General features: G+C 65.4%; 54 protein-coding genes and 2 pseudogenes (1 of these 56 running past the window's edge). 16 read left to right on the forward strand and 40 right to left on the reverse strand.

The window, feature by feature from the left end:
- The 16 genes and pseudogenes from G3N98_RS09540 to G3N98_RS09615 form a co-directional block, all read right to left on the reverse strand.
- Window positions 1–358 (reverse strand): annotated as a pseudogene (locus tag G3N98_RS09540) (cysteine desulfurase); the annotation flags it as partial.
- A complete protein-coding gene (locus G3N98_RS09545; protein ID WP_006479760.1) occupies window positions 333–1265 on the reverse strand; it encodes a family 2A encapsulin nanocompartment shell protein in 933 nt (310 codons plus the stop codon). The gene G3N98_RS09545 and the pseudogene G3N98_RS09540, both read right to left, overlap by 26 nt.
- A 138-nt stretch (window positions 1266–1403) precedes the next feature.
- Entirely contained in the window at window positions 1404–1625 is a 222-nt protein-coding gene (locus G3N98_RS09550; RefSeq protein ID WP_206148015.1) for a helix-turn-helix transcriptional regulator, read from the reverse strand.
- A gap of 8 nt (window positions 1626–1633) precedes the next feature.
- Entirely contained in the window at window positions 1634–2572 is a 939-nt protein-coding gene (gene epsC, locus G3N98_RS09555; RefSeq protein WP_206148016.1) for a serine O-acetyltransferase EpsC, read from the reverse strand.
- 28 nt (window positions 2573–2600) lie between these two features.
- Window positions 2601–3071, reverse strand: a complete 471-nt coding sequence (locus G3N98_RS09560) for a rhodanese-like domain-containing protein (protein WP_089474159.1) — start codon at window positions 3069–3071, stop codon at window positions 2601–2603.
- A gap of 423 nt (window positions 3072–3494) precedes the next feature.
- Complete coding sequence (locus G3N98_RS09565; RefSeq protein ID WP_206148017.1) at window positions 3495–4895, reverse strand: amidase family protein; 1401 nt, start codon at window positions 4893–4895, stop codon at window positions 3495–3497.
- A 76-nt stretch (window positions 4896–4971) separates the two neighbouring features.
- Window positions 4972–5763, reverse strand: a complete 792-nt coding sequence (locus tag G3N98_RS09570; protein WP_206148018.1) for an alpha/beta hydrolase — start codon at window positions 5761–5763, stop codon at window positions 4972–4974.
- 84 nt (window positions 5764–5847) lie between these two features.
- Complete coding sequence (locus G3N98_RS09575; protein ID WP_089474155.1) at window positions 5848–6192, reverse strand: DUF4148 domain-containing protein; 345 nt, start codon at window positions 6190–6192, stop codon at window positions 5848–5850.
- Between the two features lie 302 nt (window positions 6193–6494).
- On the reverse strand, window positions 6495–7037 hold the full coding sequence (locus G3N98_RS09580; RefSeq protein WP_206148019.1) for a cytochrome P460 family protein: 543 nt from the start codon (window positions 7035–7037) through the stop codon (window positions 6495–6497).
- Window positions 7037–8080: an alpha/beta hydrolase gene (locus G3N98_RS09585; RefSeq protein WP_206148020.1), complete on the reverse strand. Its 1044-nt coding sequence runs from the start codon at window positions 8078–8080 to the stop codon at window positions 7037–7039. The genes G3N98_RS09580 and G3N98_RS09585 overlap by 1 nt, the downstream gene beginning before the upstream one ends.
- 269 nt (window positions 8081–8349) lie before the next feature.
- Entirely contained in the window at window positions 8350–8604 is a 255-nt protein-coding gene (locus tag G3N98_RS09590; RefSeq protein WP_089443285.1) for a hypothetical protein, read from the reverse strand.
- Window positions 8605–8632: 28 nt separating this feature from the next.
- Window positions 8633–9811 carry an acetate/propionate family kinase gene (locus tag G3N98_RS09595; protein ID WP_206148021.1) on the reverse strand — a complete coding sequence of 393 codons (1179 nt, stop codon included), beginning with the start codon at window positions 9809–9811 and terminating at the stop codon, window positions 8633–8635.
- Window positions 9812–9815: 4 nt separating this feature from the next.
- The gene (locus G3N98_RS09600) at window positions 9816–10754 is read right to left on the reverse strand and encodes a phosphate acetyltransferase (RefSeq protein WP_206148022.1); all 939 of its coding nucleotides are present in this window, start codon (window positions 10752–10754) and stop codon (window positions 9816–9818) included.
- A gap of 19 nt (window positions 10755–10773) precedes the next feature.
- Entirely contained in the window at window positions 10774–13122 is a 2349-nt protein-coding gene (locus G3N98_RS09605) for a DUF3141 domain-containing protein (protein WP_206148023.1), read from the reverse strand.
- 61 nt (window positions 13123–13183) lie between these two features.
- Window positions 13184–13993 (reverse strand): enoyl-ACP reductase FabI, encoded by an 810-nt coding sequence (fabI, locus tag G3N98_RS09610; RefSeq protein ID WP_206148024.1) that lies wholly within the window; start codon window positions 13991–13993, stop codon window positions 13184–13186.
- 241 nt (window positions 13994–14234) lie between these two features.
- Window positions 14235–14472 (reverse strand): annotated as a pseudogene (locus G3N98_RS09615) (hypothetical protein); the annotation flags it as partial.
- Window positions 14473–14588: 116 nt separating this feature from the next.
- On the opposite strand from G3N98_RS09615, the gene G3N98_RS09620 reads away from it, so the two are divergent.
- Window positions 14589–15095, forward strand: a complete 507-nt coding sequence (locus G3N98_RS09620; RefSeq protein WP_144030288.1) for a hypothetical protein — start codon at window positions 14589–14591, stop codon at window positions 15093–15095.
- 185 nt (window positions 15096–15280) lie between these two features.
- On the opposite strand, the gene G3N98_RS09625 is transcribed toward G3N98_RS09620, so the two are convergent.
- The 3 genes from G3N98_RS09625 to G3N98_RS09635 all read right to left on the reverse strand — a co-directional run bounded on the left by G3N98_RS09625 (window position 15281) and on the right by G3N98_RS09635 (window position 18046).
- Window positions 15281–16558 carry an epoxide hydrolase family protein gene (locus tag G3N98_RS09625; protein ID WP_206148025.1) on the reverse strand — a complete coding sequence of 426 codons (1278 nt, stop codon included), beginning with the start codon at window positions 16556–16558 and terminating at the stop codon, window positions 15281–15283.
- A 222-nt stretch (window positions 16559–16780) separates the two neighbouring features.
- Window positions 16781–16957, reverse strand: coding sequence for a hypothetical protein (locus G3N98_RS09630; RefSeq protein ID WP_206148026.1), 177 nt, complete (start codon window positions 16955–16957; stop codon window positions 16781–16783).
- Between the two features lie 384 nt (window positions 16958–17341).
- Window positions 17342–18046, reverse strand: coding sequence for an SDR family oxidoreductase (locus tag G3N98_RS09635; protein WP_206148027.1), 705 nt, complete (start codon window positions 18044–18046; stop codon window positions 17342–17344).
- 134 nt (window positions 18047–18180) lie between these two features.
- Between G3N98_RS09635 and gcvA (G3N98_RS09640) the strand changes: the two genes are divergently transcribed.
- Complete coding sequence (gcvA, locus tag G3N98_RS09640; RefSeq protein WP_089428324.1) at window positions 18181–19074, forward strand: transcriptional regulator GcvA; 894 nt, start codon at window positions 18181–18183, stop codon at window positions 19072–19074.
- A 16-nt stretch (window positions 19075–19090) separates the two neighbouring features.
- Here gcvA (G3N98_RS09640) and G3N98_RS09645 read toward each other — a convergent pair whose 3' ends face one another.
- From G3N98_RS09645 to G3N98_RS09670, 6 genes are all read right to left on the reverse strand, one after another.
- A complete protein-coding gene (locus G3N98_RS09645; RefSeq protein WP_206148028.1) occupies window positions 19091–19687 on the reverse strand; it encodes a pyridoxamine 5'-phosphate oxidase family protein in 597 nt (198 codons plus the stop codon).
- 95 nt (window positions 19688–19782) lie between these two features.
- The gene (locus G3N98_RS09650; protein ID WP_089474147.1) at window positions 19783–19974 is read right to left on the reverse strand and encodes a hypothetical protein; all 192 of its coding nucleotides are present in this window, start codon (window positions 19972–19974) and stop codon (window positions 19783–19785) included.
- A gap of 9 nt (window positions 19975–19983) precedes the next feature.
- Complete coding sequence (locus G3N98_RS09655; RefSeq protein ID WP_124581663.1) at window positions 19984–21183, reverse strand: PLP-dependent aminotransferase family protein; 1200 nt, start codon at window positions 21181–21183, stop codon at window positions 19984–19986.
- Window positions 21184–21503: 320 nt separating this feature from the next.
- Entirely contained in the window at window positions 21504–22472 is a 969-nt protein-coding gene (locus G3N98_RS09660) for a hypothetical protein (RefSeq protein ID WP_206148053.1), read from the reverse strand.
- A 106-nt stretch (window positions 22473–22578) separates the two neighbouring features.
- Entirely contained in the window at window positions 22579–24222 is a 1644-nt protein-coding gene (locus G3N98_RS09665) for a DUF2334 domain-containing protein (RefSeq protein WP_206148029.1), read from the reverse strand.
- 12 nt (window positions 24223–24234) lie between these two features.
- Window positions 24235–24540: a hypothetical protein gene (locus G3N98_RS09670; protein ID WP_089428330.1), complete on the reverse strand. Its 306-nt coding sequence runs from the start codon at window positions 24538–24540 to the stop codon at window positions 24235–24237.
- 966 nt (window positions 24541–25506) lie between these two features.
- Here G3N98_RS09670 and G3N98_RS09675 point away from each other — a divergent pair.
- Together G3N98_RS09675 and G3N98_RS09680 are read left to right on the forward strand one after the other, a co-directional pair.
- Window positions 25507–27465, forward strand: a complete 1959-nt coding sequence (locus tag G3N98_RS09675) for a glycosyl transferase family protein (protein WP_241025830.1) — start codon at window positions 25507–25509, stop codon at window positions 27463–27465.
- On the forward strand, window positions 27462–29156 hold the full coding sequence (locus G3N98_RS09680) for a bacteriophage N4 adsorption protein A (protein WP_206148031.1): 1695 nt from the start codon (window positions 27462–27464) through the stop codon (window positions 29154–29156). The genes G3N98_RS09675 and G3N98_RS09680 overlap by 4 nt, the downstream gene beginning before the upstream one ends.
- Window positions 29157–29195: 39 nt before the next feature.
- Here the strand turns inward: G3N98_RS09680 and G3N98_RS09685 are convergent, their stop codons facing one another.
- Complete coding sequence (locus G3N98_RS09685; RefSeq protein ID WP_241025835.1) at window positions 29196–30098, reverse strand: hypothetical protein; 903 nt, start codon at window positions 30096–30098, stop codon at window positions 29196–29198.
- 482 nt (window positions 30099–30580) lie between these two features.
- Window positions 30581–32881 carry an NADP-dependent malic enzyme gene (locus tag G3N98_RS09690; protein ID WP_089474140.1) on the reverse strand — a complete coding sequence of 767 codons (2301 nt, stop codon included), beginning with the start codon at window positions 32879–32881 and terminating at the stop codon, window positions 30581–30583.
- Between the two features lie 136 nt (window positions 32882–33017).
- Between G3N98_RS09690 and G3N98_RS09695 the strand changes: the two genes are divergently transcribed.
- Complete coding sequence (locus G3N98_RS09695) at window positions 33018–33989, forward strand: LysR substrate-binding domain-containing protein (protein ID WP_206148032.1); 972 nt, start codon at window positions 33018–33020, stop codon at window positions 33987–33989.
- Between the two features lie 95 nt (window positions 33990–34084).
- Here the strand turns inward: G3N98_RS09695 and G3N98_RS09700 are convergent, their stop codons facing one another.
- Together G3N98_RS09700 and G3N98_RS09705 are read right to left on the reverse strand one after the other, a co-directional pair.
- A complete protein-coding gene (locus tag G3N98_RS09700) occupies window positions 34085–34762 on the reverse strand; it encodes a hypothetical protein (protein WP_206148054.1) in 678 nt (225 codons plus the stop codon).
- 193 nt (window positions 34763–34955) lie between these two features.
- Window positions 34956–35330: a VOC family protein gene (locus tag G3N98_RS09705; protein ID WP_089428338.1), complete on the reverse strand. Its 375-nt coding sequence runs from the start codon at window positions 35328–35330 to the stop codon at window positions 34956–34958.
- Between the two features lie 514 nt (window positions 35331–35844).
- Between G3N98_RS09705 and G3N98_RS09710 the strand changes: the two genes are divergently transcribed.
- A complete protein-coding gene (locus G3N98_RS09710; RefSeq protein WP_206148033.1) occupies window positions 35845–36303 on the forward strand; it encodes a GNAT family N-acetyltransferase in 459 nt (152 codons plus the stop codon).
- 66 nt (window positions 36304–36369) lie between these two features.
- On the opposite strand, the gene G3N98_RS09715 is transcribed toward G3N98_RS09710, so the two are convergent.
- Complete coding sequence (locus G3N98_RS09715) at window positions 36370–37266, reverse strand: oxidoreductase (RefSeq protein ID WP_206148034.1); 897 nt, start codon at window positions 37264–37266, stop codon at window positions 36370–36372.
- A gap of 5 nt (window positions 37267–37271) precedes the next feature.
- Complete coding sequence (locus tag G3N98_RS09720; RefSeq protein WP_206148055.1) at window positions 37272–38483, reverse strand: MFS transporter; 1212 nt, start codon at window positions 38481–38483, stop codon at window positions 37272–37274.
- A 138-nt stretch (window positions 38484–38621) separates the two neighbouring features.
- Between G3N98_RS09720 and gcvA (G3N98_RS09725) the strand changes: the two genes are divergently transcribed.
- Window positions 38622–39554: a transcriptional regulator GcvA gene (gene gcvA / locus G3N98_RS09725; RefSeq protein ID WP_206148035.1), complete on the forward strand. Its 933-nt coding sequence runs from the start codon at window positions 38622–38624 to the stop codon at window positions 39552–39554.
- 9 nt (window positions 39555–39563) lie between these two features.
- Here the strand turns inward: gcvA (G3N98_RS09725) and G3N98_RS09730 are convergent, their stop codons facing one another.
- Both G3N98_RS09730 and G3N98_RS09735 read right to left on the reverse strand, forming a co-directional pair.
- Complete coding sequence (locus G3N98_RS09730; protein WP_241025831.1) at window positions 39564–41339, reverse strand: molybdenum cofactor biosynthesis protein MoaA; 1776 nt, start codon at window positions 41337–41339, stop codon at window positions 39564–39566.
- 60 nt (window positions 41340–41399) lie between these two features.
- On the reverse strand, window positions 41400–41693 hold the full coding sequence (locus G3N98_RS09735; protein WP_241025832.1) for a NucA/NucB deoxyribonuclease domain-containing protein: 294 nt from the start codon (window positions 41691–41693) through the stop codon (window positions 41400–41402).
- Window positions 41694–42114: 421 nt separating this feature from the next.
- On the opposite strand from G3N98_RS09735, the gene G3N98_RS09740 reads away from it, so the two are divergent.
- Window positions 42115–43344: a peptidoglycan DD-metalloendopeptidase family protein gene (locus G3N98_RS09740; protein WP_206148056.1), complete on the forward strand. Its 1230-nt coding sequence runs from the start codon at window positions 42115–42117 to the stop codon at window positions 43342–43344.
- A gap of 245 nt (window positions 43345–43589) precedes the next feature.
- Here G3N98_RS09740 and G3N98_RS09745 read toward each other — a convergent pair whose 3' ends face one another.
- Window positions 43590–44717, reverse strand: a complete 1128-nt coding sequence (locus G3N98_RS09745; RefSeq protein ID WP_206148036.1) for an aminotransferase class V-fold PLP-dependent enzyme — start codon at window positions 44715–44717, stop codon at window positions 43590–43592.
- Between the two features lie 365 nt (window positions 44718–45082).
- Between G3N98_RS09745 and G3N98_RS09750 the strand changes: the two genes are divergently transcribed.
- Window positions 45083–46264, forward strand: coding sequence for a serine hydrolase domain-containing protein (locus G3N98_RS09750; protein WP_206148037.1), 1182 nt, complete (start codon window positions 45083–45085; stop codon window positions 46262–46264).
- 118 nt (window positions 46265–46382) lie between these two features.
- Here G3N98_RS09750 and G3N98_RS09755 read toward each other — a convergent pair whose 3' ends face one another.
- The 5 genes from G3N98_RS09755 to G3N98_RS09775 all read right to left on the reverse strand — a co-directional run bounded on the left by G3N98_RS09755 (window position 46383) and on the right by G3N98_RS09775 (window position 51185).
- Complete coding sequence (locus tag G3N98_RS09755; protein ID WP_206148038.1) at window positions 46383–47555, reverse strand: FAD-binding oxidoreductase; 1173 nt, start codon at window positions 47553–47555, stop codon at window positions 46383–46385.
- Window positions 47552–47752 carry a hypothetical protein gene (locus tag G3N98_RS09760; RefSeq protein WP_089474130.1) on the reverse strand — a complete coding sequence of 67 codons (201 nt, stop codon included), beginning with the start codon at window positions 47750–47752 and terminating at the stop codon, window positions 47552–47554. Before G3N98_RS09760 ends, G3N98_RS09755 begins: the two co-directional genes overlap by 4 nt.
- Window positions 47749–48900, reverse strand: coding sequence for a branched-chain amino acid ABC transporter substrate-binding protein (locus G3N98_RS09765; RefSeq protein ID WP_089474129.1), 1152 nt, complete (start codon window positions 48898–48900; stop codon window positions 47749–47751). The genes G3N98_RS09760 and G3N98_RS09765 overlap by 4 nt, the downstream gene beginning before the upstream one ends.
- 419 nt (window positions 48901–49319) lie before the next feature.
- Window positions 49320–49511, reverse strand: a complete 192-nt coding sequence (locus tag G3N98_RS09770; protein ID WP_089428345.1) for a CsbD family protein — start codon at window positions 49509–49511, stop codon at window positions 49320–49322.
- 141 nt (window positions 49512–49652) lie between these two features.
- Window positions 49653–51185, reverse strand: coding sequence for a helix-turn-helix transcriptional regulator (locus G3N98_RS09775; RefSeq protein ID WP_206148040.1), 1533 nt, complete (start codon window positions 51183–51185; stop codon window positions 49653–49655).
- Between the two features lie 370 nt (window positions 51186–51555).
- Between G3N98_RS09775 and G3N98_RS09780 the strand changes: the two genes are divergently transcribed.
- The 7 genes from G3N98_RS09780 to G3N98_RS09805 all read left to right on the forward strand — a co-directional run bounded on the left by G3N98_RS09780 (window position 51556) and on the right by G3N98_RS09805 (window position 55058).
- Window positions 51556–51720 carry a hypothetical protein gene (locus tag G3N98_RS09780; RefSeq protein WP_174975033.1) on the forward strand — a complete coding sequence of 55 codons (165 nt, stop codon included), beginning with the start codon at window positions 51556–51558 and terminating at the stop codon, window positions 51718–51720.
- A gap of 62 nt (window positions 51721–51782) precedes the next feature.
- Window positions 51783–52133 carry a BON domain-containing protein gene (locus G3N98_RS09785; RefSeq protein ID WP_206148041.1) on the forward strand — a complete coding sequence of 117 codons (351 nt, stop codon included), beginning with the start codon at window positions 51783–51785 and terminating at the stop codon, window positions 52131–52133.
- Between the two features lie 56 nt (window positions 52134–52189).
- Entirely contained in the window at window positions 52190–52387 is a 198-nt protein-coding gene (locus G3N98_RS09790; protein ID WP_009694074.1) for a CsbD family protein, read from the forward strand.
- 26 nt (window positions 52388–52413) lie between these two features.
- Complete coding sequence (locus G3N98_RS40165; RefSeq protein WP_256941090.1) at window positions 52414–52545, forward strand: hypothetical protein; 132 nt, start codon at window positions 52414–52416, stop codon at window positions 52543–52545.
- A 56-nt stretch (window positions 52546–52601) separates the two neighbouring features.
- A complete protein-coding gene (locus G3N98_RS09795) occupies window positions 52602–52823 on the forward strand; it encodes a hypothetical protein (RefSeq protein ID WP_089428348.1) in 222 nt (73 codons plus the stop codon).
- A gap of 128 nt (window positions 52824–52951) precedes the next feature.
- The gene (locus G3N98_RS09800) at window positions 52952–53206 is read left to right on the forward strand and encodes a GlsB/YeaQ/YmgE family stress response membrane protein (RefSeq protein WP_089428349.1); all 255 of its coding nucleotides are present in this window, start codon (window positions 52952–52954) and stop codon (window positions 53204–53206) included.
- A 343-nt stretch (window positions 53207–53549) separates the two neighbouring features.
- Complete coding sequence (locus tag G3N98_RS09805; RefSeq protein ID WP_206148042.1) at window positions 53550–55058, forward strand: DKNYY domain-containing protein; 1509 nt, start codon at window positions 53550–53552, stop codon at window positions 55056–55058.
- Between the two features lie 138 nt (window positions 55059–55196).
- Here G3N98_RS09805 and G3N98_RS09810 read toward each other — a convergent pair whose 3' ends face one another.
- A protein-coding gene (locus G3N98_RS09810; protein ID WP_089463203.1) for a DUF1338 domain-containing protein crosses the window boundary here: on the reverse strand, window positions 55197–56120 show its 3' portion. It continues 105 nt past the right edge of the window; only the last 924 of its 1029 coding nucleotides appear in the window; the start codon falls outside the window, past its right edge; it ends in the stop codon at window positions 55197–55199.

The raw sequence follows: 56120 nt of genomic DNA on the forward strand, positions 1-56120 counted from the left end.
TCGGCGCGGACGGCGCGAGGTTCGCACCGGGCACTTTCCCTTGCGGGAGCGCGAGACCGGGCACGCCGGTGCCCGCACCGCCCGGGCCCGCGAGCGGCGAACCGCCGGGTACCGGGTTGCTCACCGACGCAAGGATCGGCGCGGCGGCCGGCAACGCGGACGGCACGCCGCCCACCGCACCGCTGCCCGCCGACAGCCCGGGCGCGGTGGCCTGCCCGGGCGGCGTCGCGAAGAACTCGGACGCGAGCCGCGCAAGCGTCGCCGGGTCGGGCAAGCCGGCCGGCAGCGGCGCGTGCGGCAGCGCGGGCGCGTCGCCGCCGGCCAGGCCGGGATTAACGGTAGGTGTCGGGATAGTCATGGAACTTGGCGATTTCGACGTCATCGAGGACAGCCAGCGCATCCGGCGAATGGACCGCGAGCGAGCAATACAGCGAGATCAGGTACGACGCGATCGCCTGGTTGTTGATCCCCATGAAGCGCACCGACAGGCCCGGGCCCTGCTCGCCCGCGACGCCCGGCTGATAGAGGCCGACCACCCCCTGGCGCTTGTCGCCGACGCGCAGCAGCAGGATCTTGGTCTTGCCGTCCGCGACCGGCACCTTGTCCGACGGGATCAGCGGGATGCCGCGCCACGTGAGGAACTGCGAACCGAACAGGCTGACCGTCGGCGGCGGCACACCGCGCCGCGTGCATTCGCGGCCGAACGCGGCGATCGCGAGCGGGTGCGTGAGGAAGAACGCGGGCTCCTTCCACACCTTGGTCAGCAGCTCGTCGAGATCGTCCGGCGTCGGCGCGCCCGTCAGCGGGAAGATCCGCTGCTCGTCGGTCACGTTGGCCAGCAGCCCGTAGTCGGGGTTGTTGATCAGCTGGCTTTCCTGCAGCTCCTTGATCGTCTCGATCGTCAGGCGCAGCTGTTCCTTGATCTGGTCGTGAGGACTGCTGTAAAGATCGGAGATCCGCGTATGCACGTCGAGCACCGTGCTCACCGCGTTCAGGAAATACTCGCGCGGCTGTTCCTCGTACGGCACGAAGGTCTGCGGCAGCACGCTTTCGTCCTCGAGCTGCGTGCACGCGGCGCGCACGGCTTCCGGGTTCTTCACCTGGTTCAGCCGATAGATGCCGGCCTCGACCGGCACCCATTGCAGCAGGTGGGTCAGCCAGCGCGGCGTGATCGTGGAAAGCTGGGGGACGGTCTTGGTAGCGTTCGCTAGTTGGCGGGCGGCGTGATCGCTCAGCGCAGCCGTGCCGCTTGCAACGGTCGACATGTGTGGCTCCGGGTTCTTTAGATGAAAAACGGGATTGCTTATGACGCTCGGTGATTATCGGAAGCACGCACCTGCCGGCTCAACATGCTATAGCCGTCAGGTCGCGTGCAACCGAAAGGGAAATGAAACGAGGCAGCCTCAGGCGACGTACGCACCCGGCAGCAGTGTCGAGATCGACACGTCGAACGCGCGCGCGATCTTGTCGGCCGTGACGATCGACGCGATCGCCTCGCCGCGCTCGATCTCGCCGACATACGAGCGGTTCAGCCCCGCATGCTCGGCCAGCTGCTCCTGCGACCACGTGCGCGCTTCGCGCAGCTTGCGCACGTTGGCGCCGAAGTGATGGATGAGGTCACTCATCGCGCCTCCTAGGCGACGCGCGCCGCCGCGCGCGGCGCGGTGTTCGCTTCGCTGCGCAGCACGGCCTGCGTGATGTTCGCGCCGGCCGGCACATCCTGCGTGAGCCATACGTTGCCGCCGATCACCGCACCGCGTCCGATCGTCACGCGGCCGAGGATCGTTGCGCCCGCATAGATCACCACGTCGTCCTCGACGATCGGATGGCGGGCGTGCCCCTTCTCCAGATGGCCGTCCGCATCGCGCGGAAAGCGCTTCGCGCCGAGCGTGACGGCCTGGTACACGCGCACGCGCTCGCCGATGATCGCCGTCTCGCCGATCACGACACCCGTGCCGTGGTCGATGAAGAAGCCCGCGCCGATGCGCGCGCCCGGATGAATGTCGATACCCGTTTCCGCATGCGCCTGCTCGGCGATGATCCGCGCGAGCAGCGGCAGGCCGAGCCCGTACAGCTCATGCGCGAGCCGGTGATGGATCATCGCGAGGATGCCCGGGTAGCACAGCAGCACCTCGTCGACGCTGCCGGCCGCCGGATCGCCATGGAACGCGGCCAGCACGTCGCTGTCGAGCAGCCGGCGAATCTCGGGCAAGCGCGCGGCGAATGCCTGCACGGCGCTCGACGCCACGTCATCCACGTTATCGACCGGTTCGTCGGCATTGCGCTGCCGTGCCGCGTAGCGCAATTCCAGCTTCACCTGCGCGAGCAGCGCATTCAGCGACGCGTCGAGCGCATGGGCCACGTGGAAGTTCTCGCTCTCCTGCCGCAGGTCGGGCGGCCCGAGCCGCATCGGAAACAGCACGCCTTTCAGCGCGCCGATGATCTGCGCGAGCGCCTCGCGCGCCGGCAGGTCGCGCCCGCCCGGTTCCAGCGAGCGCCGCTGCTTCTCGCGCCACGCACGGCGCACGGTCTGCAGCGATTGAACGATGTCGTCGATGTCGAATGCGGCCATGCTGCTTTCTCCCCGTAACGGCCGTGAATCAGTCCTGCGCCCACGGCAGGCCGCGAAAACGCCAGCCATTGCTGCCGCCGCGATGCTGCCGTTCGTCGAGGTCGCCCTCGAACCCTTCGAGCACGTTGAATACCTGCGTAAAGCCCCCCTTCGTCGCGGCCTCGGCCGCCTGCGCCGAGCGGTTGCCGCTGCGGCACAACAGCAACACGACGGCCGTCTTGCCGGTCTTCGCTTCCAGTTCGCGCACGAAGCGCGGGTTGCGCGTCAGGCTCGTGCCCGTTGCCCACGGCACATGCAGCGATTCCGGCACGTGGCCGACGAATTTCCGTTCCTCGGCGGTGCGTACGTCCACCAGCAATGCGTCGCCGGCGGTGAACAGCGCCCACGCCACTTCCGGCGCGACGCCGCCCGCATAGGGCGTGCCGGCCGCCGTAGCCGCCGCGCGCGCGTCTTCGAGCGCCTGTTGCGCAGCGGTTCGTTCTTCCAATGCAACCGTCATGACACTTCCTTGTTTTCGTTGATTCGTATGATCAAAGACACCGGGAATGCGGCCGTTGCAGCTTGCGTGCTGTCTATAGCCGTCAGCGCCACTATGCGAGCGAGGAAGAGCAAGCAGAACCAATAAAAATTCATTTCCTAATCAGCGCCGCGAGGAATGCAATAGCAGACGCGCGCTATCAGGGCGGGTTCATCGGCGAGCAGGACGGGAAGCATGGTGACCGTTCGATGTCACGCATCGAAGGATTTTGAAAGGGTTCGCGGCAGACGATCAACGCGGCGTGCGGCGCGTTGCAATGGAATCCGAAATGGCATGCATGCACGGGCGCGCATGCAGGGACAACGGGTGACATCCTGTTGGCTGGCGGAATGCATCGGTGCGACGCCGGACGCGGCATCGCCGATGCACTCGCGCTTCAACGCGTCACACCACCGGGTCAACCGGCGCGACCGGCACGCCGCGCGCTTCGATATCGCGCCCCGCGAGCAGGCACAGATCCTCGCGATGATGCGCGGCAACCACCTGCACGCCGACCGGCACGCCATTCACGAGCGCCGTGGTCACGGCCAACCCCGGCAGCCCCATCGCCGGCAACGCGCGCAACGTGAGCTGCGCCTCCCACACGCGATCGAACCCGTCCTGCCCCTGGCGGTCGAGATCGTCCGGGAACGGCAGTTCCGACGACACCGGCAGCAGCAGCACCGCATACTCGTCGAGAAACAGCCGCCACTGCCGCGTCAACGTCGTGCGCCGGACGAGCGCGCGGCTGATCACGTCGGCCGGCAGGTCACGCACCTTGCCGCGCACGGCCTCGACCACGGCAGCCGCCCCCGGATCGCCGTCTTTCACGACCGCGTTCGTCAAAGCGTCGAATCCATCGCCGAGCCAGAGCTGCTCCTGCAACAGTGCCGCCTCGCGCATCGGCGGTGTGTCGTCGATCTCGTCGACGGCCCAGCCGGCATCGATCAACCGCCGTGCGGCATCGCGCAATGCGGCCTCGACCTCGGGCACGACCTGCAAGCCACCCGGCCGCACGCACAGTGCCGCGCGCTTCGGCACCTCGCGCCCGTCGAACGGCACCGCCACGTGCCACGGATCGCGCGGGTCCGGTGCGGCGAACGCACGCAACGCGAGCGAGAGATCGCCGATCGTGCGTGCAATCGGCCCCGCCGTCGACATCAGCTGCGCGCCGATCGCCCGCTCGGGCGACGACGCGTTGAACGCCGGCACGCGACCGAGCGACGGACGAATGCCATGCACGCCACAGGCGTAGGCCGGGTAACGCACCGAGCCGCCGATGTCGGTACCGACGGCAAGCGGGCCGATCCCGGCGGCCACGGCTGCCGCCGCACCGCCGCTCGATCCGCCCGGCGTCAGCGACGGGTTGCGCGGATTGCGCGTGTGGCCGTGCACGAGATTCGACGTGAACCAGCGCAACGCGAACGTCGGCGAATTGGTGCGGCCGAGCAGGATCCCGCCGGCCTTTCGGATGTTGCCGACCACCGGGCTGTCGGCGTGCGCGATCAGGTTCTCCTGCAGGCGCGTGCCGTTGGTCGTCGCGAATTCCGCCTGGTCGACGTTGATCTTCACGGTGACGGGCACGCCCGCGAGCGGCCCCGGATCGTCGCCGCGCGCGATCGCGCGATCGACTTCGTCGGCTTGCCGCCGGACATCGTCGGGCCGGTGCTCGATCACCGCGTTGATCGCCGGATTCACCGCCTCGAGACGGTCGAGCACCGCATCCGCCACTTCTCGCGCGGACACGTCACGATGCCGCACGCGCTTCGCGAGTTCGGTTGCGGGCAGTTGCCAGAGTTCCGTCATGACTTCTCCTTGTGGAAGGACATCACACTCACTCATGGCGCCGCACTTTCCTGCGAAAGCGCGGCGCCGCGTTCACTCACTGCGCATCCTGCTTCGCGCGCTCGGCCGCCGCGATGATCGCGTCGGCCACGGCCTTCGGCTGGCTCAGCATCGCCACATGGCTGCCGTTCACGCGCGTGACCGTCGCGCCGATCCGCTTCGCCATCGCTTCCTGCAGCGTCGGGTCGATCATCTTGTCCTGCGTCGCGACGACGAACGTCGACGGCTTCGCATGCCACGCGGCCTGCGTGACCTTCTCCGAGATGCAACCGCCATACCACGGCCCCTGGGTCGCCGCAACGATGCGCTGCTGCGCGGGCGGCAGGTCGGGGGCGAAATCCTGCGCGATCGCCTTGTCCGACAGCGTCGCGAAACCGCCCGCGTCCTTGCGCAGCTCACCGGCCCACGCGGGCGCCGGCAGCCCCTGCGTGACGTCGGCGATCGACTGGCCGTTGTCGGGCGCGAACGCGGCGACGTACACGAGCGACTTCACCTTGTCGTCGTTGCCCGCCTCGCTGATCACGACGCCGGCCCACGAATGGCCGACCAGCACGACCGGCCCCTTCTGCGCGTCGACCGTGCGCTTCGTCGCGGCCGCATCGTCGGCGAGCGAGCTCAGCGGATTCTGCACCGACACCACGTGCAGCCCGCGCGCCTCGAGCAGCGGAATCACGCGGTTCCAGCTCGACCCGTCGGCAAACGCGCCGTGCACGAGCACGACGTTCGTCCCCTTCAGATCTTCTTTCGGCGCGGCCTGTGCCGCCACCGCACCGAACAGTCCGCCGATCACCGCGGCGGATACCAGAACGCGTTTCATCGAACCGGCCATCGTCATGCTCCTTGCTCTGTTGTGTTTTTCACATGTAGTGCTGCAGTGGTGGCCGCGCCCGCCTGAGGCAAGCGCGGCAGCCAATCACGAATGCGCGTACAGGTCGTCGGCGGCATTCCGTGCGGAGCGCGACTGCGACGCGTCGTGATGGCCGGCCGGCGTCGACGCATCGGCCACATTGTCGCCTTGCGACTTCGACGGGCCGTTCTGGTCGGAACGCGCGACCTGCTGCGCGGCGACGGCGTTCTCCGCGGCCGCGATATCGTTCGGGTAGTTCGCTTCGCTGCTGGCCGGGCTGTAGCCGGCCTTCTCCAGGCGGACGAGATCGGCGCGCACGTCGGCGCGCGTGAGGCCGTGGCCGGTATCGGCGAACGACAAGGCGGGGATGGCGGCGAGGACGGCAACGGCGAGGATTCGAGCGGCTTTCATGAGGGTTCTCCTTGAGAGAGGTAGGTCAATCGATCATTCGGCATCCGATCCAGATCGTCTGGCATCGAACGTTTCCTGCATGTCGACAGTAGAACCCGCGCACGTATCTGCGATGTTTCCAAAACCGGGGCTTTCTGCATGCCAGTTTTTCAGGAACGGCCGCAGATACAGTGCGATACAAACCGGGCTGCCGCATCGTTCACTGGCCCGTCTGCTGACGCGATCCCCTCAAGCCCATTCACCATGAAAAAAGGCGTGCCATACACGGCACGCCTTCGGTCGAATCCATCAAACCACGCACGTCACGGCGCAAGCCGCGTGAACACGTAGTCGTGGTTCTTCACACGCGCCTGGTGGCACGCAAAGCACGTCTGATGCTGGCCGATATCGGCCGGCACGCCGTTGATGAAGCGCCCGAAACCCCAGCCGCCCGTCGATGCATAGCGGCGCGAGTCCTTCACCATCACCTGCACGGTCGTCGCCTGGCCCGGCACCGTGGCACTCGGGAACTCGTCGGACTGCTTGCGCTTGTACGCGAGCTTCACGACGATCGTGCCGTCCGGGAACGGCAGCGTCGCCTGTTCGAGCGCACGGATCGCGACGGGGTTGCCGAGCACCACACGGAGTTCATCGAGTGGCGCGGCTTCCTCGGCCGGCGCGACCATTTCCCACTTCCGGTAGCCGGGCGGGATCGTCACGCCATAGATCGGTGAAGCGGCGGCAGCCGGCTTCGGCTGCTCCGCGAATGCGGCCGGACCGCTGGCCGACCACGCGCCGGCCAGCAGCACGCCCGCGACGACCGTGCGTCGCATGATGCGGCGCATCGCACCCACGCGCGCCCGCATCACAGATGCTCCACTTGCAGGATCGCATCGGCGAACGCCTGCGGCGCTTCCTGCGGCAGGTTGTGGCCGATGCCGCCGGTGATCGTGCGGTGCTGGTACTTGCCGGTGAACTTCTTCGCGTAGGCGGCCGGCGCGGGATGCGGCGCGCCGTTCGCGTCGCCTTCCATCGTGATCGTCGGCACGGTGATCGCCGGCCCGGCCGCGAGGCGGCGCTCGATGTCGTCGTACTGCGCTTCGCCCTTCGCGAGCCCGAGGCGCCAGCGATAGTTGTGAATCACGACGGCGACGTGATCGGGGTTCTGGAACGACGCGGCCGTGCGCGCAAAGGTTTCGTCGGAGAACTGCCATTTCGGCGACGCGAGCTGCCAGATCAGCTTGTTGAACGCATCGCGGTTCTGCGTGTAGCCGAGTTCGCCGCGCTCGGTCGTGAAATAGAACTGATACCACCACTGGAGCTCGGCCTGCGGCGGCAGCGGCGCGGCGTTCGCCGCCTGGCTGCCGATCAGGTAGCCGCTCACCGACACCAGCGCCTTCACGCGCTGCGGCCACAGCGCCGCGATCACGTCGGCCGTGCGTGCGCCCCAGTCGTAGCCGCCGAACACCGCGCGGTCGATCTTCAGCGCATCCATCAGCGCGACGATGTCGACGGCCGTCACGGCCTGCTGGCCGTTGCGCACCGTGTCGGCCGAACGGAACGTCGTCGACCCGTAGCCGCGCAGGTACGGCACGATCACGCGATAGCCGGCCGCGACGAGCAGCGGCGCGACTTCCGCGTAGCTGTAGATGTCGTACGGCCAGCCGTGCAGCAGGAACACGGCCGGGCCGTTCTTCGGCCCGAGGTCCGCATACCCGACGTTGAGCACGCCCGCGTCGATCTGGTGAATCGTGCCCAGCGACGCGACGCCGGCCGCGCGCTTGGCGGGCGCGGCATCGGGCGCCGACTGCGCATGCGCGAGGGCGCTGAAGCCGAGGTCGGCGAGGCTCAGGCTTGCCAGCGTCGTACCGAGGATCAGGCGGCGGCGGGTGTTCACGGTTTCAGGCATGACTCGTTCTCCAGTGTCGATCGCTAAGGAAGGGGCCCGCGGCGCGCAGGGGCACTCGGGAATCCGCGTTCGCGGCGGCGGCGCTGGCGCTGCGCTGCCGTGTGAATCGCTTCACCGGATTTATATCCGATCCATCCAGAGGCTTTGTATCCCAACGTATCTGTGCGTGAACACGACACACGGCGATTCAAAAATCGTGCTGGAGAGGCTTATTTGCAGGGGAATCGGCCCGCATTCCCCCCTTCAACCATGTTGATGTACGAAGCCGCTCACACCTTCCGATCCGGCAGGATATGCGCACGGATCGACCGTCCCCGCCACGACAGGTGATCGATCCGGGCGCGCAGCGTGTAGAGCGCCACCGACGACAGCGTACTGAACCTGAGCAGCGCGATCGGGTCGCCGATCCCGGCCGGCACGCGCTCGATCGAATCGAACAGCGGGAATCCATACCGGGTCAGGAACGCGCCGACCTCGTCGTCGCGTGCGTGTTCTTCGACATTGATCAGCAGCAGTTCGGCCATGACGGCTCCTTTTTTGATTCGACCGCCGTCACCGGATCTGCCGGCGCGTATGGTGCGCGATCATCAGTTCTTCGTTGGTCGGGATCACCCACGCCGACACGCGGCTCGACGCCGTCGTGAGCAGCGGCCCGCCGGCATGGTTCGCATCGACGTCGATCTCGACGCCGAGCCAGGCCGCACGGCGCATCACGCCTTCGCGAATCGCCGCCGCGTGCTCGCCGATCCCCGCCGTGAAGACGATCGCGTCGATGCCTTCCATGGCGGCGGCGAGCGACCCGAGTTCGCGCGCGATGCGGGTGATGTAAAGCTCGATCGCGAAGCGCGCATGCGGATCGTCGCTCGCGAGCAGCGTGCGCATGTCGCTCGAGATGCCGGACACCCCGAGCAACCCGGAGCGCCGATAGATCAGATCCTCGACGGCGCGCACGTCCATCCCGAGTTCGTCCATCAGGAAGAGCACGACGCCCGGGTCGAGGTTGCCGCAGCGCGTGCCCATCGGCAGCCCGTCGACGGCGGTGAACCCCATCGTGCTCGCGACGCTCTTGCCCGCCACGAGCGCGCACATGCTCGCGCCGTTGCCGAGGTGGGCGACGACCGTGCGCCCGCGCGCCGCCTGTGGCGCGACGTCGGGCAGCACGCTCGCGATGTACTCGTACGAGAGCCCGTGGAACCCATAGCGGCGCACGCCCCGGCTGGTGATCGACTCGGGCAGCGCGAACGCCTGGGTCACCGCGGGCTGCGTGCGGTGGAACGCCGTGTCGAAGCAGGCCACCTGCTCGATGCCGGGCTGCACCGTTTCGAGGATGCGAATCGGCGTCAGGTTGTGCGGTTGATGCAACGGCGCGAGCGGCGTGAGCTTGTCCAGCTCGGCCACGATCTCGGGCGTGACGCGCACCGGGCCGCTGAAGCGTTGGCCGCCATGCACGACGCGATGGCCCACCGCCGCGAGACGGTGCCCTTCCTGGTGAGCCTCCAGGAACGCGGCGATCTGCTCGAGCCCTTCGTGATGGCCGAACGTCTCGCCGCCGGCCCATTGCTGCTCGAGATGTTCCCCGTGATGGTCGACGGCGCTGAAGTGCGCGGTGGCCGTGTAAAGCCCATCGACCTGACCGTGCACGATCAGCCCGAGCGTGTCGCCCTGCACGTCGAATGCGGAAAACTTGATGCTCGACGAGCCGGCATTCAACACCAGAATCACGTCTGCCATGGCGTCACCCCGCGTGCGTGGCCGCTTCACGCTGCCCATTCGCGACGAGCATCGCGACCGCGCATGAAGCCAGCCGGGTGATCAACGAATCGGCGCGACTCGTCAGGATGATCGGCACGCGCGCGCCGAGCACGATCCCTGCGGCGTCCGCGCCGGCCAGGAACGACAGGCTCTTGGCGAGCATGTTGCCTGCTTCGAGGTCGGGCACCATCAGCACGTTCGCGTGCCCGGCCACCGGCGAATCGATCTGCTTGATGCGCGCGGCCTCGGGATCGATCGCGTTGTCGAGCGCGAGCGGGCCGTCGACGAGCGCGCCGGTAATCTGCCGCCGGTCCACCATCTTGCACAGCGCGGCGGCTTCGAGCGTCGACGGCACTTTCGGGTTGACCGTCTCCATCGCCGACAGGATCGCCACGCGCACCTGCGGAAAGGCCAGCGCATGCGCAAGATCGATCGCGTTCTGCAGGATGTCGACCTTGTCTTCGAGCGTCGGCGCGATATTGATCGCCGCGTCGGTCACGATCAGCGGATCGGCATGCGCGGGCACGTCCATGACGAAGCAATGGCTGATGCGCCGGCCGGTGCGCAATCCGGCATCGTGACGCACCACTTCGGCCATGAGCTCGTCGGTGTGCAGGCTGCCCTTCATCAGCGCGGCCGCCCGCCCGTCGCGGATGAGCCGCACCGCCGCCGCTGCCGACGCCTCGCTGTACGGCGCATCGACGATCTCGTGATCGATGATCGACAGCCCGCACGTCGCGGCGGTCGCTTCGATCCGGGCCCGCGGGCCGACCAGGATCGGCTCGATCAGCCCCTTGCGCGCCGCCTCCAGCGCCCCTTCGAGCGAGCTTCGATCGCAAGGGTGCGCGACGGCCGTCGGCATCGGCGCCAGCGTCCGGCAGTGTTCGATGAGGCGGAGATATTTCTCGTGTCTGTTTTCCATCGTGGTTCCTGGCTGTCCGTCACTGCACACGCTCGAGGGCCGCTACCGGCTCCTTGGCCGGCCGCTTCGCGGGCGGCGCGCCCAGCACCGCGCGGATGCGTTGCAGGGCCGCCCACTGTTGCTCGCTCACCGACGCGCTCTGCACGCGCGGATCGCCCAGCAGCTTGTCCAGCAACGTCAGCAGCCGCTCGCGATCCTCCGGCCGGACCAGCAGCGCCGGCAGCGTCGCGACGGCCTGCTGCGGCGCGTAGGTCGCGATGATTTCCTGCTCGCCGTAGATGCGCCGCCACTGGTCGGGCGGCAGGTCCGGCAGATACTCGGCGTAGGTTTCGGCGAGTTCGCGCTCGGTCGCCAGTTGCGCCAGCGGAAACGGCTCGCCGCTGCGTTCGAGCAGAAAGGCTGCGCGCGCAACCGCCTCGGTGTAGCCGCCCCGACCGATCGACGCGAGCGCGTCCTTCACGAACGGCAGGTCGCGAGGGTCCGTCGCCACCGGCGACGCGGCATGGCGATCGCGATACTGCTCCGCGAAATGAAGCATGAACGGCTGCGTGTACAGCGTGAAAAACAGCGACTCGGTGCCGGCATCGCGCATCGCGCGGAAAAAATCGAGCGATGCGCTGACGACGTCCGAGCCACGGCGTTCGAGCTTGCGCCACGGTTCGATATCGTCGGCCGGCTGGCGATGCGCGTTGACCGTGTCGGCAGCCGGCTTCAGCCAGCCAAGCCACGGGTTCAGATCGGAAAACGCCCAGCGCTGAAAGCGCAGCGGATGAAATTCCCGCAACACGTGCGCCGTGGTTTCGTTCGAGGCCTGCTGCACGAACGGCTGCATGAACAGTTCATAGGCGCGCTGCGTGAATTCGGACAACTCGGCGACCGCCTCGAACGCCTGTTCGTCCTTGCGCCCGAAGCGGTTGAAGTGTTGCGCGATCTCTTCGAGACGGTGCTCGGCAAACGTGACCTCGTAAGCGACCTTCCCGTCGGCGCCTTTCACTTCCTCGATCGACATCGCATAGAGGCCGGGCGGCAGCGTTTCGACGGCATCCAGCACGCTGACGATCTGGGCGTGCTCCTTCTTCGCGACCTTGCCCGACACGAAGATGCCCAGATGCCCGACATCCTCCTCCATCAACCCGATGATCACCTGCCCGCGCGACTTGATCTCCTCCGTGCTGCCGTAGATGTCCGCGACCCAGTTGAACGCCTGCTGCGGCGGCGTGATGTTGTCGCCCATCGACGCGAACAGGATGATCGGCGAGCGGATCTCGCGCAGGTCGAACGCCTTGCCCGTCCCGTCGCGCACCTCGCCGGACCAGAGCTTGTTGCCGATGAACAGGTTGCGCGTGATCCATTCGATCTCCTCGCGGTTCATCAGGTAGTAGCCGCCCCACCAGCGCTCGAACTCGAGGAAGCGCGGCGGCTCGGTGTCGATGTGGTCGTACACGTGGTAATACTTGTCCCACAACGTGTTCGCCGGGTTCAGGTTCTCGAAGTTCTGCACGAGATACGCGCCGTCGAACTTGCCGTTGCCGAGGTCCGACGAGAACGACGCGAGCCACGTGCCGCCGAGCAGCCCGCCGGCATAGCGCATCGGATTGTCGCCGGGCCCGTCGCTCCACGCGCCGCTCCAGTACGACATCGGCGCGCCGTTGATGACGATCGGGCCCGTATCGTCCGCCGACGAGCTCGCGAGCATCATCGCGGCCCAGCCGCCCTGGCAGTTGCCGACGATGGCCGGCTTGAGGCTGTCCGGATGCAGCGCCCGCACTTTGCGGACGAACGCCTGTTCCGCCGCACACACGTCGAGCAGCGTCTGGCCGGGCTCGGGTTCCTGGAAGAACACGACGAAGTACACCGGATGCCCGGCGCGCAACGCTACGCCGACCTGGGAATCATCCTTGAAGCCGCCGATACCGGGGCCGTGCCCCGCGCGCGGATCGATGATCAGGTAGGGCCGCTTGGCGGCGTCGACGATCACGCCGTCCGGCGGCTGGATGTGAACGAGCGCGTAATTGACGGGCCGCTCGAACTGCCGGCCGTCGAGCACCACGTCGTAGTCGAAATGCAGCACCGGCTTGAGTCCCTGGGCCGCGCGCTCGACGTATTGCGTGCCGCGCTCGCGCAACGTGTCCCAGAACAGCAGCGAGCGCTGGACGGCGTCGACCGCGTAATGCCATGCGCTCAACGGCGAGAGCGGTGCGGCGAAGGGGGCGGCGCCCGGGTCGTGGCCGGAGCTGTCGCTCCCGTCGAGTGCTTCGCTCAACCGCTTCCCGTACTGTTCCAGCGCGTGCTGCGTGCGCTTTTGCAGGACGTGGACAATCTCCGCGGCGATCTCATGACTGCGCGCCAGTTGCGTGGCAGCATCCATAACACTGTTCTCCAGAGGGGCAAGGTGAATCCCGACGCATTCCGGGAGCGGCCGTCTCGCGTCAGCCGAGCACGTGCATTCCCGCGTCGACGTAGTGAATGCCGCCGGTCATCGCGCGTGCGGCATCGCTGGCAAGAAAGGTGCATAGCGCGCCGACGTCGTCGATGTCGAACGGCCGGCGCAATGGCGCACGCCGTGCGGTGTCGTCGAGCAGGTGATCGAAGTTCGGCAGCCCGGAAGCCGCGCGCGTGGGCAATGCGCCGGGCGACACCGCATGCACGCGGATGCCTGCAGGCCCCAGCTCGACGGCCAGATAGCGAACGGCAGCCTCCAGCGCCGCCTTGACCGGCCCCATCACGCCGTACTCGGCGATGACCTGGTCGGCGCCGATATAGGTCATTGCCATCAGGCTGCCACCGGAATCCATCAACGGCTCGGCAAGCTTCGCCATCCTGATGAACGAGTGGCAGGAGGTATCCATCGCGAGCGCGAACCCTTCCGGCGAACTGTCGACGACCCGCCCGTGCAGGTCGGCCCTCGGTGCATAGGCGACGGCATGCAGCAGAAAATCGAGGCGGCCCCACTGCTCGCCGATCGTGTCGAACACGTCGCGCATCTGATCGGTCCGGCTGACATCGAGCGGCATCGCGATCGCCGGCTTCAGTTGCTCCAGCAGCGGCTCGACGTACGGCAACGCGCGGTCGGATTGCCAGGTCACGGCCAGTTCGGCCCCCGCTGCGTGAAAGGCACGCGCACATCCCCAGGCGATGCTCTGCTCGTTCGCCAGGCCGACGACGATGCCTCTTTTACCTTCAAGCGGCCGCACGCCATTGCCAGGCGCGCGCGACTCGCGCACGTCGTTATTCGTCATCGCGAAACCTCGGAACGTATTTTTTCATCGGGCGAAACTGCGAAAAGGCCGAATTGCCTTTGTGCCGCGAATCATTGTATTGAGGGTTTCAAACTACCAGATCATTCACGCGATATATTTTTGATTTTTATCAAAATCGATTTCAAATCAGATAATTACGATGGAATGTTTCGATCCGGATGGGTGAATTTCATCGATCTGTCATTCAAGCGTGTGCGAAGACGCGATCGGCAGTTGAACCCAGACTTTGCACGAAGCCTCGCAGCGCGCGCAGCGGCCGGCGCGACACGGTCTTGATGCCCAGCGGCGCCTGGATGGGCGCGGCGCCGGACAGGCTCGGCCTCCGGTATGCCCGCCAGAGCGGCTTCATCGATCCACTTCGTGACGTTACCTCGGTTCATCAGGCCAGCGTTGCAGGTCGACCCGTTCCCGACGCGGTAGCGCCCCTTCGTGTAATCGCATGTAATTGATCCAGCGATGTGGCGGGCCTAATGTTTGTCCCAGGCAGACGCCCATCATTAAACCTTGCCAATCAAGCGCCGACGATTTTTCGTCGAATATACGCAGATACATCAAGGGCAAGAATGATTTACACGTGAGGCTGCTGTCGGGAAAGAAGCGTTCATTTATCGACTCATCCAATTACCGCTCAGAGGAAAAAATGGCAAAAATTTATTACTCGGCCGACAACAGCTGGCTCATCGGCGTCACCGATCGCGTCCAAGGCAACAGGTTGGTGCTCCTTCCCACCAGTACGGACAACTTGTATACCGAGTGGGACTTCCAACCGGATGGCGGAATCACGCTGCACAGCGACCCCACGCTCGCCATCGACTGCGGAACGGTATCCGCCGAGCAATACCTTTACCTGAACACCTACAAGAAAAACAACGCGTCGGCCTCTCAGCAATGGCAATTCGACCCGCAATCGGACGACGCGCAATCGGGCTACATCGAAAACGTGGGCAATTCGCAACTTGTCTTCGATCTCCAATGGAGAAACGTCGCGAAGGGCACGTACATCTGGACGTTCACGGCCAACGCATCGGATGCGGAGATCTGGAGCCCGGTTCCCGTCCCGCAGGATTCGTTCAAGAAGTGACCTGACCCGCGCTTCGATGGTGCGCCGATCGACTTGTTCGGCGCACCATCGTCACTGCCGGTGGGCACGACACACCGAACCGCAGGCAGCCGAGGTTGCCATCCGCGGGGGCGGGCTGAACCGCAAACAGAAAGGAACGCAGGCCGCATGACCGCGCCGGCCCGCGTTCGCCATTCCTTCCCCGCTTACACGCGCCGCAGCGGCCGGAATCCGGCACGCACTTCACGCGCAAACAGCTCCGGCTCCTCCCATGCCGCGAAATGCCCGCCCCTGTCGACTTCGTTGAAGTAGATCAGGTTGTGATAACTGCGCTCGGCCCAGCTGCGCGGCGCCTGGTAGATTTCGCCCGGAAACACCGTGATCGCGGCCGGCAGCGAGATGTCCACCGCGTTGAAGTTGTTCGAGTGATCCTCCCAGTAGATCTGCGCGGCGGACGTCGCGGTGTTCGTCAGCCAGTACAACGAAATGTCGTCGAGAATCTCGTCGCGCGGAATCGAGCGTTCGGGCACGCCGCCGCTGTACGTCCATTGCGAAATCTTGTCGTACATCCATGCCGCCTGCCCCGACGGCGAATCGGCGAGCGCATAGCCGACCGTCTGCGGGCGCGTGACCATCATCGCCGAGTAGCCGCAGTTGTCACGATAGAACGTCGCGAGCTTCTCGTACGCGGCCTTTTCCTTCTGCGACAGCGAAGCCGGCGCGGGCGCATCGGTCGCGAGCAGCGTCGCGATATCCGGCGGCACCGTCGCCGGCATGTTCACGTGGATCCCGGCGAGGCCCTGCACGCGCTGCATCGCCATCCGGTGCGAGATCACCGAGCCGCAATCGCCGCCCTGCGACACGAAGCGCGTATAGCCGAGCCGCGCCATCAGCTCGCCCCATGCGCGCGCGATGTGATCGGAACCCCAGCCGGTTCGTGTCGGACGGCCCGAGAAGCCGAAGCCCGGCAACGACGGCACGACGACGTGAAACGCATCGTCCGCGCTCGCGCCGTGCGCGGTCGGATCGGTCAGCGGGCCGATCGCCTTCAGCAACTCGAAGATCGAGCCCGGCCAGCCGTGCGTCATGATCATCGGCATCGCGTTCGCGTGCCGCGAGCGCACGTGAATGAAATGAATGTCGAGCCCGTCGATTTCCGTGATGAACATCGGGAAGCCGTTCAGGCGCGCCTCGCCCTTGCGCCAGTCGTAGTCGGTGCCCCAGTAACGCAGCAGCGCCTGCATGCGCGCGAGCCGCACGCCTTGCGATTCGTCGGCGACGGTCTCGCGCCCCGGCCAGCGCGTCGCGGCGATGCGGCGGCGCAGGTCGGCCACGGCGTCATCGGGAATGTGCGCGGTGAACGGGCGTATGCCGGTCGCGCCGGTCGCCGCATGCAGCGCGGTGGGCAGCATCGCCGAGACCCCGGCGGCCACGGAGGTGGCCAGCAGGTGGCGACGCATCGGGGAAAACGGTGTGGAAGACATCGTTCGGCATCTCCTTTCGTGAAGTGGAAAGTGAACATGCCGCGCGCGGGAAACGCGCCCACGCTTTCAATCCGGCGCGCCCGCGTCACGCGGCGTCGCCCATTTGAAAGGTCTGATGTATCCGGTATTTGTCTGATTTGTACGCGTTTGTAGCGGCTGCGCGGCGAGCGGCCGTGGCAACGGCGCGCCAGCATCGACTGCTCGGGCAAGTGCGCGTCAAAATCAGATGGCGTGACCGAAAAGTTCTTCGAATCCGTTCTGGCACAGCCTGAGCATGGTGACGGGTTCGATGTATCGATCGGATCGCGGAATGTCCGCCGCTGCCCGAATCGTATCGTTGACCTCCGTGAATAGCGTCTCCACGCCCGTTTTGACCGACTTGCGCTGCGCATCCGTCAACGTGACTTCAAGGCTTCTCCAGATGGGCGCCAGTTCATCTCCGATCGCGACGCCGAAGATGACGCTCCGGCATTTCGTCTGGGATCGGATCCATTTCAGCCTCGCGCGGCCATGTGATATCACATGGCCGGGTTATATCACTTGACCATGTGATATAACCCGCCCACGTTATGGCCATCCTGACATCGGCGCAAGGGCCGTCCGATCAGACGGCCACCCTGCAGATGGCTGCCGCCTCAATACGGGAAGACGAAATTCGAAGCGTGATACGCAGACGTCGAGACAGCGCCTGGACACCGCAAACAACCGCGCACGCCAGCCATACGTGCACGAACCGACTCCCCGCCGGCAAGCGATCAGCCCGTGCAGCCGCCCGCGCGACGCTCAGAGCGCCTTGACGATCGCGCCGTCGACGCGAATGTTCTGGCCGGTGATGTAGCCCGCCCCGTCCGACAGCAGGAACGCGACCGTCTTCGCGATCTCGCCGGTCTTGCCGAAGCGGCCGGCCGGAATGCGCGCGACGATCTCCGGCGTTTCCGGCCAGCTGTCGATGAAGCCCGGCAGCACCGCGTTCATCCGGATGTTCTCGGCCGCATAGCGTTCCGCGTAAAGCCGCGTCCATGCGCTCAGCGCCGCGCGCAGCGCCGACGAAACGGGCATCGGCTGCTCGGGCGCATCCGCCGCGAAACTCGAGATGTTGACCACCGCGCCGCCGCCCTGCTTCTGGAAGATCGGCGTCACGCGGCGCATCACGCGCACCACGTTCAGCAGGATCAGGTCGAGCCCCGCGTGCCAGTTGTCGTCGGTGATCGCCAGCAGCTCGCCCTTCGGCGGGTGCCCGGTGTTGTTCACGACCGCATCGATGCGGCCGTAGCGCGCGACCGTTTCCTGCACGAGCCGGTCGATGTCGGCTTCTTCCGTCACCGAGCCCTGGATGCCGAACCCGCCCAGTTCCTCGCCGAGCGCCACCGCGCTGCCCGACGGCGACATCAGCGCGACGCGATAGCCCGTCGCCGCCAGCTCACGCGCGATCGCCGCGCCCATGCCCTTGCCCGCCGCCGTGATCAACGCTACTTTTTCTACAGCCACGATGTGCTCCTCGTTCGAATCCTGCCGCCGCGCAGCCGCCGTTCGGCCCGCCATGGTGGTAATGTAGGCGCATCCATTCCGACTGTCGAACCAGTATTTCTGCCTCCAGACGATAGTTTTTCTACAGCCTGACGATGCCGCCTCGCCCCTCCCGCCTACCGCCGCTGAATGCGCTTCGTGCCTTCGAAGTGTCCGCGCGGCACCTCAATTTCCGCGCCGCCGCCGACGAGATCGGCGTCACGCAGGGCGCCGTCGCGCAGCAGGTGCGCCACCTCGAGGACGTGCTCGGCCTGAAGCTGTTCGAACGCCTGCCGCGCGGCCTCGCGCTGACGCATGACGGCGCCGCGTATTTCTCCGACGTGCAGCGCGCGCTGCATGCGATCGCCGACGCGACCGACAAGCTCGTCAAGCGCCGTGCCGCGCTGACGATCAGCACGACGCCGTCGTTCGCGTCGAAATGGCTGATCCCGCGGCTCGCGCAGTTCACCGATGCGCATCCCGACTACGACGTGCGCGTGATCGCCGACCCGCAGATCGCGACGTTCCGGCACGACGGCGTCGATCTCGCGATCCGCTACGGCAAGCCGCCGTTCGGCAAGCATCTCGCCACGCATGCGCTGTTTCCGCTCGACGTGTGTGCCGTGTGCAGCCCCGCGCTGCTGGCCGCGCCCGCGTCGCCGCGCGCGCTCGCGGGCCACGTGCTGCTGCACGACGCGCACGACCTGTGGCCCGAGTTCCTCGCCGCGATGCCGGAACCCGTCGACATCGATCCGCACAAGGGGCTGCGCTTCAACCAGACGTCGCTCGCGATCGATGCGGCCGTCGCCGGCCAGGGCATCGCGCTCGCCACCGATCCGCTGGTCGAGCGCGACATCGCCGCGGGCAGGCTGTGCAAGCCGTTCGACTTCGCGTTTCCGCTGTCGGTGGGGTTCTATCTCGTGTATCCGGCCGAGCGGCGCGACGACGATGCGATCGTCGTGATGCGCGAGTGGATGGCCGCGCAGGTGGTGTCGGACAGGCGCCCTTGAGCGGGCCTCGGCAGCGTCAGGGCGCGACCCAGCGGCCTTCGTAGCCGCGTTCGTGCAGATCGAACACCGCGCGGCGATGGCCGGTGCGCGCGAGTTCGAGCCAGTCGATACGCGTCACGGTCACGTGGAGCAGGCAGAAATTGTCGTAGCCGTCATCGGTTGATGCTGCACCCTGGCTCGCCGGGACATGCGCGGCTTCCGGCGACGCGACCGGCGTACCCGGCGGCAACGGTGCGCGATACAGCAGCAGCGTATGCGGACGGCTCGCTTGCCAGACCGCGCGCCGTTGCGCTTCGTCGTCGCAGATCGATGCCGCACCTTCCACGCGAATCTGCACGAGCGCATCGAGATCGTTGGCGACGAGCGCGATGCGCGGATCGCGGCGCAGCTCCGCGACCTTCTCCGAACGCGCATCGGTATGAAACGACAGCACGCGATCGGCGCGGCTCACCTGACGCAACACGATCGTGCGCACCTTCGGCGCACCGTCGACGCCGAGCGTCGCGGCCTGCAGCGTCGTGAACGGCGAGCGTTGCGCGCTCACGCCGGATTCGAGGCAGGACCACAGGCGCTCGTAGGTTTGCGCAAGTGATTCGGAAGTGGAGTCGGGCATGACGAAGCGGCGATCGTGCGGGTTGCGATCGCGCCAGCTTAACCGTTTGCAGCAGCGACGGCACGCGTGTGGCGCGCCGGCCGTCGCCGCGCGGCTCAGTTGTAGCCGAGCACGACCGGTGCCGCGTCGCCGAGGTCGGCCGCCGGCTCCGCGCCGAAGCGGCCGAGCACGTCGGCCACATACTGCGGCCCGGCGCTGATCTGCGACGACCGGTGTGCAACCGGCCGGTTATCGCTCGCGCCCGGCGCTGCGCCCATCGATACGGTGTCGTTGACGGTGATCGTCATGTTGTCTCCTCACGCGGCCAGCGCCGCACCATACGCGCGCACGAGGCGCGCCACGCCTTCCCGGATCGCGTCGACGTCCGGCGCGGCGAACGACAGGCGCAGCGAGGCCGCGTCGACGTTGTCCGCGAAGAACGCCTTGCCCGGCACGAACACGACCTTGTTCGCGATCGCCTGTTGCAGCAGCACGTCCGACGACACCGCGCCGATCCGCGCCCACACGAACATCCCGCCTTCGGGACGATGGAATTCGATCGCATCGCCGAGGCCGTCGCGCAACGCGTCGCACATCGCGTCGCATTTGCGCTGGTACGCGGCCGTGATGCGCGGCAGATGGCGTTCGAGCGCACCGTCGGCCAGATACTCGGCAGCGGCCGCCTGGGTCCACGGCGTGCTGCACAGATCGACCGTCTGCTTCGCGATCACGCAGCGCCGCGCGATCTCGGCCGGCGCGATCGTCCAGCCCACGCGCAGTCCGGGCGCGACGATCTTCGACAGGCTCGCGAAATGCACGATCCAGTCGCGCGCGCCGTCCACTTCATCGGCAAGCGCCAGCATCGACGGCACGGCTTCGCCCGCGAAACGCAGGTCGCCGTATGGATCGTCCTCGATGATCAGGAAACGGTATTGCACCGCGAGACGCAGCAGCTTCAGCCGGCGCTCGCGCGTGAGCGTCGCGCCCGTCGGGTTCGCGAAGGTCGGGACCGTGTAGAGCAGTTTCGGCTGCGCGATCGCGCCGGACGCGAGCTGTTCGCCGAGACGATCGACGTCGAGGCCCGCGCCGTCGACCGGAATCGTCACGATGCGCGCCTGCTGCAGACGCATCGCCTGCAGCGTCGCCGGGTAAGCCGGTTGCTCGGTCAGCACGACGTCGCCGGGCGACACCATCACGCGCAGCAGCAGGTCGAGACCCTGCTGCGAACCGGTCGTGACGAGCAGTTCGGCCGCCGTGCACGTTACGCCGCGCCGCCCCATCAGCGCGATCAATTGCTGCTTCAGTTCGGCGAGGCCGTCGGTCGGGCCGTATTGCAGGCAGCGCACGGGCTGCGCGTACGCGCGCTCGGCGGCTGCGTTCAGGCCGTCGACGTCGAACAGGTCGCTGGCCGGATAACCGCCCGCGAAGGAAATCATGCCCGGTTCGGACAGGTACTTGAACAGTTCGCGGATCGGCGAGCCGGCGGGATTCTGGAATGAGGGAGTGAACGCGTACATGTCGTCGTGAGCTGGATGGCGCGGACGGCCGGGATAGCCGCCCGATACCGGCCACCGCGGCGCTTCTGGCGCCACGGCGGTGAAATCGAGCCACGATTGTCGATAGTCATTAAGGCCGCGGCAAACGATATCTATGCACTAGGTCTTGCGGTTTGGTCATCACATGGGGCGCGGGCGGGCGCAGCGAAACGCGCGGTCCGCCAGCGTTTCGACCCAGGGCTTGACGCACGTGTTGCCGGCGGAAAGCCAATCCGCCCGATTGTTTCGTTTCGCCGCGCGCTCACCCTGCCCGCCCAGCTTGTGGCCGGGACCCGGCCGAATCAGTGTGCCGGCCCCGCAGGCGCGGGCGGCGGCGGCTTGGGCTTCCACGTCGAGAGCGCGCGCGTGAGGTCGTCCGACACGTAGTGCGGACCGTCGAACAGATAGACCGAGTAGCCGCGATAGGCCACCAGTTGCTTGCTCAGCTCGTCGGCGCTGGCGGCGCGAAACCCGCCCCGCTCGGCGGGCCGGAACGCCTCGGCGATCACCCGCACGCGTTGCTTGCCCAGTTTTGAAACGAGTTCGTCGAGGTAGCTGCGCGCGACATACGGCTCGCGGGCATAGACGCCGCAGCCGTCCTGGAAGAACACGCCGACGTCCGCGGGCAGCCACGCCGCGAGCCAGTCCGCGAGCGTCTTTCCGCCGATGTTGGTCTGGTCGTACACGCTCACCCAGAGCGGACGCGGCAGCCGTTGCAGGATCGCGGCGAGCTTGGGCGCGTCCTGCCAGGTCGGATCGATCTCCACCGGAAAGTAATAACCGGTGACATGCAGCGGGATCGTTGCGTGCGCTACTTCGAGGGATTGATCGGCGAGCGTCGACAGATGGGTGCGCGCCCGTTTTTCGTCCTGGTAGCCGGCGAGGCCCAGGATCACGTTCCTCGCCCAGGGCTCACGACCGATACGCTCCCAGTCGGGAAGGTGCGCGGCAGGCTGGATGCGGGTGTTGGTGATGAACGCGGTATCGTCGACGACGGTCCATTGAATCAGCAGATCGTGGATGCCGAGGATCTGCCAGTTGCCGGCCGGATTGGTCGTCGTGTTGTCCACCTGCCAGGCGATGCCGTCGGCGTGCACGTCGTGCGCGGTCCAGCTGCAGGCGGCCACGACGAGCGATGCGCCGATCGCCGCGAGCGTCGCCGCGCGAGGCGAACGCGGCGCGGCGGCGAGCGAGCCCGGTTGCGTTGCGAGTCGAAGCCGGCCCATGCGTTGTTGAATCCTGCGCCAGGCCGGGATCCCATACGTGGTCATCGCTGGCTCTCCGGAAGCATGCCTGCGCGTCATCGTAGCCGATCAAATGCAAACGTGCGACCCGCGTTGCCAATGCGGGTCGCACGTTGCTGTCGCTACGCCTGCGTCACTTGGCCGTCGTGCCGTCCACCCACGTGTAGCCGAGATTCGTAATGCCGGTAATCATGCTCTGGAAGTCCTGATACGCCGGCAATCCGAGATCCGGTTCGAGCCAGTACGGATGGAAGAAGAAGGACGCGAAACCGTCCCGCACCGCCAGGCCATACTGCGCATTGGTCACGATTTGCTGCCACGTGTAGGTGATGCACGAGAACGGGTCGACGTTGCAGATGTTGTACTGCACGCTGCCCAGGTTCTCCGGAATGATCCGCTGCCCGTAGTAATCAGAGTTGATGATGTACGGGAAAAACTGCCCGGCAGAAAAATCCTGGTTGGCGGCACCCGTGCCGAGTTGCGGTTTGGTCGCGGTGTAATACACGGCCCGCTGGAACGTGGTCGGGAACGTGAGGGCTGTCGCCGACGACGCAGCCGGGGACATCTGGTACTGCGGTGCGGCCCAGCCGACGATCTTGTAGCCGTTGAGCGTGAACTCGAGCAGGCCGTCGGCCATTCTGCCTTCCGCCCATTGCACGGAATCCTCATCAACCGGCCGGTTCTGCACCGCGTACCAGAACTCGTAGTCGCTGCCGCTGACGGCATTCAACAGGTTCGGTGTCGAATCGTACTGGTGCGTATAGCCGTGCATCACGATCGAGCCGCCGCGCAACAGCGCATAGTTCAGCGCCCGCTTGAGGCCCGTTGCCTGCGCCAGATGGATCGTCTCCGGCACACCGCCGTTGTAGTAGCCGTTCGGGTCCGTATACAACGGAATGGTGGCCATCGTGAACGGAATCCGCTTCGAGTACATGTAGTTCGTCAGCAGCTGCATCGAACTCGTCGTGGTATACGCGTCGAGGTCCTCCAGGCGGACGAGCGCACGATGATTCACCGGTGCATTGGTCTGCAGGATGTCGTGCAGGATGTCGCAGATCACCAGGTAGCGATCCGTCGGGCCGATATAGGAAAACGGCATGTCCGCGAAGTACCAGAAGTTGCCCGAGCGCATGACGTACGGTGCGGTTGCGCCGCTCTTGCTGTTCTTGATGGTGACGAGCGCCTGCGCCTTGGTGGCATCGACGACCTGGGTCAGTCCGACGTCCGGATCCGCATTGATCGTGCCGGACGACGCGTCATAGGCGTAGTACTTGACCATCGGCAGGTTCTTGTACGTGACCGTGTCGTAGAACCCGGGATTCGGGTTGCTCGACGATGGCGTCGTGTTCATCCCGGCGAGGCCCAGGAAGCTGAACCCGTAGGTCTGGTTGAACGTGTAGGCCGTGTTCCATGCCAGTTGCCACAGGTTGTACTTGAACCAGACCACCGTCTTCTTGGTGGTCATCACGTCGCTCATGAACGCGGTCGGAATCGGGTTGTTGTAGTAGTTGCCGATATAGAACGTCGCGTCGTGATTCCCGACCATGCCGGCCGTGTAGTTCTGGATCGGAACCAGATCGACGGTCGTATTGAAGTGACCCAGCAGGTTCCTCAGCATGATGCTGTACATCAGGCCCAGCTTCGAAAACGGATCGTTGGCCGGATTGTCGTACAGGATGAGCGTATGGGCAGTGGTGGCCTGCGCGTGCGCGGTGCCCGGCAATGTCATTTGCGCGAGTCCCGCTAGCAGGGCGATGACGAGCAAGATCTTTTTCATGGCCGTTTCTCCCTATTCACGTTCCACATTGCCGTTGGATTTACTGACCGACTTCTTGCTGAACTTCGGGCGGCCCGTTTCCTTGTACGCCTTTTCCCAATCCTCGTCGGACATGCCGGCTTTCACGTTGACGTGCGCCGAGCCGTTCGGCAGCGGAGGCGGCTTGATCTTCTGTGCAGAGGAATTACTCGTCTGCTGCGCACCCACATCCTGAACGCCGACGGCGAAGACGAGCGTCGTGATCAATGCGACGATTGATCCGGCGGCGCTCAACCCGTTTCGAAAAGATTGATTGCGATGCGAAGGCATGATTTTCATCCTTTGATATGCGAAATAAGTTCATCTCGTCAGCGAAACGAGCACGTCGAATCACCATCCGGAATCGGGGCGCCATGTCGTGAAGATTTTGATGCGCAATTGAAACCAGACAAATAAATCCGGTAGGAGATGGTTTTACTTTCAAGCTAGAACCGTACCATCCGTCGCAAATGGGCATAGCGCCAAGGCGACGAAATTGGCGCATCGAGGCCGCTCGAAAATGCGTCGATAAAACGTTTCAGGCGTGCAACGCGGCGATGTCACGAATTTAATCGGACAAACACGCGAAACCCGCTCATGCGCCCCAAGTGAAACCTGTCGTGCCCCACGCTTCGCGGATCGCGATGCGACGATTGCCGTGGATGGCACGCTCGCACGCGCAACGACGCCTGGCGCGCTCGATTTTCGGTTCAACCTCCATTCATCCGGCCGATCACCGCAGGAATCGCATGACGATTTTCGAGGGCCGCCAGCCGCGCACGTGCCGAGGGTCTGAAAACGATGTGTCATCCGGTCGATCTACGGCGTGTTTCAGCACTGAAACATTTGGCTCGGATTCGGCGGGCCGATCCTGTGCGGCGGTTCGCGACGCCCGCAACGTCAAGGGTCGCACGGCGATGGCGCACGACTTGCTACATGAGCACTGTGTTGCGAAGTCGATGCGCGGGGAGCCATGCGCGCGCGCCGGGCGGAGAGCGGCTGCGAGCGTTGAAGGATGCAGTGACGGAGGCAGGCAGGCGGAAATGGGCTGTCCAAAAGTCATCCACTGAACACGTTGCATCGCTCGCGATGTGACGTGGCTGCATCGACGAAGCGCGCGCGGCGCGCGCTTTTTCGAGCGGCAGGCATTCGCGTGGCGCACACCACGCAGTGGACGTGACGGGGCGACGAGGGCGAATGAACGTTTCGTCTTGCGTCGGTACGAGGGGAAATAATCAAATAAAAGATAACAGCGCGGGAAAGATGATGGACAACATGGTTTGGAGTGCGTATTTATATGCGCTTAACATCGTCACCATTGTGACCGCAATCGTCATCCTGGTCAGCACACTGGATGACCTCACGCTGGATGCCTGCTATTGGTCCTTTGAAATCGGGCGTATCCTGCGCCGCGAAAAATCGCAAACGATCGATATCGGCATGCTGCGCGCGCTGGAAGAGCGGCATCTGGCGCTGATGGTGCCGGCGTGGAAAGAATATGACGTGATCGCCAAGATGATCGAAAACACGTTGGCGACGCTCGAGTACGAGCGCTACGTGATATTCGTCGGCACCTATCACAACGATGCGGAAACCACGGCCGAGGTCGAACGCATGGTCCGCCGGTATCCGGGCCGGGTCACGCGCGCGACCGTGATGAACGACGGGCCGACCTGCAAGGCGGACTGCCTGAACTGGATCGTCGAAGCCATCCTGCGTTACGAATCGGTCCATCACATCCAGTTCGCGGGCGTCGTCATGCACGACTGCGAGGACGTCATTCATCCGGTCGAGCTCAAGTACCTCAACCACGCGGTGGCGGACAGCGACCTGGTCCAGCTTCCCGTGCTGTCGTTGCCGCGGAAATGGAACGAGTTCGTCGCCGGCTGCTACCTCGACGACTTCAGCGAAACGCACCAGAAGGACGTGCCGGTGCGCGCCCGGCTGACCGGCGTCGTCCCGGGCGCGGGCGTGGCGTCGTGCTACAGCAGGCGCTCGATCGAAGCGGCGATGAAGGAACGCAACGGCTCTCCGTTCAACACCAGTTCGCTGACCGAGGATTACGACTTCAGCTTCCGGTTGAGAGACCTGGGGATGAAGGAAACCTTCGCGTGCATTCCGCTGACGGGGATCGCGCGCGATGACACCAACGAGCGCGCGCAGGGTGGCGTCGTCAGCCGAAACCTGCTGGCCACGCGCGAGTACTTTCCGAAAACATTCCGTACCGCGTACCGTCAGCGCACGCGCTGGATCCTCGGCATTGCGTTTCAGGGATGGGAGCAACTCGGCTGGAAAGGCAACCTGCTCACCCGATACATGTTCTTCCACGATCGCAAGGGCATCGTGACCTCGCTGTTTTCGGTCGTTGCCTATGGCGTGCTGCTCAACTTCCTGCTGCTGGGCGCGCTCCAGAGAGCCGGCCATGTCATCCCGAACGGCGCCTCGCTCGTCATGGCGGCCGACTGGGTCGCACCACTGCTGTGGATCAACACCGCGATGCTGTTTGCACGCGCCGGGCAGCGCTTCCATTTCGTCAGCAAGCTGAACGGCCCGACCCAGGGGCTGCTCTCGATTCCGCGGATGTTCGTCAACAACCTGATCAACTTCTACGCGGTGTGCCGCGCGTGGCGCATCTATATCCGCCACCTGGCGACCGGCAAGCCCATAGCATGGGACAAGACCAGTCATACCTATCTGTCGAACGAAGCGCTCGGGAAAGTGCGCCTGAAAGTCGGCGAGATCCTGGTCGGCTGGGGCGTGGTGACACTGGAGCAATTGCAGGCGAGCCTGGAGAAGCAGCTGACCTGCGGCAGACGGCTCGGGGAACTGCTGGTCGAAGGCTGCGCGATATCCGCCGAATCGCTGGCGGATGCGATCGCCGAGCAGGCCGAGCTGCCCCGCGTGAGCCTCGGCAACGTCGCGGTGGGCCACTTCGCGGATTCGCTGGCATTCGAGCTGCAGTACGCGTATCGCGCCGTCCCCTTCTCGACCGCGGACGACGGCACGTTGAACATCGCGGTCGGGCGGCCGCTGTCGCCGGACGAACAGGACGTCGTGCGGCGCGGCGCCCGGGCGAAGGTGGCCTATTTCATTGCCTGCGACACGGAGATTACCGCCGAGCTCGCCCGGCACTCGCGCTTCGTCGAACTCACGCGCCTGCGCGACGGCGACCCGGCCGCGCAGCAAGGCGCTCCCGCGCAGAAACCGTCGGGAGAACAGGCATGAAGCATTCGAAACTCCCGATCGCGGCCAGCGTCAAGCGCTGCGCACGGTTGAGCGCACTGGCGATCGCCGTGTCGCTGGCCTGGCAGGCGCCGGCAGCCGCCGCGCAGCAACTGACGCCCAAGGCCTACAAGCTCGCCGACAGCGCCTACAAGGCAATCAATGCCGGCGACCTGCCCCTCGCGGAAGTGTATGCGTCGCGCGCCATCAAGCTTCAGCCCGGAAGCGAACAGCTCGGGCTGCTGCTCGTCGACGTATACAGACGGGAAGGAAAAGTCGACGAAGCGGATTCGATGGTGGAATCGCTGATCGTTCGTTTTCCGAAGAGTGCGGCGGTACGCGCGCAGCATGGCTACCTGGCGCAGCGGCAGATGCGCTACGACGTTGCGTGCAGCGATTTCGCGGCCGCCGTCGCGACCGGGAAATGGAGCAAGGAACAGCAGCGCAACCTGCGTCTCGCCTGGTCGGACAGCGCGCTCGCGGCGAAGCTTCCGCATGAGGCCGGCATCGCGCTGGCGCCGCTGGCCGATGAAAAATCGGCCGTGGTCCAGGTGCGCATCGCGCAGATGAGCCTGCAGGCAGGCGACCGCGACACCGCCATCCGCATGGCCGACCTGGCGGCCAGCGACGCGACGACCGAAGGCGAGCGCAACATGGCCGCGTCGATCGCGGCGCAGGCGCGGCTGGACGATCAGGCCGCCGAGGCGCCGGTCGACAATACCGCGCAACAGAAGTTGCAGGATGCCTATGACCTGCTGCGCGACCACAAGGATCGCGAGGCGCTCGACGCATTCCAGGCGGGATTTTCCGGCGGTGCCGGCAATGCGATGAACTACGCGGACGCGGGCTACGCCGCCAAGCGGATCGGGCTGAACCAGGAGTCCATCGACCTGTTCGAGCACAGCCTCGATGCCGACGAAAACGAACACACCTTCGATGCGCAACACAAGTTCGGCTATCGGCGGGAGGTCGAGCAGCTTCAGCGCAGCTGGGGTTTCGTCCTGAGCGCGCCGTACCAGTCGGCCGCGTTCGGCCCACAAGGCACCATCAGCGTGCTGCAGCCGGGTGTGGAAGTGTATTGGCAGCCGCCGAAGATCGGCTATCAGAACGGCCGCATCTTCCAGTTCTTCGTGCGCGGCTACGGCACGGCCTACGACGGATCGGGCAACACGACCGGGCTGCCGACCGTGCAGGGTTCGGTGGGCGCGCGCTACAAGCCGCTGCCCGACCAGAACGTCGTGCTGACCGCCGAGCGGCTGTTCCACGTCGGCAGCCAGTCGATGACGGACTGGCTGATGCGCCTGGGTTATTCGTCGGAAGGCGGGACCGACCTGAGGGTCACCGAGCCGAGCTGGCGCAGCTGGCAGGCCTACGTTGAAGGCGCTTACTTCATCAGCGCGGGGCGATACATCATTTATTCGGAGTTGCGTTACGGGCACACCTGGCGTTTGCCGATGATCAGCGATCGGCTGACCATCTACCCGCACGCCGCGGTGGCCGGCGATCACGACAATCGGCAACCGGACAAGACGGCGATCGGTGCCGGGCCCGGCATCCAGTTTCGGTACTGGTTTCGCGAAGGCCGATATAGCGCGCCGGCAAGCTATCTGGATGTCACGGTGCAATACCGGTTCGGGTTGACGTCAGCGGCACGCGCACGTGGTCTCGTGGTACGCGCGACATTGTGGTTCTAACAGCGACGCTGACGCTTGCTCATGGATGGCGCTTTTCGCTTAGTTGGGCGCCTTGAGCGGAAGGATCGTTTGACGCAACAGCTGGAAGTACGAGCTCGTCGAATACGGAACCATCTGCTCGGCGTAGTTCCACCAGAAGAATCCGCCGATGAAACGCGGATCGGTCATGCTGTTGACCATCGGGTAGTACGTCTTGATCAGGTTCTGCTGCACCGACGCCGGCGCGGCGGTATCCGAGGTGCCGATTTCGCCGAAGCCGACCTTCGCGTTCGGGAAGATGCTTTCCAGCGCCGCGAAATCGTTCTTCCACGTCGGATTCAGCCCCGGGCAATCCTGGTACGGGTAGTAGCTGAACAGCGCGTAGTCGGCTTGCTGGCGGACCGTCGACGACAGGAAGGTGGTCGGCCACGTCTTCCAGTAATCCTGCGGCTTCTCCCAGCAGTTGGTGCCCTTGCTGTCGTCGTTGTAGTACAGCGTGATGGCCGTCTTGCCGCCGTTCGATTTGACGATCTGGTTGGCTGCCGCGACCATCTGGCCGATCTGCTGCTCTTGCGCGTTGACCACGCTGTTCGTCCCGCTCGGGTCGTTACGCAGCCATTCGCCGTTGATTTCGTTCGCGATCTCCCAGACGTCGACCGTGTTCTTCAACTGCGACACCAGTTCCTGCGTCCTGGCCTTGTACGTGGCGAGATCCGTCGGGAAATAGTAAGAATCGTAGACTTCGCCCATCACGTACGCGACGGCGTGCAGGCGCAGCAGCGGTGCGTAGTAGTCGGCGGCCGACGTACCCGGATCGAACACGACACGCACGGTGGGCTTGTACGGCAGGTTCTGCAGCGACGCGACGATCGCGTCCAGCTTGGTCAGGTCGTCGAGGGTCACGCCGTAGACGGGATTCTTCAGAGGTTCGACCTGGGCTTCAGCGGGCCGGGATAAAGGCAGGAGCCCGGCATAAGCGACGCATGCGGCGATGGCCGTGCGCGAGAGATTTTTCGTCAGTCTTTTCAAAACGCTTTCCGTCCTAAAGTAAGAAGAAGCGCGATTTTAGACGAAAATAAAAGGTAATTATCGGATGATATTGAAAGTGGCGAGCCCTAAAAAGATCGTTAGGATCGGTATCAAAAGTGGATGCGGCAGGATGTCGCGCCGGGCAAGTTGTTACGTGATACTTATTAAATGCACTGCAGCATCGGCGCGAGAAGCCGGTGCCGGGAGAGGCGGCGGCGGGTGCGTCTCAGGGTAAAACCGAGGTGCGGGTGGCTGCGTGCAAACGATTGCCGACGCCCGAAGCTAGCCGCAGCCAGTCGCCCCTGACACACGCGGCTCAGCGACACGAACCACCCACGCCCCCAGTTCATTCAGGCGACCGGATAGCGGAACCCGCTACCACCCGGATTCCGCTACGCGGCGCCTTCGTTGCCTGCTCAGGCAGACGCGTTGCGATTCGCCTCGATCACCGTCAGCGCCGCCATGTTGACGATCCGGCGCACCGTCGCGCTCGACGTCAGGATATTCACCGGCGCGTTGACGCCCAGCAGGAACGGCCCCACCGCCACGTTGCTGCCCGCCTCGGTCTTGAGCAGGTTGTACGCGATATTCCCCGCATCCACGTTCGGGCAAACCAGCAGGTTGGCAGCGCCCTTCAGCGGCGACATCGGCAGCAGCTTCGACCGCAAGCCCTCGTCGAGCGCGCAGTCGCCATGCATCTCGCCGTCCGCCTCGATATCCGGCGCCTGCTCCCGGACGATCTCCAGCGCCCGGCGCATCTTCACGCCCGACGCCGCGCTCCCCGACCCGAAGTTCGACCGCGACAGCAGCGCCGCTTTCGGCGTCAGGTTCAGCCATTCCATCTGGCGCGCCGCGGCAATCGTGAATTCCGCGATCTGCTCCGCGTCGGGATTGTCGTTGACGTGCGTATCCACCAGCGCGACCGTCCGCTGGTCGAGCAACAGGATGTTCATCGCCGCATAGGTCGACGCCCCCGGCTTCTTCCCGATCACCTCGTCCACGAACCGCAGGTGGTTGTGATACTCGCCCACCGTCCCGCAGATCATCCCGTCCGCATCGCCGAGCCGCACCATCATCGCGCCGATCAGCGTCAGGCGGCGCCGCATCTCGACCCGCGCCATTTCCTTCGAGATGCCATCCCGGCAGCGCAGCTCCCAGTACTTCGTCCAGTACTGCGGGAAGCGCTCGTCATACTCGGGATTGGTCACCTCGACATCCTGGCCGAGCCGGATCCGCAGGCCGAATCGCTCGATGCGCGCCAGCAGTACCTCGGGGCGCCCGACCAGGATCGGCCGCGCCAGCTTCTCGTCGACGATCACCTGCACCGCGCGCAGCACGCGCTCGTCCTCGCCTTCGGTGAAGACGATCCGCGCCTTGCCGCCGTCGCGCACCAGCCGGCGCGCCGTCGCGAACAGCGGCTTCATGAATGCACCGGAGTGGTAGACGAATTGCTGCAGTTGCTCGACGTACGCGTCGAGATCGGTCAGCGGGCGCTTCGCCACGCCGCCGTCCATCGCCGCCTTCGCCACGGCCGGCGCGATACGGACGATCAGGCGCGGGTCGAACGGCTTCGGAATCAGGTATTGCGCGCCGAACGCCACGTCGTACGCCCCGTAGGCCGCCGCGACGACTTCGTTCTGCTCTTCCTCGGCCAGCCCCGCGATCGCGTGAACGGCGGCGATCTCCATTTCGCGGGTGATCGTCGTCGCGCCCACGTCCAGCGCGCCGCGGAAGATGTACGGGAAGCAGAGGACGTTGTTGACCTGGTTCGGGTAGTCCGAGCGGCCCGTCGCGATCACGACGTCGTCGCGCGTCGCATGCGCCAGTTCCGGGAATATTTCCGGCGTGGGATTGGCCAGTGCGAGAATCAGCGGGCGCGGCGCCATCGCCTTCAGCATCTCGGCGCTCAGGATGCCGCCGACCGACAGGCCCAGGAACACGTCCGCGCCGCCGATCACGTCGGCCAGCTTGCGCGCGTCGGTGTCCTGCGCGAAGCGCGACTTCGCCGGGTCCATCAGCGTGGTGCGGCCGCGATAGACGACGCCCTCGATGTCGGTCACCCAGACGTTTTCAACCGGCAGCCCGAGGTCGACCAGCAGGTCCAGACAGGCCAGCGCCGCGGCGCCAGCCCCCGACGTCACGACCTTCACTTCCGAAATCGATTTCCCGACGACCTTCAACCCGTTGATGAACGCGGCGGAGACGGTGATGGCGGTGCCGTGCTGGTCGTCGTGGAAGACGGGGATCTTCATGCGGTCACGCAGCTTCTGCTCGACCGTGAAGCACTCGGGCGCCTTGATGTCCTCGAGGTTGATGCCGCCGAAGGTCGGCTCGAGGCCGGCGATGATGTCGACCAGCTTGTCCGGATCGGTTTCGTTGATCTCGATGTCGAAGACGTCGATCCCCGCGAACTTCTTGAACAGCACCGCCTTGCCTTCCATCACCGGCTTCGACGCGAGCGGGCCGATGTTGCCCAGGCCGAGCACGGCCGTGCCGTTCGTGATCACGCCCACCAGGTTGCCGCGGCTCGTGAACCGGTGCGCCTGCAGCGGATCGGCGGCGATGGCCTCGCACACGCCCGCCACGCCCGGCGTGTACGCCAGCGCGAGATCGCGCTGGGTCACGAGCGGCTTGCTGGCGACGACCGAGATCTTTCCCGGCGTCGGAAATTCGTGATAGTCGAATGCTGCCTGCTGCTGTGTCTCAGTCTGTTTCATGTTTTTCGATCCGGGCACGGGCGCCAGGCCAGTCCCGGCGCGATCCATGAAGGGGATTCTAGGGATCCGCCATAAGGTGTTGATTCTGTTTTAATATCGGTCCATCACTTTTTCATGATGGATACGTGACCAGTCAATGACTTTTGACGCAAACGACGTGGTCAGGCGGCTGGGCGCCCGCTTGAAGATGCGGCACCTGGTGCTGTTGCTGCAGATCCAGCAGCACGGGTCGCTGACGCGCGTCGCGGAGCACATGGCCAGCAGCCAGCCCGCCGTGACCAATGCGCTGTCCGAGCTGGAGAGCATGTTCGGCACGCCGCTGTTCGAGCGCTCGTCGCGCGGCATGCGGCCCACCGCGCTCGGCGCGGTCGTGCTCGAGCGGGCGAAGGCGATGATCAAGGATCTCGACCACCTCGCCCGCGAGATGGAGGCCGTCGCCGCCGGCCATGCGGCCCACCTGCACATCGGCGTGATTCCGTTCATTTCCGGGCAGATGCTGTCGGCGGCGCTCAAGCGGCTGCAGGCGCGCATGGAACGGCGCCTGACCGTGACGATTCACGAAGGCACCAGCGATCAGCTGCTGCTGCAGCTCAGGGACCACGGCGTCGACATCGTGATCGGGCGGGCCTCGTCGGCGATCGACCTGGGCCAGGTCTCCTTCGAAGTGCTGTACCAGCAGCAGCCGCGCATGATCGCGAGCCGGCGCCTTGCCGCGAAACTGGCCCGCACCGCGCTCGACTGGCACAAGCTGCACGCGCTCGACTGGATTCTCGGCGCGCCGCATACGCCGATGCGGGAACAGGTGACCGACCTGTTCCTGTCGGCCGGCATCGCGCCGCCCGTTCCGATCGTCGAGAGTTATTCATCCAAGCTGATCGGCGAGATGATCGCGTCGAGCGACGAGGCCGTGTCGATCGTGCCGGCCGATATCGCGGAAGAACTGGTGCGGATCGCCGGCGTGGCGATCGTGCCGTACTCGCTGGTGTGGACGCTTCCGCCCATCGCGCTGTTTACCCGCGCCGCCGATTCGCGCTCGCCGGCGCGGGATCTGCTCGTCGAGGCGCTGCGCGGGGTGTGCAGGGAGACTTATGGGGACGCGCAGCGGTAGGGTTTCGCGAGCCACACCTGCGTTGAACGGGCTGCCGGATCCGCCGAAACCCGTCGTGCGTCTCGACGGCTTCCCGGTGCGCCACCGGCCCCGGGCTACTTGCTGGCCGCGAGGCGCCGCAGAATTTCTGCACGCTCGGAAGTCAACACATGGTCCGAGCCTTCGCCGCGGTCATAGCGTTTGGTCGTGCGGTAGGACAACCGCTTCTTGTACTGGTTGGTAACGGGATCGAACACCCACGCATCGACGTCGAACAGGTGCGCTTCGAAATGACTTTCGCCCTTGCCCCACACATAATCGGCCCGAACGAACACCGGATAGGACGACACGTCCGGCACCTTCCACATCGCGCGGTCGGCCAGCTCCGTCTGGGTGACTTCCGGCATCAGGTTCTCGATCTTGCCGTTCGCGCCATAACGCAGGATCGCCACGCGCTCCAGCATCCCACTGCCGCCGCCCGAGAACATTCCCGAGAAGAACACCCACGAGCCACCCGACGCAATCGGCAGCCGCTCGGACCTTGGCGTCAGTCCGAACTGGTAAAGCTCCTTCGGCGAATTGGGCAGCGGCGCGGGCGGCATCTCGAAGCATGGCGCACGGTCGGGGAGCACGCAGAGTTTCACGCCGGACAGCGGGAGGCCGTCGGCGTCCGTTCGGCCCTCCACCTGGGTGAAACGGGGGAAGGCGAGTTCGCTGGAAGCGGCTTGAACGCCGGTGACGCCAACGACGGAAAAGCCCAGGATCACCCCAAGCGTTTTACGGAACCCGCGCATGCACCTGCCCTCTTCTCTCATGTTTTGATAGGCGCGAATTGTCGATGATCCGGCCGGTTCTGTCGAATGAGCGGTTGCGGCCGGCGATCCGCCGATATGGCGCCCATCGGGGCGGTTCACGAGATAGCGCGAGGTTCTTCAGTGCGTGAGATGGACGTTTCATTGATCGCCGCGTTCCACGCGCTTGCGCAGATCACCCCTGCGCCTGATGGCACACCACCTCGATATTGTGCCCATCCGGCCCGATGACGAACGCCGCGTAGTAATTCGCGTGATAGTGCGGCCGCAGCCCCGGCGCGCCATGGTCCTTCCCGCCTGCCGCCAGCGCCGCGCGATAGAACGCGTCGACTTGCTGCCGGTTGTCGGCCACGAACGCGATGTGAAGGTGCGCCGGTTTCTCCGTCGTCTGGAACAGGCACAACGAAGGCTTGCCCGGCGGAGAGATCTCGATGCCGTACGACGGCTCGCCCTCGCCCTGCACCACGACGCCAAGCGGCTCGAGTGCGCTCAGGAAAAACGCCTTGCTCGCTGCAAAGTCGGTCACGCCGAATTTGACATGGTCAAACATGACTCCCCCTCGGATAGATGGGTCTGCCGGCACCCGGATGGAACGTCGAAATCACCGCGATGTTGCCACACGCAGCCGTCGCCGGCATCCCCTGCGCGACCGAGCAAGAAAAGCCCGACACAGTCGGGCCAACGAGCGGGATGCTCACCCGTCATCGAGCAGTCACGGCGTGCGGCACAACGTCATCGTGACGCTGGCGACACCCGGCGATCGCGCACGAAGCTGTGACTGATCGTCGAGCGACAGGCATGTCTGGAAGGATTCCGAAAGAAACGGCTACTGCGAAACAGGCGCATCGGACAGACGATACGGGAATGTCGGAGCCTGCGAATCCCGGAATGAAGCAGCGAACCGGTGACGGGATCTCGCTGCCGGTTCGCTGTACCGCACACTCGATACGTCGCACTGAACTTCCGGCCTCGCCGGTTTCAGCGGCATGCTTCCGCGATCTTGGAAGGTCGATTCCGTGCTGCTATCGTGGTGCACCTTTTGACGATTTCGGAGCGGGAGATACATGCCCTTGATCTTGCGTCGAGCGATTGCCGCTGATGCCGCAGAGGTGGCTGAAGTCTATCTACGGTCGCGCGACACGCTGGCATCCTATGCGCCGCTCGCGCATTCCGAAGCCGCCGTCCGCGATTGGGTGGCCAACATGCTTGTGCCGTCGGGCAACGTCACCGTTGCCGTGAACGATGACCGCATCGTCGGCATGGCCGCGCACGTTGTCACCGACGGCGTGGCGTGGCTCGACCAGTTGTATGTGTGCCCCGAATTCAAGCGACGAGGGATCGGGTCTTCCCTCCTGGAATCGGTGAAGTCGCAGACGGTTGGCAAGCTCCAGCTCCATACGTTCCAGATGAATCGCGATGCCGCTGCGTTTTATGAGCGGCATGGGTTCGTTGCGGTTGAATACAGCGATGGGAGCAGGAATGAGGAGGGCTGTCCCGATGTTTTGTATTGCTTGACGCGGTAGCTTCGGCCCGGGCCGCTCGGATCGCCCGTCCGTTATCGGTCGGGCCGGATACCGACTTCCTTGCTACTAGCCGGGACCGTCGCTGGCGGCCGCGAGAAGCGGCACGACCAGATCGCTGATCGGCGTCGGAATGCCGTGAGATTGTCCATACCGCTGCACAACGCCATTCCGGCAGTCCCATTCGAGGGGGCGGTTACCCTGCCGGTCGGCAAGAATGGACGTACCTAAATCGGGCGGCGCGCGACGGAACCCTTCGACGATCTCCTGCGGCACGTCATCGCCCAGCTTCGCGCCCTCGGCACGGGCGACCTCGAGACATTCCCGCAGGTAGGCGAGTGACAGTCCGATGATGTCGCTTCGCGAGAACATGCCGGCGCGGCGGCCGGTCAGCACCATGAGTCCCGCCGCTGCGTTCTGCAACAGCTTCCGCCATGCGAGCGAGGTGAAATCTTCCGCCACCTCGACCGAGCATCGCGTGCCGCTCAAAGCCGAGACCACCACGCTGCTCGCCGGTGTATCGGGCAAGGTAAGCCGAGGTTCGCCTCGCAGCCACACTGACGAACCCGATTCGCGTTGCGCTGGAAACCAGACGATCGATGGCACGACTGCAGCGCCGCCTGCATGCGGTGCGAAAGTGGTTTTTTGCTCGACGCCGTTTTGCAGCACGCAGACAACGGTATTCGCACCGCAAAGCGCGGAGACCCACGGCGCCGCGCTTGCCACCTGCGTCGACTTGACCGCAACGAACACCAGATCGAACTTTTCCTTGACCGCTTGCGGATCAGTCAATACGGGCCCAGGCACGACGATCTCGCCACCGTCAAAGCGCAACACCAGCCGCTCGCACGCCGAGCGGCCACAGATCACCGGCGTGCGGCCGACTTCATGAAGGGCTGCAGCTACGGTCGTTCCGATTGCCCCCGGACCGACGAGGGCGACGGTTGGGTAGTCAGACTGTGTCATCGTGTTCATCCTGTATGGTCATCTGTCAGATGCGGGCGCAGTGCGAGGGCAAGCGGAAAAATCGCCAGGGCAGTCAACGCGGTGGCATAGGTGGCGCCATGCACGCCGATGCTGTCACCCAGGAACCCGTAGAGAACGGGCGATATCGCGCCCGATGCAATCGTCCCCGTGTAGAACAGTGCGAATGCACGCTCGGTGCGCTCGGGCGCGGACATCTCCGGAACGGTTCCGTACAGCACGGAGGACGTGCCGTTGAGCATCATGCCCAGAATCGGCAGCAGCACCATGCTGGGCCCCAACGGGAGATACATCACCGCCACGATGCACGCAGCCGTGCCGCCCTCCGTGAGCAGCACCGTACGCACCACCCCCATCCGTGCGCCAATCCAGCCACACATGAACTTGCCGGCCGCCCCACCCATGAAAACAAGCGCGAGTGCCGTTCCCACCATTTGAGGCGAGACGCCCTTCGCCGTCAGCAGGAAGGGCAAAAATGTAAGCAGTCCCATGCGTACGGCCGTATCAAGCACGCCGATGGAAAACAGGGCCGAGAATCCGCCTCCCCAGGCGCTGCTGCGCTGAGCGGACGATTGCGCCTTTACCGCCGGCTTCCCGGCGTCGCGCGGCACATCAGGAAACGAGACGGCGATGACCGCGGCAACGACGAAGCCCAATCCGGAGACGATCCAGAGCGCGTGACGCCAGGGCATCATGGTCACGAGCAGCGAAATGGCCGCCGGCAGCGCGGATTTTCCCAGATCGCCGGAGAAGTTGTAAACGCTCAGTGGACCTCTCGCATCACGCCCGTAGGTGCGGGAGATGGCGCCCGAGGCGATCGGATGCTGCGTGCTGGATCCGCCGCCCGAAATCGCCAGCGCCACACTCAAACCGAGCAGGCCGCCCGACATGCCCGCGAACGCATAGCCAAGCGCGGCGAGCAACGTGCCGATCGCGAGGGTGGCGCGACTGCCCAGACGTTGCGCGAGACGTCCCGAGGGCAGCTGCAGCGTTGCCATCGTGCCCGCATAGACGCCGCGCAGGATGGCCAGGGCCGCAAAGTCCAGCCCGAAGTCCGACTGCCAGACCGGTAGCAACGCGTAGATCATGTCCGTATAGCCATCGTGCATGGCATGCGCAACGCACGACAGCCACAGCACGCGCGGTCGTGAGGGCCCACTCTCCCGCATCGCGGGAGGGGAAAAAACCGGCAGGCGCATCGTCATTTTCTCCGTGCGAGTGGTTGGCGGAAGCCGCTCGTGGCGTCGCTCTCAGGCTCGACGCGTAGATTTTATGACCGCGACATCCGCCATTTCAATTGAGCTAAAATCGCGCCAACAGAGAGAAAAAGTCACGTCATGAACGAAAACCGGAGTGCCGCGAAGCATCGGGACGAGTTGCCCCCGCTCAATGCGCTGCGCGCTTTCGATGCGGTCGCGAGGCACGGCAGCTTCGCGGGCGCCGCGGAGGAACTCCATGTCACCCACTGGGCCGTAGGAAAACAGATCAGGCTGCTGGAGGACTGGTTCGGCCTGCCGTTGTTCGACCGTCGTCCGCGCGGTGTCGTGCTCACCGACGAAGGGGCGGCCTTGCTGAGCGACGTCAGCAACGCGTTCGAGCGCCTCGGTACAGCGGTGGTACGGCTGCGCCACAACACGGTCAAACACCGGATATCAGGCGTCGTGCGGGTGAATGTGACGATGAGCTTCGCGCTTTGCTGGCTGCTGCCGCGGCTCGCCGATTTCCATTTGCGATACCCCGACATCGACGTCAGAGTGTCGACGACATCGCGCAAGCTGCGCTATGTCGCCGACGCTTTCGATATCGGTGTTCGCTCCGGTCCCGAGCATGGCGCGGGCGTCGTATCCCGCCCGTTGATGCCCGACCTGCGCGTGCCAGCCTGTAATCCCGCATTGCTGCGCCAGCATCCGATACAGAGCGTGACCGACCTGCGCCATCACACCCTGCTGCATTCGGCCACGACGCGTTCCGCCTGGTCGAACTGGTTGAAGGAAGCAGGTGCGCCCGACCTGCGGGCAGCGCGCCACGTCGAATTCGATCACGTGAATCTTCAGTTGGGCGCGGCCGTCGAGGGGCTCGGCGTGGCGCTGGCATCGCTTCCGCTGATCAGGCGCGATCTCGCCGAGGGGCGCCTCGTGTGTCCCATCGCATCCCCTGCATGGCGCGCTGACGACTACATGCTCGTGACGAACACCCATCGCGTCGCCGATGCCGCCGTGTCCGCGTTCGAGCAATGGATGGAGAGCATGGCGAGCCAAGAGGCGGGCTAGGCCCGCGGATCAGACCCGGCGGCACGACTTCCGGGCCCACATGCCGCGGCTACGCGTCCGGCACACGCAGCTCCGCTGATAATTGGCCTGGCCATCGTGAATGCGCAGGCTGTCGACGAATACGTCAGGCAGGCGTGTTCCCAGCGCAGTCTGCAAGGCCGCGATTTCGTCGTCGGACGCCGGCCCGTTGAGGCCACCCGGCAGACGTGACGCATCGGCGGCGAAGGCTGCCTCGAGCCGTTGCCATGTTTCGCGAAGATCGATGCCGCGTGCGTCGTCGATATTGCGGGTCGTCGCGCGGGCGTCGACCACTGGCGACGGTGGTGAGGCTGCCTCGACGGATGTCGCCACGGGGCGCGGCGGTTCACTGGCGAGGTCGCGGTCGAGACGCAGGAACAGCACCGACGAACCTGCCGCCATGGGACATTCCGCAGCGGGGATCGCGACGAGCACATCGGCACGAACGACGCCGCCGATCAGCCCGTCGCCTTCGGATGGCAGCAGGCGGACGACCAGGTTTCCGTCGACGCCGCGATGCAGATTGCCCCATCGCATCGCGTTCAGTCGGGCATCGCGCTCGACGCCGTGGTCGACGATGCCGGACTCCCAATGAGGCCCCGGTGTTGCCGCGTGCTCGAGCAAATCGAGCACACGCGGCATGATCGCGTGCATCAGCATCGCCACGGCACCCGTGTGGCCCGACAGGTTGATCAGGGTGGCCTGATCGTAGCTGGTCAGGACCGTCATCCCGCTTTGCGTACCGTCCGGACGCGTGAACGGCAGCATGGTTTTCTTCGGCGGCGAGCGATTGTCGCTGCGTCCGAAGTTGAAGCGGTCGGCCGGCGTTTGCTTGATGTCGACCGTCGTTTCGTCGTAGGCGTACACCTGCTGCGTATTCAGCCCCAGATCCAGAAATGGCCGCACGGCAGGCAGCCCGGCTCCCACGATCAGGTCGTAACGCTGCGCGAGCTCGGCCAGTTTCTTCTTGAACGCGTATTCGTTCTGTTGCACCTCGAGCGGCGGCCGTGCCATGTCCGGCGGCTCGATGTACTCGACCGTAGCCACCTCGTATCCCCAGCGCTGCAGTACCGCCCGGATGTACGGTCCGCTCGTGTCGGGCCGCTGCCAGCGCTCGCGCGCGGTGCGGGGTACGCACTGCTCATACCCGACAATCACCACGCCGATGCGCGGCCGTTTCGTCACCTCGATGTCGCGTACGCCTGCGGCCGTCAGCGCGATCTGCCGTTCGGCCGTTATCCGGCTGCCCCTGGGCAGGAGCAGGCTGCCTTGCCGAAATTCGCTGCCCGGTGCGATCACATGCTGGCCGGCGGATAGCGGCGCGTGCAGCAGCAGAAGCGATCGAGCGCCACGGTACGAAACCTCGAGGTCGCTTTTCGGCACGACGGTGTCGGCATTTTCCGGCAACGGGAAATAGGGTGGGACATCGACCGCACACTGCGCGCCGATTGCGCGAGCCGCCGGACTGCCGGCCGGCGAGGCCAGCGCGCGCCGGCTGAACTGGAAGTCGAGCTCGGCCGGTGCGCCACGCGTCGCATGCGCGGTATCGGATGCGCGCAACGCATAGCCTTCGATCGCAGCAAGCGGAACGGGCGGCACATTCTCGGGGGCGAAAACGTCCGCCGCCGTCACGCGCGTCAACGCGTCCTCGACCGGAATCGTCTCGGATTGCATCGCGCCCGGCACGGCCCGTCGGCAGAGCTTGTAGGGCTGGTCGAGCCAGAACGGGAAGTTCTCGTGATCGTTCATGGTGATGGGTGTTGTCATGCCGTGGTTCGAAGGATGCCTGCGAACCGCGGCACAGGTACGGTTATCGTCGCCCGTGGCTTAACGTTTTGCCGCAGGCTGCAGAGAACCGACATCGAGGTAGAACGGCTCCTGGTCGAGCACGCGCTGGTTCAAATAGAAATTACCGAGGAAAGCGCCCGCGCGTCGATTATCGCTGGCATCGATACGCTTGACCGATACTTCCGGAACCCTTGATGCGCCCTCCTCTGTCGAGGCAAACGGACACTCGTCGCAATCGTAATCGCAATCGGTCGGCGTTTCGTCCGAATCGCCGGTGAACGTGTACGGGCCAGTGACCGCGCCGTATATTTTCCAGGAAGATGAAAGCAACATTAACAAATGTCCATATCACGATCGTTTCTCTTTCATAAACAATCCGATCCAATTCAACGACTGTTAAATTCCCTGTAACCCGGAAGCAGTTCGCCACGAGGCCGAGCATGGGTGGCGTTGCAAATCGATTCGCGAGACATATGCAGGCCAAATCGTCCGGGTCGCGAACATCAACGGATGGCGAAAGTGTCGAACTTCGGATTTGAGGCCGCCCCCACGCGGTGATTCCAGATCAATCAACTCAGCTTTCCGGAGAGGTCAAATCGCTTTGAAACGATCGCATCCACAATTTCATCTGAATCGGCCAATTTAAAAACGCATCCCGATATATTTCATTTTACTTGCAATGACTAGCAAATGATGTAGGCTTGCTGGCGCCGTCATGAACTTCTTGAAAACCCTCTCCGCGGTGCATTTAACCATGCGCAATTTATTAGATCGTTCTACCTCGAATTCGATTCAATACTCCATTGGAATCCTGCTGATTGCAGCCAGCCTTGCCGAAATCGCGCATGCGGCGCCAATCGAGACGTCGTTGCAACGCTCGATCGGGCAGGCGCTTGAATCCCGATCGGGTGGGACGTTGAAGCTGCCGGCCCGGTCGGACGACAGCCTGGTCGAGGCAATCAAGGCCGACGAAAATTCCGGATGGGTATTTGGCACTGCGACACAAATCCTGCGCGAATACGAATCCGGCGATCCCGTCACGAAGCTGTTCATTGCGCGCAACGTGAATGGCCGATGGATCGCGGGTGTGGAGGGCAGCAGCAAGTTTGGAGAATTGCTCGACGCGGCACCACCCACGCTGCTCGCGACCGACGAGCGGAAAAATCTGGCGTCGAGACGTGCATCGCTTGCACCACGGTCGGCTGCCTTGCCGCAACCGGGCCTTGCGTTGCCGTGGGAACCGAATGCCGGGTGGTATTGGACGGGTGGTGCACACGGCTGGTCCGGACAAAGCAGGCCGTATAACTCCCTCGATTTCTCGGGTGGCAACGGCCGCGTGCTGGCGGCGCGAGACGGCTATCTTTACAAGAGCTGCGAGCGCGACGGCAGCGCCATCGTGAAGGTGGTTCACGACAACGGCTATGCGACGACTTATTACCACATGGTCCAGCTGACGTCGCTGAACAGCGGTACGCGTGTCCGTCAGGGGGAATATCTCGGCAGCGTCGGAAACGGCCTGCCGTGCGGCGGACAAACGACGGGGCCGCATGTCCATTTTTCATTGAGCAAGGATGGCAATGACGTGTCCGTCAATGGCATGACGATCGGCGGCTGGCAATTCTTCGAGGGCACTTCGCCGTATTCCGGATACGCGGTTCGCAATCAGCGGCGCGTCTCCCCGCAGGCATGGCTGGTCAACTACGGGAGCGCGGATTCCGGCGATCCGCCCACGCCCGTCAGCGCACGTGTACAGGCACCGGGTCCGGCGAATCTGCGCAGCGCGCCTTCATTGTCGGCGCCGGTCGTCGGTTCGCTCGAGAATGGGCGCACCGTGCAACTCGCGTGCCACCAGTACGGCGATTCCGTGAACGGCAACTGGGGCGCCACACGGCTTTGGTATCGACTCGACTCGAATCAATGGATCTCCGACGGATTCGTCTACACGGGCAGCAACGACCCTGTGGTGCCGGAATGCGTGAATTAGCGCGGGCGCACCGCGACAGGAAACACGATGCCCCACGTGTCGAGATTTTCCGGACCGAAACCGATCCATCTTTGCGGTCACGTCGGACGCTCCCGAACCGGAAGCTTTGACCGCGCTCCATCTGTTCCAACCAACTGCGACTCGACCCGAACGCGCACGTCAGACAAGACCATCAATCCAGCAAGGCAGTGGGCCGCAGGCGCGCACGCCCACTGCCCACTGCCTCGCCCAATCCGCCAAGCGCCTTAAAGAATCCGCTCCAGCGCATCCGCAAACCGCCCAACCGCCCCATCGACATCATGCAGCTTGTCGAGCCCGAACAACCCCAGCCGGAAGGTCTTGAAATCCTCCGGCTCGTCGCACATCAGCGGCACGCCCGCCGCGATCTGCAACCCGACGTCGGCAAACTTCTTCCCGGTTCGAATCCCGTCGTCGTCCGTATAACTGACCACGACGCCCGGCGCCTCGAACCCTTCCGCCGCCACGCTCCGAAAACCCTTCTCGGCCAGCAACGCACGAATCCGCTTGCCCAGCTCCAACTGCTCCTCTTTCACCTTGTCGAAGCCGTACGCCTCGGTTTCCTTCATCACGTCGCGCAGCGTCGTGAGGCTATCCGTCGGCATCGTCGCGTGGTACGCGAACCCGCCACCTTCATACGCTTCCATGATCTGCAGCCACTTGCGCAGATCGCACGCGAAGCTGGTGCTGGTCGTGCCGTCGATGCGTTCGCGGGCCAGCTCGCCGAGCATCACCATCGCGCAGCACGGCGACGCGCTCCAGCCCTTCTGCGGCGCGCTGATCAGGATGTCGACGCCGCTCGCCTGCATGTCGACCCACACCGTGCCGGACGCGATGCAATCGAGCACGAACATGCCGCCGACCGCATGCACGGCGTCCGACACCGCGCGCAGATACCCATCGGGCAACATCATCCCGGACGCGGTTTCGACGTGCGGCGCAAACACCAGATCCGGCTTGTGTTCCTTGATCGCGGCAACCACTTCGTCGATCGGGGCCGGCGCATAGGCGGCCTGCCGTCCCGCTTCGACCGGGCGCGCCTTCAGCACCGTCGTCTCGGAAGGAATGCTGCCCATGTCGAAAATCTGCGACCAGCGGAAGCTGAACCAGCCGTTGCGGATGACGAGGCACTTCTTGTTGGTGGCGAACTGCCGCGCGACGGCTTCCATGCCGAACGTCCCGCTGCCGGGGACGATCACGACGGACTTCGCGTTGTAGACCTTCTTCAGCGTGCCGGAGATGTCGCGCATGACACCCTGAAAGCGCTGCGACATATGGTTGACCGAGCGATCGGTGTACACCACCGAATATTCGAGGAGCCCCTCGCGGTCAACATCGGGAAGTAATCCTGGCATGCTCGCCTCCGGTGAAAGATGAACGATGGAATCTGGGCGAGCAGTGTCCGTGATGCGATACCGCGCTGCACCCATGCAATTGCGTTATTTTCTCGACGAAAGCAGATTCTAACGAAGGCCGCGTGCCGCTTGGGGCATATTTTGTCGGCTGTCCGGCGCAGGCGTGACGGCGCGCCGCCGCCGGCCGACACTCCGCGCTGCAACGGAGCCGCCGCGGCCCGCGGCTGAATCGCCCGCCCGGTGGCCGTCCATGCCGATCGTTGCAGCGCACGACGCCCACGAAGCCCTGTTCCATGTACGGATAAATGGCCCGTCCGCCGCATGCCGCCTACCATGTGGGCTCTTCCTTCACGACAGAGTCTTCGATGATCCCCCACCGAGCATCATCACAGCAGCCGTCGGCCGATCCCGCGCTCGCCGAGCGCGTCGATGCGGTACTGTCCCGCCAACTCGACACGCAACGCCTCGTCGGCGTGGTGGTCCTGGTCGCACGCGACGGCGAGCTCGTCTATCGCCGCGCGGCCGGGTTCGCCGACCGCGAAGCACGCACGCCGATGCTGGAAGACACGCTGTTCAGGCTCGCGTCGGTGACGAAGCCAATCGTCTCGGCGGCGGCCATGGCGCTCGTTGCCCGGCACAAGCTGTCGCTCGACGACGACGTCACGAAGTGGCTGCCCGAGTTCCGCCCGGCGCTGCGTGACGGCAGCGTGCCGGTGATCAAGGTGCGCCACCTGCTCACGCATTCGGCCGGCCTCGGCTATCGCTACGCGGAAGCCGACGCGGCCGGCCCGTATGCACGCGCGGGCGTCTCCGACGGGCTCGATGGCGCATCGATCACGCTCGCCGAGAACATGCGCAGGATCGCGAGCGTGCCGTTGCAGTACGCGCCCGGCACCGGCTGGAACTATTCGCTCTCCATCGACGTGGTCGGCGCGGTGATCGAAGCCGTCACCGGACAGCCGCTCGCCGATGCGGTCGATGCGCTGGTGCTCCGCCCGCTCGGCACCCGCGACACGGGATTCGTCGCACGCGATGCCGCGCGGCTCGCGACGCCTTACGTCAACGACACGCCGCAGCCGCACCGGCTCGCCGAGAACGAAGCCGTACCCATCGACGAAGGCTCCGTCGGCGTGACGTACTCGCCGTCGCGCGCGCTCGACAAGGAGGCGTTCGCATCGGGCGGCGCCGGGATGGTCGGCACCGCCGGTGACGTGCTGAACGTACTGGACACGCTGCGCGCGGGTGGCGGCGCCATTCTGCCGGCCGAGCTGGTCGACGAGATGGGCCGCATCCACACCGGCACCCTCGCGTTGCCCGACCTGCCCGGCGCGGGTTACGGGATCGGGTTTTCCGTGTTGCGCGACCCGCGCGCGGCGCTGTCGCCGGAGTCGCCGGGCACGTGGCGCTGGGGCGGCGTCTACGGTCATTCGTGGTTCGTCGACCGCGCACGAGGGCTCACCGTCGTGTCGCTGTCGAACACGCTTTACGAAGGGATGAACGGCCCGTACACGCTCGATCTGCGCGACGCGGTCTACGGCGTCGGGTAACCTGCGCAGACCCGCGCCATGTCATTGCGCGCGCAACAAAAAAGGCCCGACACGGTCGGGCCAATGAGGTGAGACACAAGGAGAATCCCGCCCACCACACCGGGCGGGTCACGCCGCGCTACACGACGTTCTTTTCGACGATCGGCCGGTTCTCCAGCACGCGCGCCCAGCCGAGCGTCGACAGGTCGAGCGTGTCGTAACGCCCGCCCAGAATGAGTTCACTGACGCCGCGCCCCGTCGCCGGCCCCTGCTGCAGCCCGTGGCCGCTGTAGCCGTTCGCGAACACGACGTTGTCGAGGTCCGGGTGATACCCGATGATCGCGTTGTGGTCGAACACGTTGTACTCGTAGTACCCCGACCAGCAGTTCTCCACGCGCAGCGCTTCGAACTCAGGCACGCGGTTCGCGAGCGTCGGCCAGATCACTTCGTCGAACAGGTCGTGGTCGACTTCGTCGAGCGGCAGGTCGTCCGGGTCGCGCTCCGGGCTCGGCGACGTCCCGCAGATATACGTGCGCCCTTCCGGCCGGAAATACACGCCGGTCGGATCGATCAGCAGCGGGCAATCCGTGAGCTTCGCCGGCGACGACACGTTGAAGATGCTGCGGCGCCGCGCATACACGGGGATGTCGATGCCCATCATCGACGACAGCGTGCGCGTCCATGCGCCGGCCGCGTTCACGAGGGTGTCGCACGCATAACGTTCGCCGTCGGCCGTGACCACGTGCGTCACCTTGCGGCCGTCGCGCACCACGTCCTTCACGTCGGACGGCACATAGCGTGCACCGAGCGCCTGCGCCTTCTTGCGCAGCGCCTGCACGAGCCCGTAGCCGTCGAACCAGCCTTCGCCGCTCACGCCATACGCACCCGACACGAGATCGTCGACGTTCAGCCACGGGAACTTCGCGCGCAGCGCATCGCGATCCATCAGCCGGATGTCCGCGCCGAGGCTCGTCTGCAGCGCGTGGTTCTCGCGCAGTGTCGCGTCGCCGGCCGGCGTCGCGAGGAACAGGTAGCCGCCTTCGTGCAGGTCGATCGACGGCTGATGGCCATCCACTTCGAGGCGTTCGCCGATCGTGCGCAGGAAGTCGATGCCGAACAGCGACATCTCGATCGACAGCGGCGTCGAGAACTGCTGGCGAATCGACGCGGCCGACAACGCCGACGACGATCGCGCATAGGTGGGGTCGCGCTCGATCACGGTCACGGAAACCGTGGGATCGGTGGCGCGCAGGAAATAGGCGATCGAGCTGCCGATCACACCACCGCCGACGATGACGACTTGAGAACTCACGACTGACTCCAGTTGCACAGATTGGGCGCGGCCAGCCGGCCGCGCCCGTGGGTTGTTCGTGCCGCTTCACGCGCGGCGTCGCGCGGGCAGACCGGTGCGGCTGCCACGCCGGCGTGCGCCGCGATCGCCACCGATCGCTGATGGCATTTCAGCACGTCCGGCGTCGCCGCGAAAGTCCGCGCGCGGGTGGCGTTCAATCCGCCGATTTCGTCGTGACGGGCTGCCACGCGGCGTTCTTCACCTCATACAGCGTCGAGCTCGGGTTCTTCAGGTCGCCCGTGTTCGTGAACGCGATCGTGCCCGTGATGCCGTCATAGCGCGTGCCCTTCAGCGCGCCGTTGAAATCGGCCGGCTTCGTCGAGTTCGCCTTCTGCATCGCGTTGATCGCGATCCAGGTCGCGTCGTACGCGAACGGTGCGTACGCAAGCATGTCGATGCCGTACTTCTGCTTGAATTTCGTTTCGAATTCCTTGCCCTTCGCGAGACGCGCGAGCGGCTGCCCGTATTCCCACACGGACGCACCTTCCGCCGCATTGCCGGCCAGCTTGATGAAGTTCGCGTTCATCACGCCGCCGCCCGCGAGAAACTGCGCGCGGATGCCGAGCTGGCGCATGCGCTTCACGAGCATCGCGGCCTGTGCGTCGAGCCCGCCGAAGAACACGAGATCGGCGTTGGTGCTCTTGATCTTCGTGAGCTGCGCGCTGAAGTCCACCGCCTTGTCGTTCGTGAATTCGCGCGCGACGATCGTGCCGCCGTTCGCCTTCACCGACTTCTCGAATTCGTCGGCTTCGCCCTGGCCGAACGCGGTGCGGTCGTCGATGATCGCGATGCGTTTCGCCTTGGTCACGCTCGCCGCATACGCGCCTGCGTTGCCGGCGTTCTGCGTGTCGGTCGCGATCACGCGGTACACGGTGCCGAGCCCGGCGCGCGTGATGTCGGGATTGGTCGCCGACGGCGTGATCATCGGAATGCCGGCCTTCGCGTAGATCTTCGACGCGGGCAGCGTCGTGCCCGAATTGAAGTGGCCGATCACGACGGCCACCTGCGCGTCGGCGAGCTGCTGCGCGGCCTGCACGCCGGTGCGCGGATCGCTCTGGTCGTCCTGCGACGCGACGACGAACTTGACGGGCTTGCCGCCCACCGTCGTACGCGCGGCATTCGCTTCGTCGACGGCCATGCGCACGCCGTTCTCGATGTCCTTGCCGTAGGCAGCGCCGCCGCCCGTCAGCGGGCCGGCCACGCCGACCTTGACGACCGTCTCCTGCGCGTGAACCGCGCCGGTCTGAAGCGCGAGGATCGCGGCGGTCAATGCGACGCCGGAAAGCGAACGAATGCGGAACGTCATGACAATCCTTGTTCTGGGGGCCGGGATGCAACGCGCGACTGCCGCGCGTCGGCAACCTCCCGCGTGCCGGTCATGTCGTCCGCCTGCGAGGCGTCTTGCAACGCCGCTACCGGCCGGTCGATCGCCGCGGCTCCGTCTCCGAAGAGCCTTTCATCGCGAAAGAGGTGAATGGATTGTGGATAGCCAATACCCGTGCAGCAAACGAAATATCGGAACTATGTTGTGAGGATTTGTCATCAAGTGCCGCGTACGCGGGCGGCCCGCGGCCTACGCCACGGTGGGCCGCGGGTAAATCATTACCGTGGAATGCCGCGCCGACGCCCGGCCATCAAGGCCGGCCGTGGTCATGCCGGCGACGCATCATCGTGGCGATGACGGCCCGGCCGGCCATCGCGACGCCCGCGGCGCCGCGTCATCGGTCAGTGCCGATCGGTGCCCGTCTGCTTGCGCACCGCATCGGCCGCCTCGCCGGCCTGCTCCTGCATCTTGCCGGCCTCCTGTTCAGCGACGCCTTCCGCTTCCGTCTCGCGGTCGCCCGTGACCTTGCCGAGCGCTTCCTTGACCGAACCCTTGACTTGTTTGAGCTTGCCTTCGATGCGATTCCTGTCCATGGTCGTCTCCTGCGATGGTTGGGGGAGAGCCGGCGGCGTGACGGCCCGCGTCGCACCGCCGAGTGGACAGGATCGCAAGCGGCGGCCGCGCGCGGCAGATGCGGATGCACCAGCGCGCCTGGTGCATTCGTACCGGCGGCGTCAGTCCTTGTCCTTCGCGCCGCCCTTCTCGCCACGCGCGCCGTTCGCATCGGCCGCGCCGACGATCCCGCGTTCGCGCGCCCACACGATCGCCTCGCCGCGGCTGTGCACGTCGAGCTTCGCGTAGATCGTCGCGACGTGATTGCGCACGGTGTTCGGCGCAAGCCCGAGGCGGCCGGCGATCTCCTTGTCGGCAAGACCGTGGCACAGCAGGTCGAACACGTCGCGCTCGCGTGCGGTCAGGTCCGACAGCTGGGCGCCCGCATCCGGCGCATTCGCGCGCCGCACGTTCGCGAGCTTCTCGATCAGCGTACGGCTGAACCACGATGCATCCTGCATCGCCGTTTCGATCGCGTAGACGAGCTCCATCTCCGTGCGCTTGCGGTCGCTGATGTCGAGCAGCGCGACGAGCAGGCAGTCGCGCCCGTGAATCGCGACGGGATCGGCCGACACGACGCAATCGCGCACGTCGCCCTCGCGCGTGCGGATCTGCACGTCGGCGTTGCGCACGTTGCCGTCGCGCGCGAGCCGGCCTTCGATGCGCTGCCACGCGCCGCGCTCGGCCCACAGCCCGATCTCGTCCGCGGATTTGCCGAGCAGGTCGTCCTGCGCATGGCCCGTCAGCGCGGCGAACGCGTCGTTCACGTCGAGCAATTCGAAGCGGTCGGCGGTGACGATCGCGGTGGCGACCGGCGCCATCCGGAACGCCGTCGCAAAGCGTTCCTCGCTCTGCCGCAGCGCGCGCTCGGCCTGCTTGCGCGGCTCGAGATCCATGAACGTGAACAGCATGCACGCCTCGTCGTTCATGTCGATCGGCTGCCCGGCGACCACCACGGCCTTCGTGCTGCCGTCCGCGAGCTTCAGCACGGCCTCCATCTGCGGGATCGTCGCGCCTTCGCCGAGCCGCTCGATCGCGAGGTCGCGCCGGTCGGCCTGGTCGAGCACGTCGATCTCGTACACCGAGCGGCCGAGCACGTCGTCACGCGCGTGGCCGGTCAGGTCCAGAAAGCCCTGGTTGACCTTCACGTAGCGCAGGTCGTCGAGCCGGCAGATCACCGCCGGTGCCGGGTTCGCGTTGAAGGTGCGCTCGAAGCGCTCCTCGGCGCTCGCCCATTCGGTCGCGTCGTGCAGCACGAGCGCGAGGCAATCCGGTTCACCGGCCGCATTCGTCAGCACGAGGCTGCGGATGCGGTGAACCCAGCTCACGGTTTCGTCGGCGGCCGATTCGACTTCGACCGTCACGTCGCTGAACTCCTCGCCCGCGATCACGCGATCCATCGGATAGTGGCCGTCGCGCACCGGGTGGTTGTTCCGGTAGCGCAGCCGGAAGCGCTCGCGGTAATCGGTGACGGTCGCGCCGAGCGCCTTCAGCTCGGTCACGCCGTGCATCGCGAGGGCGGCTTCGTTCGCCCAGACGATCCGCTGGTCGGGCTCGATCAGGATCACGCCCTCGGTGAGCCCCGCGATGATCTGGTGCAGCTGGCGCCGATCGGTATGCGACTTCAGCGCCTGTTCGTTTACCTGTTCGTTCATCGAATGGTTGTCCCTGTCGTCAGCATGACTGCCGGCCCGGTTGCCGCCACGTCGACACGCGCCGGCCGGCGCGTGTGGCGATGATCGCGTGCCGCACCGGTGCACGACAGACGCGGATGCACTATTCGTCATAGTACATGCGCACGGCCTGCCCCATCGTGCGGTGTCCCGCCTTTCCCCGAAGCATCCACTGCGCCTGCTTTCCGCACGTCCCAGCCGACAGGCGCACCCCCTCCCCGTTCTCGATGCCCCGTGCAAACGCACTAGCCGATCAGGTGAATTTGCGCGATGTCCGCGCACGTTTGCATCGGTACGCTGGTACTGCATCGGCGCTCATGCGCTGCCTTCCGAACCGCAGAGGAGAAGCACGATGAAGCTGCATCAGACACCCGATCCGACGCGGCCCGAACCGGCCCCGGACAATCCGCCCGAACCGCCGCCCGGCACCGATCCGCCGGTTCCGCTGCCGCCCGACGTGCCGCGTCCGGACATGCCGCCGCGCGAGCCCGGCTACGACACGCCGATCGCCCGTTGATCCGGGCACGCGCCATGCTCGGCAGTCAATCCATTCACCACGCCCATCGAAGGAGAACATCAATGAACAAGACCTCGCACCTTTCGACGCTGCTCGCCGCCAGCGCGGCCTTCCTGCTTTGCGCCGCACCGCTCACGAGTGCGCAGGCGCAAGCCTCGTCCACCGACAGCGGCATGACGGCCGAATCGAACCAGCCCGTCACCGACACGTGGATCACCACCAAGGTGAAGGGTGAGCTCGCGACCACGGACGGCGTGAAGAGCACCGACATCAGCGTGAAGACGGTCGACGGTGTCGTCACGCTCACCGGCGTGCTGCCGACCAAGGTCGCCGTGAAGAAGGCTATCGCCGTGACACGCGCGATCAAGGGCGTGAAGCACGTCGACGCATCCGGCCTGAAGGCGAAGGCCTGACCTCCCGGCGCGGCATGCCGCCGCGCCTTTTATCCCTGCATGACAAGGAGCACATGATGAACGAGGACAAGATCAAGGGTCAGTGGAAGCAACTCTCGGGCAAGCTGAAGGCCAAGTGGGGCAAGTTGACCGATGACGACCTGAAGGTGGCCGACGGCAATCGCGAGTATCTGGCCGGCAAGATCCAGGAGCGTTACGGCATCGCTCGCGATGAAGCCGAGAAGCAGTTGAAGGAATTCGACCGCGAGCTGTAACGCGATCGCGCTTCGATCGCACTTCAATGCAACCGCCGCGGCGCCCACGGCGTCGCGGCCACCAGGACAACGACATGGGCAAATACCTGATCGCCTGGCTGCTCGGCGTGCCGGTCGGGCTGCTGGTGCTGTTCTTTCTGATCACGCACGTTTTCTGAGCGTGCCGGCTCGCTCAGAGCCGATCAAAACAACTCGTTTTCAAGGGAGATGAACAATGAAATTGCTTTCGATATCGGTCGCCTGCATCGCCTTGATGACCGCTTCGATCCCGGGATTTGCGGCAGGGTGCCTGAAGGGCGCGGCCGTGGGCGGGGTCGCCGGCCACGTCGCGGGGCACCACGGAGCAGTGGGTGCCGCCGCGGGTTGCGCGATCGGCCACCACCACGCGGCAAAGAAAGCCAAGGCGGCAAGCGCGGCAACGGCCGCGTCGCAATGAACGCGTCACGACGGGGCCGGCCGACGTTCTTCGAAACGGCCGGCATTGCGCCGCGTGCGCGATGCCACCGGTAAGGACATGACCACCCGATTTACAACAATTTCGCCAATCCAAGGGGAATATCGTTCATGGACATGCATGGCTTGATCATATGGCTGGTCATCGGCGCCATCGCCGGCTGGCTTGCGGGCGTACTCGTCAAGGGCGGCGGTTTCGGCCTGCTCATCGACATCGTTGTCGGGATTCTGGGCGCGGTGATCGGCGGCTGGCTCGCCGGACTGCTCGGTATCGGCTTCAGCGGGATTCTCGGCTCGATCGTCATCGCCCTCATCGGTGCGGTGATCCTCTTGCTCGTGATTCGCCTGTTCCGTCGCGCAACGTGACGGGTCATCGAGCGCGTCGGCGAAGCGCCCCGTCAAAAAACGCCGGCATGACAGGTTCAGCGCCATGAGGGACGAGCCCGGCGTTCGACACCGGGCTCGCGACACTTGGTGCCCCTTGTAGAGTTTGGCCGCGGTTCGTGCATGGGCCGGCCAATCGGTCGCGGCCGACGCAGCCCCTGCTTTCCTTTCGTTACTTCGACGCGTTCGCCGTCATCTTGAAGATACCCTGCGCGTTACCCGCATCGAAACGCAGGTCGGTCACCCAGCGGCGCGCCGCCCGCATTCCCGCCCGCGTTCCACGGCATACTACGGCGACTGCCACGACGCCCGCGCGCCATCCGCCATGCCCCAGCCGCCCTTGCAGGACACCAACCATCCCGACTACGCGATCGCCGGCGACACCGTGATCCGCCGCGCGGACGGCCTGCCGCTGTGGGCCAAGGACGGCAAGCCGCTGCCGATCGAGCGTCCACAAGCGTTCCGCTGCATCGGCGGCCGCTGGTTCACCGACGGCGTACACGTAATCGTGCAAGGTCAACTCGGCAGCGCGACGGTGATGTTGTATTACTACCGGATCGAGGACGCCGATCTCGACACCTTCGAGATCCTGAACCAGCGCTACGCGCGCGATGCGCGGCAGGCGTACTACATCACGGGCCGGACGATCCGCACGCGCAGCCCGCACGCGTTCCGGCCGCTCGTCTACGAAACCTGGAACCGGCCGGCCGACGGTCGCGGCGTGACGTTCGAGATGTGCGAGCACGAGTACATCGCGACCGACGACGAATCGATCTACATGAACGGCCGGCGCATCAACGGCTCGCATGGCGCGAGTGCGATCGGCTTCCCGGGCGGCTATTTCGCCGATGCCGACCGCGTGTACTACTACGGCCGGCCGAAAGACATCGATCGCGCGAGCTTCCTGTGCGGCCCCGACGAGGCCGGCTACCTGAGATGCACCGACCGGATCGGCCCGATCGAATCCGGCGAACGGCAGACGGTGCAGGAGACGCGCATGTTCGACGACTGGCGCAGCTTCTTCACGATGCGCCCCGAACTGCGGGACTACTGGTGGCATCGGCAGCCACGGCCGGCGGCAGACACGACGGTGCAGTTCCGGGACGCGACGCTGACCGGCTTCGATCCCGCGTCCTTCGCCGCGCGCGAGACGCTGTTCGATTTCGGTTCGATCGAATGGCTGTGCGGCGACGCGCACGGCATTCATTGGGCGCACCGGACCTGTGCGGAAATGCCGATCGAGCTGACCCGCTTCTCGGACCAGCCGATCGATGCGCTGCGCGTGCTCGGCCCGCACTACTTCACCGATGGCGTCAATGTGTTCTACGCGTTCACGCCCGCCCAGCCGCAGCCGCTGCGCGGCGCCGATCCGGCCGCGTTCCGCGTGCTGTCGGGCGGCTGGGCGCGCGATGCGACGCGGGCGTTTCACCTCGGTGTCGTCAAGAAAGGCATCGACCCCGCTCGGCTGCATGTCGAGGGCAGCTACGCGTGGGACGGCGAGCGCCTGTTCTGCGACGGCAAGCCGCTGCAGGTCGACGTGCCGGCCAGCGCGTTCCAGGTGCTGCACCCGACTTTCCTGCGCGCCGGCGACAAGCTGTTCTTCGGGCGCCGGCCGGTATCGACGAAGCGCGTGCACCTACCGACGCTCGAATTCCTCGACGACGATTTCGCGCGCGACAGCAAGCACGCGTACATCGTCGGCTACGTGAGCCTCGTCGAGATCGACGGTGCCGATCCGGCCACGTTCCGCGTCGTTGAGCCGGGGACCGCGGAGGACGGCGCCCGTCGCTACGACGCGCGGACCTTGCGTGACGCGACGGCGCCGCGCGACTGACGCGCGCCGCCAAACGCAATCGGGCAGGACGCTGTCGCGCCCCGCCCGATCGATCATCATTTCCTTCAGCAGCGGCCCGCCGGCACCGGCACGGCGATCACGCCGCCGCCGCACGCACCGCTGGCCGCTTCACCGGCGTTACTTCGCCGCGTTCGCCGTCATCTTGAAGATGCCCTGCGCGTTGCCCGCATCGAAACGCAGGTCGGTCACCCAGCGGCGCGCCGCCTGGTCGAACGTGCGCTTGCGCGTGATGAACTCGTAGAACGAACCCGGCACGTTGCGCTTCACCGTGCCGCCGTCGCGCGTGCGGAATTCGCGTTCGACGGTATCCGCGCGATACGCGGTCTGGAACACGCGGCCCGAGCGCGAGCGCTCGACTTCCGGCTTCATCGGCCGGCCCTTCGCTTTCTCGTCGTCGGACAGCTTGAACACGTCGGCGACGCGGTCGGTCGCGTGGTTGAACGCATTGCCTTCGGTCGCGATCCACGCCATTTCCGCCGATTCGAGCAGCAGCGTCTCGTAGTCGAGTTCGTTCGGCAGGTCGTGCTGGCGTGCGAACGCGCCGACGATCTCCGGCAGCAGCGCATGCGCGGCCTCCAGCGGCAGCCAGCCTTCGCGCTCGACTTCCCACAGCAGCGCGACGGCCGCCGGCGACAGCGGATCGCGCGACGTGCTCACGACGTTCGTCACGGCCTGCTGGAATTCCTTCGAGAAACGTTCCGGATGCAGCTCGCTGACGAAGAACTGCGCGATTTCGTCCGGTGCGTCTTCATGCGCATACGCGCGGCCGGTCATGCCGAGCTTGTCGAGCGGGTAACGGCCGTTCAGGCGGAAGCCGAGCGGACGCAGGATGCGCGTGAACGCGGCCTCGCCCGGCGGCAGCGCGCCGGTGTGCGGCCAGCGCACCGTGCGCAGCGCGCCGTGGTCGAAATAGACCGAGCCGCCGCTTTCGACCGCTTCGGCCGTATACGCACGGCCGTTCGCCGAACGTTCGAGCAGCCCTTCGAACAGCGCCATGTTCATCGCCTGCGCGATTTCCGCGCGCGTCACGACGCCGTCTTC

Source organism: Burkholderia sp. Tr-20390, assembly GCF_017104595.1.
Lineage (GTDB): Bacteria > Pseudomonadota > Gammaproteobacteria > Burkholderiales > Burkholderiaceae > Burkholderia.

Excerpts from the sequence above, each read along its gene's own strand:
- G3N98_RS09670 (WP_089428330.1), bottom strand. The coding sequence starts at position 24,540 with ATGAAAATCATGCCTTCGCATCGCAATCAATCTTTTCGAAACGGGTTG.
- G3N98_RS09700 (WP_206148054.1), bottom strand. The coding sequence starts at position 34,762 with ATGCGCGGGTTCCGTAAAACGCTTGGGGTGATCCTGGGCTTTTCCGTC.
- G3N98_RS09645 (WP_206148028.1), bottom strand. The coding sequence starts at position 19,687 with ATGCCCGACTCCACTTCCGAATCACTTGCGCAAACCTACGAGCGCCTG.
- G3N98_RS09650 (WP_089474147.1), bottom strand. The coding sequence starts at position 19,974 with ATGACGATCACCGTCAACGACACCGTATCGATGGGCGCAGCGCCGGGC.
- G3N98_RS09595 (WP_206148021.1), bottom strand. The coding sequence starts at position 9,811 with ATGGCAGACGTGATTCTGGTGTTGAATGCCGGCTCGTCGAGCATCAAG.
- G3N98_RS09795 (WP_089428348.1), top strand. The coding sequence starts at position 52,602 with ATGAAATTGCTTTCGATATCGGTCGCCTGCATCGCCTTGATGACCGCT.
- G3N98_RS09805 (WP_206148042.1), top strand. The coding sequence starts at position 53,550 with ATGCCCCAGCCGCCCTTGCAGGACACCAACCATCCCGACTACGCGATC.
- G3N98_RS09625 (WP_206148025.1), bottom strand. The coding sequence starts at position 16,558 with ATGTCTTCCACACCGTTTTCCCCGATGCGTCGCCACCTGCTGGCCACC.
- G3N98_RS09660 (WP_206148053.1), bottom strand. The coding sequence starts at position 22,472 with ATGACCACGTATGGGATCCCGGCCTGGCGCAGGATTCAACAACGCATG.
- gcvA (WP_206148035.1), top strand. The coding sequence starts at position 38,622 with ATGAACGAAAACCGGAGTGCCGCGAAGCATCGGGACGAGTTGCCCCCG.
- G3N98_RS09730 (WP_241025831.1), bottom strand. The coding sequence starts at position 41,339 with ATGACAACACCCATCACCATGAACGATCACGAGAACTTCCCGTTCTGG.
- G3N98_RS09585 (WP_206148020.1), bottom strand. The coding sequence starts at position 8,080 with ATGCCTGAAACCGTGAACACCCGCCGCCGCCTGATCCTCGGTACGACG.
- G3N98_RS09550 (WP_206148015.1), bottom strand. The coding sequence starts at position 1,625 with ATGAGTGACCTCATCCATCACTTCGGCGCCAACGTGCGCAAGCTGCGC.
- G3N98_RS09560 (WP_089474159.1), bottom strand. The coding sequence starts at position 3,071 with ATGACGGTTGCATTGGAAGAACGAACCGCTGCGCAACAGGCGCTCGAA.
- G3N98_RS09800 (WP_089428349.1), top strand. The coding sequence starts at position 52,952 with ATGGACATGCATGGCTTGATCATATGGCTGGTCATCGGCGCCATCGCC.
- G3N98_RS09590 (WP_089443285.1), bottom strand. The coding sequence starts at position 8,604 with ATGGCCGAACTGCTGCTGATCAATGTCGAAGAACACGCACGCGACGAC.
- G3N98_RS09705 (WP_089428338.1), bottom strand. The coding sequence starts at position 35,330 with ATGTTTGACCATGTCAAATTCGGCGTGACCGACTTTGCAGCGAGCAAG.
- G3N98_RS09545 (WP_006479760.1), bottom strand. The coding sequence starts at position 1,265 with ATGTCGACCGTTGCAAGCGGCACGGCTGCGCTGAGCGATCACGCCGCC.
- G3N98_RS09720 (WP_206148055.1), bottom strand. The coding sequence starts at position 38,483 with ATGCGCCTGCCGGTTTTTTCCCCTCCCGCGATGCGGGAGAGTGGGCCC.
- G3N98_RS09680 (WP_206148031.1), top strand. The coding sequence starts at position 27,462 with ATGAAGCATTCGAAACTCCCGATCGCGGCCAGCGTCAAGCGCTGCGCA.
- G3N98_RS09570 (WP_206148018.1), bottom strand. The coding sequence starts at position 5,763 with ATGGCCGGTTCGATGAAACGCGTTCTGGTATCCGCCGCGGTGATCGGC.
- G3N98_RS09605 (WP_206148023.1), bottom strand. The coding sequence starts at position 13,122 with ATGGATGCTGCCACGCAACTGGCGCGCAGTCATGAGATCGCCGCGGAG.
- G3N98_RS09735 (WP_241025832.1), bottom strand. The coding sequence starts at position 41,693 with ATGTTGCTTTCATCTTCCTGGAAAATATACGGCGCGGTCACTGGCCCG.
- G3N98_RS09785 (WP_206148041.1), top strand. The coding sequence starts at position 51,783 with ATGAACAAGACCTCGCACCTTTCGACGCTGCTCGCCGCCAGCGCGGCC.
- G3N98_RS09780 (WP_174975033.1), top strand. The coding sequence starts at position 51,556 with ATGAAGCTGCATCAGACACCCGATCCGACGCGGCCCGAACCGGCCCCG.
- G3N98_RS09600 (WP_206148022.1), bottom strand. The coding sequence starts at position 10,754 with ATGGAAAACAGACACGAGAAATATCTCCGCCTCATCGAACACTGCCGG.
- G3N98_RS09745 (WP_206148036.1), bottom strand. The coding sequence starts at position 44,717 with ATGCCAGGATTACTTCCCGATGTTGACCGCGAGGGGCTCCTCGAATAT.
- G3N98_RS09750 (WP_206148037.1), top strand. The coding sequence starts at position 45,083 with ATGATCCCCCACCGAGCATCATCACAGCAGCCGTCGGCCGATCCCGCG.
- G3N98_RS09690 (WP_089474140.1), bottom strand. The coding sequence starts at position 32,881 with ATGAAACAGACTGAGACACAGCAGCAGGCAGCATTCGACTATCACGAA.
- G3N98_RS09580 (WP_206148019.1), bottom strand. The coding sequence starts at position 7,037 with ATGCGGGCGCGCGTGGGTGCGATGCGCCGCATCATGCGACGCACGGTC.
- G3N98_RS09675 (WP_241025830.1), top strand. The coding sequence starts at position 25,507 with ATGGACAACATGGTTTGGAGTGCGTATTTATATGCGCTTAACATCGTC.
- gcvA (WP_089428324.1), top strand. The coding sequence starts at position 18,181 with ATGCCGCCTCGCCCCTCCCGCCTACCGCCGCTGAATGCGCTTCGTGCC.
- G3N98_RS09790 (WP_009694074.1), top strand. The coding sequence starts at position 52,190 with ATGAACGAGGACAAGATCAAGGGTCAGTGGAAGCAACTCTCGGGCAAG.
- G3N98_RS09740 (WP_206148056.1), top strand. The coding sequence starts at position 42,115 with ATGCGCAATTTATTAGATCGTTCTACCTCGAATTCGATTCAATACTCC.
- G3N98_RS09715 (WP_206148034.1), bottom strand. The coding sequence starts at position 37,266 with ATGACACAGTCTGACTACCCAACCGTCGCCCTCGTCGGTCCGGGGGCA.
- G3N98_RS09770 (WP_089428345.1), bottom strand. The coding sequence starts at position 49,511 with ATGGACAGGAATCGCATCGAAGGCAAGCTCAAACAAGTCAAGGGTTCG.
- G3N98_RS09655 (WP_124581663.1), bottom strand. The coding sequence starts at position 21,183 with ATGTACGCGTTCACTCCCTCATTCCAGAATCCCGCCGGCTCGCCGATC.
- G3N98_RS09665 (WP_206148029.1), bottom strand. The coding sequence starts at position 24,222 with ATGAAAAAGATCTTGCTCGTCATCGCCCTGCTAGCGGGACTCGCGCAA.
- G3N98_RS09710 (WP_206148033.1), top strand. The coding sequence starts at position 35,845 with ATGCCCTTGATCTTGCGTCGAGCGATTGCCGCTGATGCCGCAGAGGTG.
- G3N98_RS40165 (WP_256941090.1), top strand. The coding sequence starts at position 52,414 with ATGCAACCGCCGCGGCGCCCACGGCGTCGCGGCCACCAGGACAACGAC.
- G3N98_RS09775 (WP_206148040.1), bottom strand. The coding sequence starts at position 51,185 with ATGAACGAACAGGTAAACGAACAGGCGCTGAAGTCGCATACCGATCGG.
- G3N98_RS09695 (WP_206148032.1), top strand. The coding sequence starts at position 33,018 with ATGACTTTTGACGCAAACGACGTGGTCAGGCGGCTGGGCGCCCGCTTG.
- G3N98_RS09575 (WP_089474155.1), bottom strand. The coding sequence starts at position 6,192 with ATGAAAGCCGCTCGAATCCTCGCCGTTGCCGTCCTCGCCGCCATCCCC.
- G3N98_RS09765 (WP_089474129.1), bottom strand. The coding sequence starts at position 48,900 with ATGACGTTCCGCATTCGTTCGCTTTCCGGCGTCGCATTGACCGCCGCG.
- G3N98_RS09565 (WP_206148017.1), bottom strand. The coding sequence starts at position 4,895 with ATGACGGAACTCTGGCAACTGCCCGCAACCGAACTCGCGAAGCGCGTG.
- epsC (WP_206148016.1), bottom strand. The coding sequence starts at position 2,572 with ATGGCCGCATTCGACATCGACGACATCGTTCAATCGCTGCAGACCGTG.
- fabI (WP_206148024.1), bottom strand. The coding sequence starts at position 13,993 with ATGACGAATAACGACGTGCGCGAGTCGCGCGCGCCTGGCAATGGCGTG.